67 protein-coding genes (1 of these 67 running past the window's edge) are annotated in these 55,301 nt (G+C 40.4%); 29 read left to right on the forward strand and 38 right to left on the reverse strand.

Annotated elements, in window-relative coordinates:
* The 3 genes from mobF to J8M00_RS25845 form a co-directional block, all read right to left on the reverse strand.
* A partial coding sequence (mobF, locus tag J8M00_RS25835) for a MobF family relaxase (protein WP_211013268.1) occupies positions 1-5,773 on the reverse strand: 5,773 nt, incomplete at its 3' end.
* Positions 5,773-7,881 carry a type IV secretion system DNA-binding domain-containing protein gene (locus J8M00_RS25840; RefSeq protein ID WP_211013269.1) on the reverse strand — a complete coding sequence of 703 codons (2,109 nt, stop codon included), beginning with the start codon at positions 7,879-7,881 and terminating at the stop codon, positions 5,773-5,775. The genes mobF and J8M00_RS25840, both read right to left, overlap by 1 nt.
* Positions 7,881-8,177 (reverse strand): hypothetical protein, encoded by a 297-nt coding sequence (locus tag J8M00_RS25845; RefSeq protein WP_211013270.1) that lies wholly within the window; start codon positions 8,175-8,177, stop codon positions 7,881-7,883. The genes J8M00_RS25840 and J8M00_RS25845 overlap by 1 nt, the downstream gene beginning before the upstream one ends.
* Before the next feature lie 375 nt (positions 8,178-8,552).
* Between J8M00_RS25845 and J8M00_RS25850 the strand changes: the two genes are divergently transcribed.
* Positions 8,553-8,855, forward strand: a complete 303-nt coding sequence (locus tag J8M00_RS25850) for a hypothetical protein (protein WP_211013271.1) — start codon at positions 8,553-8,555, stop codon at positions 8,853-8,855.
* 39 nt (positions 8,856-8,894) lie between these two features.
* Here the strand turns inward: J8M00_RS25850 and J8M00_RS25855 are convergent, their stop codons facing one another.
* The 9 genes from J8M00_RS25855 to J8M00_RS25895 form a co-directional block, all read right to left on the reverse strand.
* A complete protein-coding gene (locus J8M00_RS25855; RefSeq protein ID WP_211013272.1) occupies positions 8,895-9,143 on the reverse strand; it encodes a hypothetical protein in 249 nt (82 codons plus the stop codon).
* Positions 9,144-9,181: 38 nt separating this feature from the next.
* On the reverse strand, positions 9,182-9,496 hold the full coding sequence (locus J8M00_RS25860) for a hypothetical protein (RefSeq protein ID WP_211013273.1): 315 nt from the start codon (positions 9,494-9,496) through the stop codon (positions 9,182-9,184).
* The gene (locus J8M00_RS25865; protein ID WP_211013274.1) at positions 9,493-9,645 is read right to left on the reverse strand and encodes a hypothetical protein; all 153 of its coding nucleotides are present in this window, start codon (positions 9,643-9,645) and stop codon (positions 9,493-9,495) included. Before J8M00_RS25865 ends, J8M00_RS25860 begins: the two co-directional genes overlap by 4 nt.
* A gap of 499 nt (positions 9,646-10,144) precedes the next feature.
* Entirely contained in the window at positions 10,145-10,597 is a 453-nt protein-coding gene (locus tag J8M00_RS25870) for a hypothetical protein (protein WP_211013275.1), read from the reverse strand.
* Positions 10,598-10,658: 61 nt separating this feature from the next.
* Positions 10,659-11,246 carry a class I SAM-dependent methyltransferase gene (locus J8M00_RS25875; protein WP_211013276.1) on the reverse strand — a complete coding sequence of 196 codons (588 nt, stop codon included), beginning with the start codon at positions 11,244-11,246 and terminating at the stop codon, positions 10,659-10,661.
* Positions 11,246-12,667: a DUF3560 domain-containing protein gene (locus J8M00_RS25880; RefSeq protein WP_211013277.1), complete on the reverse strand. Its 1,422-nt coding sequence runs from the start codon at positions 12,665-12,667 to the stop codon at positions 11,246-11,248. Before J8M00_RS25880 ends, J8M00_RS25875 begins: the two co-directional genes overlap by 1 nt.
* A 441-nt stretch (positions 12,668-13,108) precedes the next feature.
* Positions 13,109-13,285: a hypothetical protein gene (locus J8M00_RS25885; protein WP_211013278.1), complete on the reverse strand. Its 177-nt coding sequence runs from the start codon at positions 13,283-13,285 to the stop codon at positions 13,109-13,111.
* The gene (locus J8M00_RS25890; RefSeq protein ID WP_211013279.1) at positions 13,278-13,460 is read right to left on the reverse strand and encodes a hypothetical protein; all 183 of its coding nucleotides are present in this window, start codon (positions 13,458-13,460) and stop codon (positions 13,278-13,280) included. The genes J8M00_RS25885 and J8M00_RS25890 overlap by 8 nt, the downstream gene beginning before the upstream one ends.
* 139 nt (positions 13,461-13,599) lie before the next feature.
* Positions 13,600-15,132 (reverse strand): DNA cytosine methyltransferase, encoded by a 1,533-nt coding sequence (locus J8M00_RS25895; protein ID WP_211013280.1) that lies wholly within the window; start codon positions 15,130-15,132, stop codon positions 13,600-13,602.
* Between the two features lie 257 nt (positions 15,133-15,389).
* On the opposite strand from J8M00_RS25895, the gene J8M00_RS25900 reads away from it, so the two are divergent.
* Positions 15,390-15,803 (forward strand): LexA family protein, encoded by a 414-nt coding sequence (locus J8M00_RS25900; protein ID WP_211013281.1) that lies wholly within the window; start codon positions 15,390-15,392, stop codon positions 15,801-15,803.
* 115 nt (positions 15,804-15,918) lie between these two features.
* On the opposite strand, the gene J8M00_RS25905 is transcribed toward J8M00_RS25900, so the two are convergent.
* From J8M00_RS25905 to J8M00_RS25935, 7 genes are all read right to left on the reverse strand, one after another.
* Positions 15,919-16,296, reverse strand: a complete 378-nt coding sequence (locus J8M00_RS25905; protein WP_211013282.1) for a hypothetical protein — start codon at positions 16,294-16,296, stop codon at positions 15,919-15,921.
* 87 nt (positions 16,297-16,383) lie between these two features.
* The gene (locus J8M00_RS25910) at positions 16,384-16,740 is read right to left on the reverse strand and encodes a hypothetical protein (RefSeq protein WP_211013283.1); all 357 of its coding nucleotides are present in this window, start codon (positions 16,738-16,740) and stop codon (positions 16,384-16,386) included.
* A gap of 192 nt (positions 16,741-16,932) precedes the next feature.
* A complete protein-coding gene (locus tag J8M00_RS25915) occupies positions 16,933-17,181 on the reverse strand; it encodes a hypothetical protein (protein ID WP_211013284.1) in 249 nt (82 codons plus the stop codon).
* A 31-nt stretch (positions 17,182-17,212) separates the two neighbouring features.
* Positions 17,213-17,476, reverse strand: a complete 264-nt coding sequence (locus J8M00_RS25920; protein WP_211013285.1) for a hypothetical protein — start codon at positions 17,474-17,476, stop codon at positions 17,213-17,215.
* Positions 17,477-17,789: 313 nt separating this feature from the next.
* On the reverse strand, positions 17,790-18,047 hold the full coding sequence (locus J8M00_RS25925) for a hypothetical protein (RefSeq protein ID WP_247687579.1): 258 nt from the start codon (positions 18,045-18,047) through the stop codon (positions 17,790-17,792).
* Between the two features lie 57 nt (positions 18,048-18,104).
* Entirely contained in the window at positions 18,105-18,542 is a 438-nt protein-coding gene (locus J8M00_RS25930; protein WP_211013286.1) for a hypothetical protein, read from the reverse strand.
* Positions 18,543-18,569: 27 nt separating this feature from the next.
* Positions 18,570-18,860 (reverse strand): hypothetical protein, encoded by a 291-nt coding sequence (locus tag J8M00_RS25935; RefSeq protein ID WP_211013287.1) that lies wholly within the window; start codon positions 18,858-18,860, stop codon positions 18,570-18,572.
* 109 nt (positions 18,861-18,969) lie between these two features.
* Here J8M00_RS25935 and J8M00_RS25940 point away from each other — a divergent pair, with 109 nt between their 5' ends.
* On the forward strand, positions 18,970-19,185 hold the full coding sequence (locus tag J8M00_RS25940) for a hypothetical protein (RefSeq protein ID WP_211013288.1): 216 nt from the start codon (positions 18,970-18,972) through the stop codon (positions 19,183-19,185).
* Positions 19,186-19,213: 28 nt separating this feature from the next.
* Here J8M00_RS25940 and J8M00_RS25945 read toward each other — a convergent pair whose 3' ends face one another.
* The 14 genes from J8M00_RS25945 to J8M00_RS26010 all read right to left on the reverse strand — a co-directional run bounded on the left by J8M00_RS25945 (position 19,214) and on the right by J8M00_RS26010 (position 28,151).
* Entirely contained in the window at positions 19,214-19,387 is a 174-nt protein-coding gene (locus tag J8M00_RS25945; RefSeq protein WP_211013289.1) for a hypothetical protein, read from the reverse strand.
* Between the two features lie 20 nt (positions 19,388-19,407).
* A complete protein-coding gene (locus J8M00_RS25950) occupies positions 19,408-19,716 on the reverse strand; it encodes a hypothetical protein (RefSeq protein ID WP_211013290.1) in 309 nt (102 codons plus the stop codon).
* A 48-nt stretch (positions 19,717-19,764) separates the two neighbouring features.
* The gene (locus J8M00_RS25955) at positions 19,765-20,001 is read right to left on the reverse strand and encodes a hypothetical protein (RefSeq protein WP_211013291.1); all 237 of its coding nucleotides are present in this window, start codon (positions 19,999-20,001) and stop codon (positions 19,765-19,767) included.
* Between the two features lie 7 nt (positions 20,002-20,008).
* Positions 20,009-20,263 (reverse strand): hypothetical protein, encoded by a 255-nt coding sequence (locus tag J8M00_RS25960; protein ID WP_211013292.1) that lies wholly within the window; start codon positions 20,261-20,263, stop codon positions 20,009-20,011.
* Between the two features lie 48 nt (positions 20,264-20,311).
* Entirely contained in the window at positions 20,312-21,943 is a 1,632-nt protein-coding gene (locus J8M00_RS25965; RefSeq protein WP_211013293.1) for a DNA sulfur modification protein DndB, read from the reverse strand.
* 141 nt (positions 21,944-22,084) lie between these two features.
* Positions 22,085-23,245: a hypothetical protein gene (locus tag J8M00_RS25970; protein ID WP_211013294.1), complete on the reverse strand. Its 1,161-nt coding sequence runs from the start codon at positions 23,243-23,245 to the stop codon at positions 22,085-22,087.
* A gap of 111 nt (positions 23,246-23,356) precedes the next feature.
* The gene (locus tag J8M00_RS25975) at positions 23,357-23,581 is read right to left on the reverse strand and encodes a hypothetical protein (protein ID WP_211013295.1); all 225 of its coding nucleotides are present in this window, start codon (positions 23,579-23,581) and stop codon (positions 23,357-23,359) included.
* Between the two features lies 1 nt (position 23,582).
* The gene (locus J8M00_RS25980) at positions 23,583-23,798 is read right to left on the reverse strand and encodes a hypothetical protein (RefSeq protein ID WP_211013296.1); all 216 of its coding nucleotides are present in this window, start codon (positions 23,796-23,798) and stop codon (positions 23,583-23,585) included.
* Positions 23,795-24,130 (reverse strand): hypothetical protein, encoded by a 336-nt coding sequence (locus J8M00_RS25985; protein WP_211013297.1) that lies wholly within the window; start codon positions 24,128-24,130, stop codon positions 23,795-23,797. The genes J8M00_RS25980 and J8M00_RS25985 overlap by 4 nt, the downstream gene beginning before the upstream one ends.
* A gap of 459 nt (positions 24,131-24,589) precedes the next feature.
* On the reverse strand, positions 24,590-24,988 hold the full coding sequence (locus J8M00_RS25990; protein ID WP_211013298.1) for a hypothetical protein: 399 nt from the start codon (positions 24,986-24,988) through the stop codon (positions 24,590-24,592).
* A 473-nt stretch (positions 24,989-25,461) separates the two neighbouring features.
* Positions 25,462-25,761: a TrfB-related DNA-binding protein gene (locus J8M00_RS25995; protein ID WP_211013299.1), complete on the reverse strand. Its 300-nt coding sequence runs from the start codon at positions 25,759-25,761 to the stop codon at positions 25,462-25,464.
* 19 nt (positions 25,762-25,780) lie between these two features.
* Entirely contained in the window at positions 25,781-26,182 is a 402-nt protein-coding gene (locus tag J8M00_RS26000; RefSeq protein WP_211013300.1) for a hypothetical protein, read from the reverse strand.
* 39 nt (positions 26,183-26,221) lie between these two features.
* Positions 26,222-27,292 (reverse strand): ParB N-terminal domain-containing protein, encoded by a 1,071-nt coding sequence (locus J8M00_RS26005; protein ID WP_211013301.1) that lies wholly within the window; start codon positions 27,290-27,292, stop codon positions 26,222-26,224.
* Positions 27,285-28,151 carry a ParA family protein gene (locus J8M00_RS26010; RefSeq protein ID WP_211013302.1) on the reverse strand — a complete coding sequence of 289 codons (867 nt, stop codon included), beginning with the start codon at positions 28,149-28,151 and terminating at the stop codon, positions 27,285-27,287. Before J8M00_RS26010 ends, J8M00_RS26005 begins: the two co-directional genes overlap by 8 nt.
* A 698-nt stretch (positions 28,152-28,849) precedes the next feature.
* On the opposite strand from J8M00_RS26010, the gene J8M00_RS26015 reads away from it, so the two are divergent.
* Positions 28,850-28,990: a hypothetical protein gene (locus J8M00_RS26015; protein ID WP_211013303.1), complete on the forward strand. Its 141-nt coding sequence runs from the start codon at positions 28,850-28,852 to the stop codon at positions 28,988-28,990.
* 428 nt (positions 28,991-29,418) lie between these two features.
* Here the strand turns inward: J8M00_RS26015 and J8M00_RS26020 are convergent, their stop codons facing one another.
* A complete protein-coding gene (locus J8M00_RS26020; protein ID WP_211013304.1) occupies positions 29,419-29,985 on the reverse strand; it encodes a hypothetical protein in 567 nt (188 codons plus the stop codon).
* A 456-nt stretch (positions 29,986-30,441) separates the two neighbouring features.
* Between J8M00_RS26020 and J8M00_RS26025 the strand changes: the two genes are divergently transcribed.
* The 8 genes from J8M00_RS26025 (at position 30,442) to J8M00_RS26060 (ending at position 35,999) form a co-directional block, all read left to right on the forward strand.
* Positions 30,442-31,302: a hypothetical protein gene (locus J8M00_RS26025; protein WP_211013305.1), complete on the forward strand. Its 861-nt coding sequence runs from the start codon at positions 30,442-30,444 to the stop codon at positions 31,300-31,302.
* 35 nt (positions 31,303-31,337) lie between these two features.
* On the forward strand, positions 31,338-32,726 hold the full coding sequence (locus J8M00_RS26030; protein WP_211013306.1) for a hypothetical protein: 1,389 nt from the start codon (positions 31,338-31,340) through the stop codon (positions 32,724-32,726).
* A gap of 964 nt (positions 32,727-33,690) precedes the next feature.
* Positions 33,691-33,915 carry a helix-turn-helix transcriptional regulator gene (locus J8M00_RS26035; protein ID WP_211013307.1) on the forward strand — a complete coding sequence of 75 codons (225 nt, stop codon included), beginning with the start codon at positions 33,691-33,693 and terminating at the stop codon, positions 33,913-33,915.
* A gap of 83 nt (positions 33,916-33,998) precedes the next feature.
* The gene (locus tag J8M00_RS26040) at positions 33,999-34,466 is read left to right on the forward strand and encodes a hypothetical protein (protein ID WP_211013308.1); all 468 of its coding nucleotides are present in this window, start codon (positions 33,999-34,001) and stop codon (positions 34,464-34,466) included.
* Positions 34,467-34,605: 139 nt separating this feature from the next.
* Complete coding sequence (locus J8M00_RS26045; RefSeq protein ID WP_211013309.1) at positions 34,606-34,842, forward strand: hypothetical protein; 237 nt, start codon at positions 34,606-34,608, stop codon at positions 34,840-34,842.
* A gap of 72 nt (positions 34,843-34,914) precedes the next feature.
* A complete protein-coding gene (locus J8M00_RS26050; RefSeq protein WP_211013310.1) occupies positions 34,915-35,169 on the forward strand; it encodes a hypothetical protein in 255 nt (84 codons plus the stop codon).
* Between the two features lie 38 nt (positions 35,170-35,207).
* Positions 35,208-35,507, forward strand: a complete 300-nt coding sequence (locus J8M00_RS26055) for a chromosome segregation protein ParM (RefSeq protein WP_348772572.1) — start codon at positions 35,208-35,210, stop codon at positions 35,505-35,507.
* A gap of 12 nt (positions 35,508-35,519) precedes the next feature.
* Positions 35,520-35,999, forward strand: a complete 480-nt coding sequence (locus J8M00_RS26060) for a hypothetical protein (protein ID WP_211013311.1) — start codon at positions 35,520-35,522, stop codon at positions 35,997-35,999.
* Positions 36,000-36,286: 287 nt separating this feature from the next.
* Here J8M00_RS26060 and J8M00_RS26065 read toward each other — a convergent pair whose 3' ends face one another.
* The gene (locus J8M00_RS26065; RefSeq protein ID WP_211013312.1) at positions 36,287-36,913 is read right to left on the reverse strand and encodes a recombinase family protein; all 627 of its coding nucleotides are present in this window, start codon (positions 36,911-36,913) and stop codon (positions 36,287-36,289) included.
* A 395-nt stretch (positions 36,914-37,308) separates the two neighbouring features.
* Here J8M00_RS26065 and J8M00_RS26070 point away from each other — a divergent pair, with 395 nt between their 5' ends.
* From J8M00_RS26070 to J8M00_RS26080, 3 genes are read left to right on the forward strand one after another with little or no spacing between them, the layout of a single operon-like run.
* A complete protein-coding gene (locus J8M00_RS26070; RefSeq protein ID WP_211013313.1) occupies positions 37,309-37,689 on the forward strand; it encodes a helix-turn-helix domain-containing protein in 381 nt (126 codons plus the stop codon).
* Positions 37,682-37,843: a hypothetical protein gene (locus J8M00_RS26075; RefSeq protein ID WP_211013314.1), complete on the forward strand. Its 162-nt coding sequence runs from the start codon at positions 37,682-37,684 to the stop codon at positions 37,841-37,843. Before J8M00_RS26070 ends, J8M00_RS26075 begins: the two co-directional genes overlap by 8 nt.
* An 8-nt stretch (positions 37,844-37,851) precedes the next feature.
* The gene (locus tag J8M00_RS26080; RefSeq protein WP_211013315.1) at positions 37,852-38,439 is read left to right on the forward strand and encodes a hypothetical protein; all 588 of its coding nucleotides are present in this window, start codon (positions 37,852-37,854) and stop codon (positions 38,437-38,439) included.
* 46 nt (positions 38,440-38,485) lie between these two features.
* Here the strand turns inward: J8M00_RS26080 and J8M00_RS26085 are convergent, their stop codons facing one another.
* Both J8M00_RS26085 and J8M00_RS26090 read right to left on the reverse strand, forming a co-directional pair.
* Positions 38,486-40,063, reverse strand: a complete 1,578-nt coding sequence (locus tag J8M00_RS26085; protein ID WP_211013316.1) for a hypothetical protein — start codon at positions 40,061-40,063, stop codon at positions 38,486-38,488.
* An 82-nt stretch (positions 40,064-40,145) separates the two neighbouring features.
* Entirely contained in the window at positions 40,146-41,501 is a 1,356-nt protein-coding gene (locus J8M00_RS26090; RefSeq protein WP_211013317.1) for a hypothetical protein, read from the reverse strand.
* Positions 41,502-42,457: 956 nt separating this feature from the next.
* On the opposite strand from J8M00_RS26090, the gene J8M00_RS26095 reads away from it, so the two are divergent.
* Positions 42,458-42,829 (forward strand): helix-turn-helix domain-containing protein, encoded by a 372-nt coding sequence (locus J8M00_RS26095; protein ID WP_211013318.1) that lies wholly within the window; start codon positions 42,458-42,460, stop codon positions 42,827-42,829.
* A 102-nt stretch (positions 42,830-42,931) separates the two neighbouring features.
* Here J8M00_RS26095 and J8M00_RS26100 read toward each other — a convergent pair whose 3' ends face one another.
* Positions 42,932-43,249, reverse strand: coding sequence for a hypothetical protein (locus tag J8M00_RS26100; RefSeq protein ID WP_211013319.1), 318 nt, complete (start codon positions 43,247-43,249; stop codon positions 42,932-42,934).
* Between the two features lie 94 nt (positions 43,250-43,343).
* Between J8M00_RS26100 and J8M00_RS26105 the strand changes: the two genes are divergently transcribed.
* The 13 genes from J8M00_RS26105 to traN all read left to right on the forward strand — a co-directional run.
* Positions 43,344-43,688 carry a hypothetical protein gene (locus J8M00_RS26105; RefSeq protein WP_211013320.1) on the forward strand — a complete coding sequence of 115 codons (345 nt, stop codon included), beginning with the start codon at positions 43,344-43,346 and terminating at the stop codon, positions 43,686-43,688.
* Between the two features lie 102 nt (positions 43,689-43,790).
* Positions 43,791-44,096 carry a hypothetical protein gene (locus J8M00_RS26110; protein WP_211013321.1) on the forward strand — a complete coding sequence of 102 codons (306 nt, stop codon included), beginning with the start codon at positions 43,791-43,793 and terminating at the stop codon, positions 44,094-44,096.
* A 35-nt stretch (positions 44,097-44,131) separates the two neighbouring features.
* The gene (locus tag J8M00_RS26115) at positions 44,132-44,614 is read left to right on the forward strand and encodes a LysM peptidoglycan-binding domain-containing protein (protein WP_211013322.1); all 483 of its coding nucleotides are present in this window, start codon (positions 44,132-44,134) and stop codon (positions 44,612-44,614) included.
* Positions 44,614-45,312 carry a DsbC family protein gene (locus tag J8M00_RS26120; protein ID WP_247687580.1) on the forward strand — a complete coding sequence of 233 codons (699 nt, stop codon included), beginning with the start codon at positions 44,614-44,616 and terminating at the stop codon, positions 45,310-45,312. Before J8M00_RS26115 ends, J8M00_RS26120 begins: the two co-directional genes overlap by 1 nt.
* Positions 45,309-45,671, forward strand: coding sequence for a hypothetical protein (locus J8M00_RS26125; RefSeq protein ID WP_211013324.1), 363 nt, complete (start codon positions 45,309-45,311; stop codon positions 45,669-45,671). The genes J8M00_RS26120 and J8M00_RS26125 overlap by 4 nt, the downstream gene beginning before the upstream one ends.
* A gap of 9 nt (positions 45,672-45,680) precedes the next feature.
* A complete protein-coding gene (locus tag J8M00_RS26130) occupies positions 45,681-45,947 on the forward strand; it encodes a type IV conjugative transfer system protein TraL (RefSeq protein ID WP_211013325.1) in 267 nt (88 codons plus the stop codon).
* 2 nt (positions 45,948-45,949) lie between these two features.
* Positions 45,950-46,591: a TraE/TraK family type IV conjugative transfer system protein gene (locus J8M00_RS26135; protein ID WP_211013326.1), complete on the forward strand. Its 642-nt coding sequence runs from the start codon at positions 45,950-45,952 to the stop codon at positions 46,589-46,591.
* The gene (locus tag J8M00_RS26140) at positions 46,588-47,316 is read left to right on the forward strand and encodes a TraK domain-containing protein (protein ID WP_211013327.1); all 729 of its coding nucleotides are present in this window, start codon (positions 46,588-46,590) and stop codon (positions 47,314-47,316) included. Before J8M00_RS26135 ends, J8M00_RS26140 begins: the two co-directional genes overlap by 4 nt.
* 10 nt (positions 47,317-47,326) lie before the next feature.
* Positions 47,327-48,520 carry a TraB/VirB10 family protein gene (locus J8M00_RS26145; protein ID WP_211013328.1) on the forward strand — a complete coding sequence of 398 codons (1,194 nt, stop codon included), beginning with the start codon at positions 47,327-47,329 and terminating at the stop codon, positions 48,518-48,520.
* A gap of 6 nt (positions 48,521-48,526) precedes the next feature.
* Positions 48,527-49,036, forward strand: a complete 510-nt coding sequence (gene traV / locus J8M00_RS26150) for a type IV conjugative transfer system lipoprotein TraV (RefSeq protein WP_211013329.1) — start codon at positions 48,527-48,529, stop codon at positions 49,034-49,036.
* A 1-nt stretch (position 49,037) separates the two neighbouring features.
* Positions 49,038-51,530, forward strand: coding sequence for a TraC family protein (locus J8M00_RS26155; RefSeq protein WP_211013330.1), 2,493 nt, complete (start codon positions 49,038-49,040; stop codon positions 51,528-51,530).
* Between the two features lie 78 nt (positions 51,531-51,608).
* Positions 51,609-53,966: a hypothetical protein gene (locus J8M00_RS26160; RefSeq protein WP_211013331.1), complete on the forward strand. Its 2,358-nt coding sequence runs from the start codon at positions 51,609-51,611 to the stop codon at positions 53,964-53,966.
* Positions 53,930-55,301, forward strand: partial view of a conjugal transfer protein TraN gene (traN, locus tag J8M00_RS26165; RefSeq protein ID WP_211013332.1) — the 5' portion only. The gene runs 233 nt beyond the window's last position; the window shows 1,372 of its 1,605 coding nt (coding positions 1-1,372); its start codon is at positions 53,930-53,932; the stop codon falls past the right edge of the window. Before J8M00_RS26160 ends, traN begins: the two co-directional genes overlap by 37 nt.

Below are 55,301 nucleotides of genomic sequence, written 5' to 3' on the forward strand. Positions count from 1 at the left end.
CATTGACCGTTTCAAGTCTCACATGGTCGTTTCTGACCTCTGTAACTTTGCAATATTCACCTTGTTTCACACCGAGACTAGCGTAATCTCTGTTAAATCGTACCTGCATGTTAGGCTTGTAAAACATTGCCAAGCCTCGTTGTTCCTTGGATAAATTTGCGTTCTCAAGTACTCCAACGTTAACACCATTATGAAGTAGGCCTTCGGCCTTTAAACCTGTACGCAACAAGTCTGTGATTTCGGCTCTGGCTTTATTGCTGGCAGCGACAATCATAAGCTCATGACGCTTTTGGGGAGGTACCTTCAAGTAATCCTCAACGACTCGCTGATGTCGTTCCTCGCTATTGGGGATTTCATGAATATCCCCTTTTAAATTGTCTAATGCTTTAGCTGCGTACCCAGAAAATGCACTTTGCCATGCCAAGCTATTCGTTTGACTTTTATTAGCCGCATTGACATATAAATTCTTTGATTTCAGTTTATTGTTTAACAGTTGTTGAAACGGCATCCCCTGCCCGACTGACGGATTTTGTTTAATATCACCTGTCAGCAAAATACGCGCGCCAGTTTGGCGGCTCAAGGTTAACAAGTCCGTCATTTCTTTTGTGCTGATCATGCCACTGCCTTTTAATAGCCATAGGTGGCCTGAAAGGTTGGGTTTACGCCTCTTATTATTGAGTGACATAAGCAAAGATTGGATATTTTTGGTATCCACACCCAGTTCCTCTTGTAGCTGCTCTGTCATCTGAGTTCTTGGTGATAAACCAGTCACTTTAAGTTCTCGTTTTTGCGCGGCTTCAGTAAATGCTTTAAGCACATCCGTCAGCTGCTCAGAGTCATTCCCCTGGAGAGCCATTACGGTATCTTTGTTCGTCAACAGATGGACCAGAGCGGCCTCTTGTTCATTATTAAAACCATAAGCTTCAGATACAGTATTAATTTGACTTGCACTGCCAATACTGCGTTCACTCCCGATACCCTTTTTAAAGACATCTATCATATATTGTTCACGTCTGAAGGCATCATGTGTTGTAATTACCGTTTCGTGCTTTGCTCCATCACGAGAAAGATTAGATTCAATCAATTCACCAGATTGCAGCTGGCGAGCGATTTCAGTGTTAAGTTGATCAGGAGGTAACCCTGAGAAAGTAATCGCTGTCTTTAATAATTCTGTTCGTTTAAAAAGAGATTCGTTGTTATATAAATGTGCACAGGCCATCTCTATAGCTCTCTTTGCAGTAAGGCCTGAGTGAATGCTGATGTTAGAATGTGAAGCTTTCTGGCTTCTTTGTGACTCGGTTAAGGTTCCAACAGGTTGCTCAATTCCAATACTTTGCAATGAAGATGCTTTGCTATCGGTTCGTCTATCAATGGCATCTAAAGCACTTGTCTTGTTATCTACAAAAACCGTCACGGACCCAGATGTTGAAGCCAATAAACTATTTAGGGTTTTTTGGGACACTTGATGATCTCTATATGCTTCAAACGTAGTGCTTGCAGACTTATGCGTACCTGAAATAACATCATAGTGAGTGCCAGTATAAGCATATGTAAAATGTCTATGAGCAGGTTCATTCAAGTCAAGTAAGTGTTTAGTCGTGCCACTCTGTATAGTCATCTGCTTTTCGTTGATGTCAACGACGGTAAAAATTTCACCCGAAACAATTTCCTTTTGTCTATCTGTAACTTTTGCTCGAATACGCTCACCTTTAGCCACATTTGTTTGCTGTTCGGTATATGTCGATATGCCGGATGATACAAGTGATTCTAGCTCAGAAGAAGACAGGGTTTTTCGAGCACCTTGGTATCCTATAACCAGCTCACCCACCGAACGGCTTATTACTGAGTAATAATGGTTTTTTTTTAAACCAAGTGCATTATCGTCATTGTGAAGTTTAATCATCATTCCTGGAGCATAACGTAATGGTTCGGACATTTCTTGGGTCGTCAAAGCTGTTCTCGCAAGCAAAGCTATACTGTGTGAATCAGACTGGATGTCTCCACGCTGTATCAATGACTGCCTGATGAGGTTATTTGCTATTTCACGTTCTTTTTTATTCGGTACCCAGAATATATGCGACAATCGCTCTTCATTGGAAAGTGCACTGTAGTGTTCAACAGCTGCTTCAAGACGCTTTGATCTTTCACTGAGTTGAGATGCATTGGTGATAGTATTTTTGATAGAGTGGTTGCTTTTAATAGTCCCTTTACCACCGGTCAGATCTAGATGACCGATACCGGATTGGAGTAGTTGTTCAAATGGTTTCCCCTGATTGATACCACTAATCTCTTTAGGATCACCAGTCAAAATTACACGACTGCCAACCCGCCTGGCCGACTGCATTAGCTGATCGACTTCATTTGAACTGAGTAAATTAGCCTGATCAACGAGCCAAATATCCAATTCCATCTTTTGGGTAGCTTGACGTTGTTTTTGACCATATATAAAACCGGACACCGTATGTGCTATGAGTGGTGTGTTTCTATCCAGATTATCTGCTTGTTTCGCACTTGAGGTTAGCGTTTTAACATTAAACCCATGGCGTTCTGCTGCTTTGTGGATGTGCGTTAGCATAGTAACTTGCTCTTCTCGCCCTGATACTGAAACAGCAGAGAACCTATCAGTTGAAGTAAGCGCGAACAGAGCCTCAGGATGGCTTGGTGGAACAATAGCTGATGAAGCAACTGAACTTTTCGATACAATAGGGTGGACGGCATTAATTCCTTCTTTCGCATAGTGATGATACCGCCATTCTTTTACTACTGATTCTCCTGTCGTAAAAGCAGCTGTCCCACCAAGCTTTTCAGGTAACTGCGCAGGGATAAGATCTTTTGAACCAACTAACCTATCAATGATTTCGTTTATGGTATCTATGTTCACAGTACTTTTTGCATGCTTTGATACGGCTTTCAGTAGCCTATTTCGAGTAAACACCGCTTCATTAGTGTTGATTTCTTTAATGACGTCTTTGACAGCTTTTTCAAGATCAGTGAAGTGAGGTACAGCTGTGGTGCCTTCTACAGTCGGTCGATTCATCGAACCGTACTGATATCCAATCCCTTCTAGTGCGCTGCTCTTTTCCCCCGTTCGCTTTTGAACCTGCTTTGCAAGAGATACAGCATCATCTGTGTATATAGTCGCATCGTATTCAGCTCTGGACAATGCAACATATAGAGACCTTTGGTTAACGAGATTTTTTCTTTTTGAATCAAGTTGTGTTACGACTTTTTTGTAAGTATCCCCTTGTGCTGCATGCACCGTACTTGCGTATTCAAATTCAAAGTGTTTGTATCTATCTTGATTCACATCGAAACGAATACTACGTCCATCCATGAGCTGTATTTGTACTTTGGTACCATCAATATCAGTGACTTTAGCAATATCGGCATTTTTCAGACCTGCTTCATCATGTTTATCTCGCCAACGAATAAAATCCCCCTCTGCCAGTGATATATCGAGCGATGAATAGACAACCACGCTAAATTGCTCGCGCCCCCCTTGAGTATCTGGATCCCACTCGATGGTCCGCTTGCCATTACTGAGTATCAGGCGCTTCTTGTCCTGACTTAGTTTGGTTACTCGATAGTACTCATTTGCCTTGACCCCAATGTCAGAACGGTCCTTGAGAAACCGAACAACCTGCCCTGCTTGGTACATCAGCCTATCGGCTTTTTCTTCTGGTTTCATCTGTGAATTGATAAGCAAAGAAGTCTCAAGTTTATCCGGCCCAATTAAATTGGCTGCTTGTAGTTTCTTCCGGATCAATTCATTGGCACTCCGGCGTGTTTCATTATCCGGGATAAGTAGCTTCACATAGTGTGTCAAGGCATGGTCCGTACTTCCGCTTCGATTAACCCCTTCTTGAACTAAAGAAACATAGTGTTCTATGATACGCTGAGTTCTCTCTTTACTGCTCTTAACGCTCACTAGGCCAGTATCGCTAGATGAAGAACGGCCCAAAGATGATAAAGAGGCTGAAATATCACCATTGATAGCGTGTAGTACAGCATTTTTGAGATCTGGATTTTTTTGCCGTTGTACGTTAGACATTGTTTGCAAAGCAACACCTTCTTTTTGTGCTTGTTCGAAGGGTTTACCCTGCTCTACCGCCGACAGTTGATCTTTATCACCGACTAGAAGCAGTCGAGCATTCGTTTTCCGACTGAAGCCAAGTAGGTTATTAAGCTGACGACTGTTTGACATGGACGTTTCATCAATGACCCAAAGATCACCTGTCAAATCGGGTAATTCAGGTGCTTTTGACAACATTTCCAATAGAGATTCAATCGTGTTGGACTTTATATTTGCAGCTTGCTGAAGCTGTTGAGCCGCTTTGCCCGTCGGGGCATACCCTTTAACTGCATACCCTCTGTGTTCAGCGATTTCCCTGATTGAATTTAAAGCCGTCGATTTACCCACCCCTGCGTATCCTTGGATAGCAATCACCCTATCTTTAAGCCTGAGCGCTTTATAGATAGTATCAATTTGCTCTTGCTGAAGTTGCTTATCTGGCTTTGCTTCATTGTGACGCTCAATACCTTCTTTGATATCTGCCTTTCGTGCAATAGGCCCAAGCTCCCCCATACCAAAGGTCATAAGCTGTAAATTATGCTGTTCGAGGTCAATAGCTTCTCTAGTGGTATAAGCAACCTGGTTTTTGCTAGTTAGAGTATTTAACTGTGCAACTGACAGCTCCTTTTTATGTACCAGGCTATCAATAGCTTGCTCTGTTTCTTTTAAAGAGCATCGACCGTGGCCAAATTTAAATGCCTCATCAATGAGCTGCTGCCTTGAGAATACAGCTTCATTGAAAGACAAATTTCGATAAGCAAATCGAACAATCTTTTCAGCGTTGAATAAAGTCGTAGGTTCAATTATTCGCGTATTTTCTGTTGCTCGTATCCGTAGAGTTTGGTGATCAAAGCCAATATCATTTGCCTCATTATCCCATTGCTCGATCACGTGTTCAGTAGCAACATCTTTTTTTGAACTTCGCGTTTTCAAGGCTGCTTCTGCCATCTCCTTACCTCCACCCAAACCTTTTTCATCAGCATACGCTTTAATTTGTTTACGACGCTTTGAAAAATGATCCAGTGTGGATTGGTCAATGCCTTCAATCTCGAATGTGCCTTTATGTCTGTCCCAGTCAATGTTATAACCCAGTTTCTGAACCATATTTGCCAATTCAGAACGATATATCTGACCGAGTAGCATTTTGTTAGTGAACAAGGGTTTTGATTCAATTGAGCGCCACTTTTGCGCATCATCCTCTGTTGTATTAGTAATCACCGAGTGAGTGTGTAATTGAGGGTCTAATGCGCGACTTGTTGTATGCGTGAACAGTGCAGCTACAAGACGTTTAGTTGAGATTAGTTTAGTTTGTTCTTGCTGCGTTATACGACTCACAAGGAATTCTTTCTCTGCAAAATCCAAGGTTGCTTTTACTGAGTCAAAATGTGCCGCAAGTAGACGCTCATCATTACCTATAAGTGCCATCAAGGAAACAGATTTGGGTGCTGAGAAAGTGAAATCCCAACCAGGCACTCTATCTCCTGATGGCCTGGCTAGAGACTGTCCATTCGGTAAATTACCAGCAAGAATGGACTCAAAATCACCTCGCTCAACCGGCCCATGTAAGCCAAGTGATTCAGCTCCTTGTCCATGCCATTCGCTGCTGATGTCTACCCCGCTTTCACCTTTTGTGTAATAGTCGGCTTTGTCATAATACTTGCCCGCTTCAGAAGCGCTGGAGAGTTTTTTAACGCTTAACATTATTCCATCTCCATGTCATCGCCGAGATCAGCTTCATATTGTATCGGTGCTCTATCCCCTGCACTTCCACCGCTTGTTTTTGACGTGTTACCCCGCAGAAATCCGGACGCTCTGTTAGAGGATGAATCACCGGACGAACTCGTTGTATCCTCATTAGTTGAGGTTTGCTGCTCTGATTTAGAAGAGGTCGATGATGCAGGCTTTAGTTTTACATCTGTGTTTACGAGCCAGACTTCTTTTGGTGCAGGTATGTTAGTTTCGCTGCCCGACTTCTCAAAACTGCCAAAGCCAAGATAGTCTTCTTCGATGTCTTGTTTAACACTTTCATTTTCCGAATCACCAAAGGAAACTGGATCCCTTTTTTCGAAGGACGTTTCAGCGCTCACATATCCTGGCTGGACTGTATCGAAATGTTGGTAATCATCAACAAACCGACCTACAGGAAACCCACGACCGAGCTTTATATAACCCTGAAGATCAGGAAGGTTCTGAAGTTCAGTCGCCAGCACTATCGAGCGTTCTTTTTTTTGCTTTCCAAGATTTACCCCATCTCGAATTTCATTCACACCATATGAAATCCCTTCTGTCGTTTCGACGGTTTCTGCTCGGCCCAACTGCTTAGCTCCCCAATCAGCAAACGTTGGATCATTACACCGAAAAATCACAGAAGTAGAACAGCTTCCGCATAGGGCGTCTGCCCCATTCTTTCCGTAAATATCTACGAGCTGTGGATAGTTCTGAAAGCCGAGAATAAAACACCCCCCATACTTTCTGCTCTCTGCTGGTGTTGTTTGTACTGATGGTAACTTGTTGAGTGTTGGCAACTCATCAATGACTGTCCAGATCCGTCTGCTCAAGTCAGGTTCCAACGCTAAAATTGAGCTCGTAGCCAAGTCTAACCATGTGGTAATTAACGGTTTGATGGTATCGTGGATTGCTTTATTGGATGTGATAAATATCCAGCTGTCTGTCGACTCGTCTTGAACCCATTGCTTTATGGAAAAACGAGCAGCCTCACAGCCTGGGACGTACTTCAGCGCTCTCACGTAGGAAGCTACGACTCCCCTGACACTGATTGCCATTTTTTCGCCGCCTTTTGCGACAATTGCTTGTGCATCCGTACCAGCGCATAGTTCAACCAATTCGTCCAACGTTGAGTGTAATATCATATCAAGAAGATGGTCGATAGAGGGCGTCTTGCTCTTAGATTCTTTGAAGGCGAGGGACGCAAAAATTATTCGAGCAGCATTACCCCAAAATGGATCATTCGATTTTACATCAGGTATAAAAGAGTTTGCCAGATGAAAGAACTCATGCTCCTGTTTGCACTCTTCGAAAATACTCCAGTTTGCACTTCGCTGGTCCAGTGGGTTCAAAATGACATCCACTTTTGGGCGATAGAAATTTTTAACAAAATCACCGGAGCGATCATAAATAATAACGCGCATGTTGTGAGTGCGAAGAATACTAAAAATTTGCCTTAGCAAGTTGGATTTTCCTGTACCAGGGTCGCCAGCAAGCAACATGTGAGCGGGTTCAAAAGACTGGGGTAAAGTGATACCACAAATATTCAAGATACCTGCGCTTTCCTTGTTTGTTTTCAGATATGAATGGATGATTTTATTTAGTTCTTTTGTTGGTACCATACTGCCACCTCGCACATGCTGATCTTCTTTATGACCATGGCCAGTGGCATAGATAAACTTTATAAACAAAATCAATGCAACAACCCAGCAAACGGCAGCATAGACGCTCCCTTGCTCAGCAATTGACTGAATGTTATGTATTTGCCGACTGACTTCACGGTTATTGATCACATTCCCAGCTGTGGTTTGAACACGTTTTCCTGACGGAAGGTGAAATGATAATTGTGTGTCTCCAGCGCTGTATAGCTCAGCATGAAACCAGGCTTGAGAATACTCGACTGCAAGCGTTCTTTGTGCCGGTGTTGTCATTACATATAGAATGGCTAGATAACATAAAAATGCGATCATCAAACTTGCCCACGTAAATTGCTTGATCACCTGTCCAATCATTCTTAGATAGTGAATCGTTGTCTGACCACCCCGAATAAAATTTCCCATTTTATTGTTGGTAAATAGGCTCATTAATCTATCTCCAGTTGTTTGAGTAATGCGGTGTATTCTTGCTCTGCATTTTGTAAAACATCATCGCCAGCTAGCTCTCCAAGCTGATTTGTGATTGCTAAAATTTGTACGCTTAAACGTGCCAAAAGTTGCAGTCTTGCGTTTGTAGAAGTACTTTGATTTTCTTTGAGCACTTGAATGCCCAGCTCGATTAGGAATACACAAGTGTCTGTTTTTGATTTACCAGTGTTTTTCATGATGATTTCTATCTCATCATGAAGAATTTGCGGGCACCTGAATCCAAGTGGCTTAGACATATCTAACTCTCCGTATAAATAACACACAACAAATGTATATAAACATACATTAAAAATGTATGTTTATATACACAGCATGTGCAAAAAACAACTAGCACTACCTGTTTAACGCCGAACTACATATTTTTTAAGACTTGATATGTGATTTTTAGAATACTGTTTGACAGTACGGTTAAGTGGCGTTTAACACCATAAGCCTTGCATAGCAAGGCTTTGAATAAGCATTGTCAAATGCGTCAGGTGTGACGCTTTTCACGCTAAGGCGCCAGCAAAGGTACAGTTTGATTGTTATTTCACCGGGGTTTTACTTTGACATTAGTGTATAAATTCATACATCATTACTGTTGATACTTTATAGATATAATGGAGATTAGAATGAGCATTTTTAAGAAGCGACTAAAGAAGGACTATAAGGTCCAATTTAACACCACAGGAGATAAAAGAGAGAGGCTTGAAAAAGTCACTAAAAAATTGAAAGAACTGGCGCCGGAATATGATTTTGATATGAGTGGATTACTTGAAAGGGACTTTGAAGGACATCTGAGAACGGCAGAGAAAGAGATTGAGAAGATGGAGGCTGAAAGGGAAGCTGAAAAGGCAAAGTTGGCTGAACAGCCCTCACCAGGGGCCGTTTCAGGCATTATTGATAGTGTTGTCGATACAGCAGCAGAGAGTTAGTAAAAATGAGTTCTGGCCCGCATCATTTGCGGGCTAGGATTAGTGCTTTCGGGTTGTATGATTAATCAGATGGTTTCTGACAAGGTAGCTTTTTTGAATGGCTGTATGCAGGTTTTCTTCAAAGTGTTCTACGAATTCGTCGGGGTAAATTATCTGATCTCTTGATTGACCAGCGATGAGATAACCACTGACCTTGGTTTGTCCTACGTAGTGTGTTATTTCTTTGATTTCGACTTGTTCACCGATGTTGACCGTTCTAAACGGCTTCTTGCATGTAGCATAGATCATATCATTTCTCCACGTATGGCCGGAGATGGCCTTTTGTCTTATTTCCAGTAGATTTGAACGTCTTCCAGCGATGCGTTCTGTTCTGTAATTTTCTGAGCAATGTATGTTGTTATTGTTATTGATGATGCATCATGAAGTGCTTCAACATGACCCGTTTTAAACCTGCCGTATATAGTGAAAAAAAGTCCCCTTTTATCGATAGGGGCTTCCTCGCTGTCAAAGATGGGTTCGAAGTGCTCTCCGTCGTTTAGTCTGAATGTCATTACGCCGTTTACCTCAAGGTTTGAGTATAAAGAGTAATCCGGCGTGTGGCCTTCTGAATAGCAATTGAGCGGTAATTCCAGATAGTTCATAGCGCCCCCTGTGAATCAGGGTTTTGCTTTTTGGATAGTTGCACCTTGATTTTGATACGTTGTTCTTTGGATAGTAAACAGTAGTTATGACAGATACCTGAGTGATACCGTTTACATAGTCCACCACACGGTTTTTGTGCGTTATTCATAATTAGTCCTTCCCCACGTTGGATACGTTAAAAAACAAGACGGTCGGGGAATACCGATACATGTTTTTGCTCTAGTAAATATAGCAAAAAACAACACTTAAAACAACAAAAACAAAGAAAAAACGGTTATAAAATGATAAAAATATGATGGTTACAGAATCTGTAACCGGTTGGCGGAATGGATACGAATGGGATTATCAAGGGGCACCCTTGATGGTAAGCACAAGCACGCACAAAGCCCATGAAAGAAACCGTTATTGATGTGCGCGTAGAATACGATTTGGTATCATGTTTGCAACTTCGTTCTGATAAACCTGCCGTTTTTCTCGCTGTGGCTTTGCATCCGGATTGCACACGCTCACAGCAATGAATTAGCGATGCTCACCCGGATGGGCCAAGACAGCTTGCTGGCTTGGTTTTCTTGTTCTGGCGCGTGACTTGTCGCGCGCCAGGGCTTAGAAAATAGCGTAGCGACCCGCATTTTATGCGGGAAATTCCCTTACATAATATGAACATTTGCGCCTTGTATCAGGCAATGTTCAACCCCTTCGATTACGGGTGTTTTGGTTTCTCTGTCAAAGAAATACGCTTCAAAAAAGGGGTTATATGTCACCACCTTCCCCGAAAGTTCAGGCACCAGAATATCGGATGCCATGCACAAAGTGCCGATACAAAATGCATGAACATTACGTCTGCTTTCCCGCACTGCTCGTTGCTGTGAGGCCTTGCTGACCTTGAAAAATGCATCGTGAAGTTCAACCGACTTTGCATAACCGACGACCTTCCCTTTAAATGGTCCTTCGGCCGCCATCAGTGAATGAAAAGCCGGACGGTTTAAGTTCCGATACACCTTAACTATATCCCCAATTTTGATACTTCTTCTGGCTGTTCGAATATCAAATTCAGCGGTATCTGTATTGCTAAATATTGAATTGGCTTTGTCTATAAGCATGTTTTTTCCTCTCCCCACGTTGGCCGGGGAACACCTTGGCCGGGCTTTGCCCGGCCTGAAATTACTTAGATATTGATATCAGCTTGGTGTTGACCTTAGCAGTCGAAAACGCATCCGGTGGGAGATATTCAAGGACTTCAGCGCGTGGCGCTGTGAAAGTCACCGGCACCAATGCCACCATTTGGCCACCTTGAGCAAGTAATGATATTGCTGCATTCATGTGTGCGCGCACTTTTTTGAAAGGCGGATTTGTCAGAATGTAGTCAAAGCGGTCTGTCTCAGCTTGCGCCCAAGATAAAAAACAATCCTGATACAGTTTCACATCTGGAAACCGTAAACGTGAGGATTGGGCGAGTGTGTGATGTTTTTCTACGCCAATGATTTTTCCCGCCGGGTGACCTGCGTCTATTAATGCACTGATCAGGTTGCCGGTGCCGCACTGCGGTTCCAATACTTCCGCGTGTTGCGGTGCGTTGAGATAAGCGACCATACGCGCCGCCCAGTCGGGCGGCGTGACATGACATTCTGTTGCTTTGTCGACTAACAAAGGCACTGCAAGCTCGCCGGGCTGTGGCATAGCCACAACCCGGCGACGTCTGACTATCAGTCTGTCCGGTTTGTTCGGACGGCAATAGACTGACGGGTGCATTACTGAATTACCTCCGCATCACTCAAAGAGGTATAACTGTCCGAGTCAGGCGCTGGATGTGCTTTTGAATCACTTAGGAATACAGCAACCCACGGCGCAAATATCCCCCCCTCTGATGGGTCTTTGCATATCTTGAATCGGAATGTGCCACATTTCGACAGTTTCACCCCTCTATGTTCATGATAGATTTTTTTGTACTCTGCTTTGGTTAGTTCGATTTGCTCTATTTTGTATTCTGTGCCGTATGATACGTAGCTAACTGACTCTGCTTTGAAATTCAGAATTGGCGGCTTTGCGGGCTGTTTATCTGGCACTGTATAACCGGCGGTTTGCATCAAACTGCGCCAGCCTGACTCGTCTAGTTCAATCTCAGACGAATCAGAAAGGTGTAAGGGTAACGGCACCTCGCTCGATACTTTCCAGCCTGTTTCGGTCTTCTTTGCTTTAGGCTTATCAGCGCCATGTTCACGCAAAAACCCCTGCAATATTGTAGCGCTCAACTCTCCATCATAGTGAGGGACGCCGCCCAACTCGTGGCGCTCATAGCCTAAGCGGTTTAACAGGTGAATGATACAACGAGCGCGGCTTTGACTCTCTATTACTGTTGTATGCATGTTAAGGTTTTGCTCAATCGCCTGCCGTGTAGAGAGGCTCCCATCTTTTAATGCTGACCAAGTGCCATAGCCTGAAACTTGTCCAGTAGAAATAACACTCAGGCACCCGCCTGCGGTCTCTATCGTTAGGCTATCTAGCTCTGGTCCGTCGGGCTTTTCGGCCAGTGCCTGCCAGATTTCTATGCATTTATGACTGTGGTTGATTGTCCGCTGATATCCTCTAAGCTCAGCCGCCAGTTTTTTGATCCTGTTCATTCTTGTTTTTGGATTTGATTTCAAATTAGCGTAAGCTTCTACGCCTTCAGCACGATAAGCCCAGTAATTGGACGTGCGCGCCATGCCAACGGCCTTGCGCATGTTGCTTTCCATACGCTCACGGTCACGGCGTGCCCTCGCCTCAGAGTGATGACCAATTAAAATGGGCTGACCAGCCGCGAAACGCTCAGACAATCGATTTGCCGCAGCAACAAACTGGTTTGAATCCGCCATTCTATTCGATGAATAGCCATCAAATCTCGCTGCACGCTCCTGTGCACGTTCTACAAGCGATGTTTGTTCTGCGGTCACCTCTCCCGCCAAGAAAGTACAAATGTCCTCTCTGAGTGGCGTCCAGTGCGTGTAAATGAGATCCTGTTTTGGCGCATGTCTGAACCCTAATTCCTTCAACGCCAAGTATTCATCTCTTTCAAACCAATGGGACGTATAGATCCGGAGCTTGTCATCTTCGGGGCTGTATGTCGCCGTGAAATCGTCCTGATCCAGTTCCAGGTTAAAAATAAGCGTTTTTGCTTCTTGATGTTTAGTCATAAATTTTTCCTCTCCCCACGTTGATTTAAAAGAAGAGGCAGCCGGGGAATGCTGTTCACTTCCAACACCATTAATTATACAGAAACCACAAATAAAAACAACATAAAAAACAATATTTAATGTGTTTTTTTTAAATGATTTAGGGATTATTAAGGGACGTGTCCCTTAATGAAAAGCACAAGCACGCACTCAGCTATTATAGGCACACACTCGCGTGCGCGTAGCCACATCGGGGCTGACCCCCGCCCCGCCCCGCCTTGATAAGCCCTTCGAACTGTCCGCACTGATAGGGTAACAATGAGTAAAATGAGTTACAGATTCTGTAATTGAATTAGCGATGTCTACCCGAATGGGCCAAGACAGCTTGCCTGGCTTGGTTTTCTTGTTCTGGCGTGTGACTTGTCGCACGCCAGGACTTAGAAAATGACGTAGCGACCCGCATTACAATGCGGGGAATTCCCTTGAACTGCTTTTCTGCGCTAGCTTCTTTTGTAATGCTGTGTGAAGTTGTTCCACATCATTACGCATTTTTAATAACACCTCTAAATCTGAAATATTTTCGACCGTATTCAAATTATTGCGTAGCCACACGCTTTGATATAAGTACTCGTTATCCATAGTTTCCCCGACTGACTAATATTTCCAAAGGCAAAGAACCTGAGACTATCAGGCCATATGTAGCAGCAATCACAATCACAGCTGTATGTAGTAACAGAGTCAACATCCCCCATATACTGACAGAAGGGATCAAACGAAATATATTCAGAACGACCCGTTTTGTAAGTGTATACATTAATTACCTCCTTGAAATTACGATGTACAAAAACATACACTATATATTTAAATTTATACAATGCCGTAAAAATAAATGTGCACACTAAAGCAATCGAATAGCCTCCATGTACAATATCTAGCCACTCTCCTTTTCTGGATTAATACGATTTTGAAGCTAAAGAAAGTCCGACAGCAATGGGCCGAACCCAAACAGGAGTCTGTGCGATCAACTGAGTTTGCTCACTGAAATTTAGTAACAGTGTTTTACCCATCACTTCAGCGATGCCAGTTGCTGACTTTGGTGGCACCATATTTCCGATACGCTCACGCCACTGAGCATGGCTGTTACCGGCTAAGGTCAATGGAGTGTCATCGGGACTAACAAGCCCCTGTAGCGCTGCTAACTCAAGGGTCGTAAAGGGACGGTGCCAGTGACCCGATACAGACTCAATGATCGTTCTGGTTCGCAGTTCTGGCGAAGGTAAACGAGGATCAGCTACCGACCAGGCACCATTATCATGACGACAAGATGATGTAACAGCCCCACTGAAATCATCCCAGTTCAATACACCATAGTGGCGTGCTGACTGATATGCGCCACCATTAACTTTGGCCAGTTTACTGCGAACATCTGCAATAGTTTGCAGCTCGACCCCCTGCGCCTGCTCATCACGCGCTACAATTTTAAAATGAGGTAGGAATTTAGAATCGTTCAGGCGGGGGTCCGCTACAGAATAAGCACCCGTAGACGCCGAAGAGCGACCTGAAATAGCGCCCACATGTTGGTCCCAGCAGTTCACACCTAACACGGTAGAAAAACCATAGTTTTTTGGCATCAGCAAATAATCACTGAGTACACCATCTTTGACTTGCAAACGCTCGAGACTGCGCCAATCAGATCCGGGCTCGACGAACGCCAAACGTAGCCATGTTTTAAATTGTAGTTTTGCCAATGAGTGCATAGGGCCTGCACTCGGGCAACCAGGCAAAGGAAATTGTTCCAGCACCCTGCCCACGGACTGGAGCGGTCGCTTGGTTGGCTCATATAAAAAAGGAGGAACTTTTTCGACGTGTCTTGCGACCATTAAGAAACGTCGTCTACTTTGTGCAAGTCCGCCGATTTCACCGCAATCATGCGTTGTTCTTGCAACTGCGTAACCAAAGTAATTCAAAAGCGCTTCGATCCAGTCCAGTAGCGGCCCCCCTCTTGATTCAATCCTGGGGACATTTTCCATAATGATGAACTCAGGAGGATCGTCCTTAAACGCTTCCAGTGTTAAGAAGAACCCCCTGACTGTCAGTTCATTTAGGGCTTGATACTTGTCGCTATCCGCTTTGCTTTTCGCAAGTAAACCAGAAAACCCTTTACATGGGGCACTGGTAAACACAATGTTTGGACTATGGTTTTGTGCCGCACGCTGGATATCCTGGGCGGTGGCTTCACGCCAACCTGGCGGGGGCGCTTTACCATGAAAGCGCGTGTATTGCTCTTTACTAAACAGATCCATTACCGTTCCATCAACGCCTGTAAGACGAGTAAAATCAGCAATTGCGTTCGGGTCGACGTCAATACCACCAATACATTGAAAATCGGCTTCTAAACTCCCCACTCTTGCATCAGCTTGATTAAAGCCTAGCGCTCCTCCCCCACTCCCGCAGAATAGGTGAAAATGGTTCAACGTAACTTTCATTTTTAATTCCCTTGTAATTAAATAAAAACAAGGAAGATACTTCCGTGCAGGAAGTATTTTCCGCTCCCCACGTTTGAAAAAAGAGAGATGAACCGGGGAATGCCCACCTTTTTTTGATACCTACAGCATACTAAAAAACAACATTAAAAACAACATTAAAATTAATATACACAGACATAGTACATTGTTATCCACTGATTCTGTGGAAATGTGCTACCCTAAATACTGTATATTAAGACAGTAAATTAAGAGAGCATATGAAAGTAATTCCGGTTAAAGCAAGCGCAGGGATCACTGGTTTCGGTTATGGTGGTGCTGAGTACACAGAGATTGAGCAAAGTTTAGATACACTTATAATGCCAAACGCAGGCGCGTCGTTCATTGGCCGCGCATCTGGCAGCTCAATGCAAGGCGTTGGTATATTTGATGGTGACTTACTCATTATAGATCGCAGCACACGACCGGAAGAAGGTGACGTGATTGTCGCGTCATATAACCGGGAATTTGTGTGTAAGATTTTGGATTACAAAAATGGCCGGTTACTGTCTGCATCACCAGATTACCCGCCCGTTTCAATTAATCGCTACGATGATTTTAGTTTTGAGGGAGTGGTAACAAGCTCAATTCGGGTGTTCAGAGGGACTCAGGGGATTAAGTCGCGATTGAGTTAACCTCAGTTCTCGTTGCTTTTTCAAACTTTTTTAACACATATTAAGAAAGTGCCTTTAAAACAATCCCTCGATTTTAGTATGCAATAACTCATTTATGCCAAATATGGATAAATTATTATGTGAAAATCCTATAAATATATACAGGCAACACACATAAACTTAACGCTAAAACATCCAACATTATTGAAGCTGAAAAGTGTGCACCTAACTCCTTAGCTTCATTGTTATGAACGCCTTTCTTATTCGAAATTTGATTGCCTATAGCCGCACAAAATTTCGATTTTTTACTAGTAATAAAAGCCGACTTATAAAATAGCTCTAACCTCTCTTGGTTCAGAAATGAAAGAACTTTAGGTCTTAACCAGAGGAAAAGAGTAACCAAAAAAGTTAAGTTAAGAATAAAAGCAAATGCTTCCAATTGACCACTTGAAATCAAGATTGAACCACATTGAAAAACTACGTACCCAAAAAAAGTAATTGATTTTTCGCTCATAATTGTTTCCCAATCAACTATAAAAAAACCATGGTAGTTCACGGCTACGCTATCCAATAATAAAAATAGCTGTCAGCGATAGAGTGACTACTTAACAGCCCAAAACGGTTTGTAATAATATTTGTCAAAACCCATTTTTGACATAGCTTCTTGCTCTGTCAGCCCCTTTGTAACTAGTTCTTTCACGTCATGTTCGATAGACATAAGGTGTTTCTCTATTTTTTTATTAAATCGAGCGACACCAATACCCCAGATTAAAATCAAGATCATGCTAGATAGAGGATTTTGATAAAAACCTAACAATATCAGTAATACCCAAGATAGGTATAATTGCCAATCTTCTTTTTTGGCATCCCTATATAATTCTTTTTCATTCATTTTTAAACCAACAGAAGTTTTAACATAAAAAGAGTGCTTACAACCAATATGATTAGGAACACCCACTGTATACCCGCTTTTTTAGAAACTTCATATTACCTGAGGTTGCGGACTTCGCTACTAATAGAAATAGCTAATAAGCCCATTGTTTGATAGTTATCACTTATGAAATCATAGATTTGTTCCACGCTTGGAATCCTTACCATTTAGCTAGATTTACTTTAAAAAGATTTATTCGCCAAAAATAAATATCCACTCTCAAAGTTTTAGGATTTTTATTGTCCAATCACCCCCTCGAACACTACCGTTTAACTTAGCTTGTTCAAGTTCCTCATCGTCATATTTATAAAGATTGAGTGAACCGCTTTTAAGCTCCAGTTGGGCTAACTTTTTGGTGACAATTCGACCATCTTGAAAAGTATAACCTTCTGATTCACGAAGAACACCAATAAGTCCATTCAGTTTTCTGGCACAATAATTCTCATCAATAGATATATATAAAGCCATTTCAGTTCCTTTTTCCGTACTCCAATGCAGATTAAACACAGTTTTTACGCTTGTTTGTGACTAAGAGTGCGCTCGCTAAGCTAGCTAATGCACCTATTAAAGCAAGTCCCATAAGTGTGAGCTTATTTTCAGCCATATCAGCAGGGTATGAATCCACAGCTAAATAAATCACAATACAAAAGTTGATTAATGCGCACATAGACAAATACAGCCTATTTTTACTTTGCGATTTCACCACCAAGAATAATGCTGTAATCATGCTGGCGAATAGAGATAGTAATAAAAAATTCCCCATAATTTATTCCAATTAAGTTAATTTAACTTGCTTTAGCACTTCATCTCCAACAAATTCAATGATTGGCCTGTTCGTTTCAGACGAGTAAAAAACACCGCCCTTATCAGACTAGGGTTTCTAGTTCTTTTACCACTCCTACTATTGGCGCGATGCTAATCATACTAATTGATTGTATAGTTGACATTTTGGTGCTGCGAATAGCATTGGTATTTTCATTCATATTTTAAACTTCCCCTTCTAAATAGAAAACTTGGTAAACCACCAAAGACGGGTTAATAATAGTGAGGATAAAAAACTCTAATGAATGAGATTCCTATGTCTCAAAATAAAATAGGTCGATGTCTGGATAAAGCTGAAAACAAAAGGCCTCGACACCGTGTAGAAACAACACAGTAACGCCATCCTTGCTTTTTTCGACAGTCCCGCCGTTATCTAAAACATACGCTATAGATAATTCCAGACCTTCAGAAAATGTTTTCTTAGCAGAACGAATTGCACTAAGGTACTCATCGAGGCCATTCATCTTTGCAGCAGAAAGATTTAAGCTAGTAAAATCTACGTCCAATTTCATGCAAATATTTCCTATTGCCCATTATTGACTTTGAAACCATGTGTATTCCAACTATTTCTAGACTTCCAAATCATCCACGCTAATTTCATGAATTACATGATCAGACTGTCTAAATTTTTTCAGTTTTAAAGCTGCCAAACCGAATGATTCTGTTTCTGGCCACGGCATATCAACCCCTTTTTCACGCAAGCCCTGCTCTATGGCACCAAAAACTAGATCTTGGTTAAAATCAGCTTCGCGTTGGTAATACTCATAAGTCATGACAGTTTCGCCTGTAATATCTGAGTATGTTTTTTCATCGACACCAATAGTCTCTAAGGTTTCTATTCCTTCTACATCAACTAGATCAATAAAAAATGGCGCGTGTTCTTTACTTATAGCTTTTGATTTAAATTTATCGAAAGTTGAGAGCGCATCACAATTAGCTAAGAACTTACTGTGTACTTTTACACCGTTGTCACTCGCTCCAAGATATTCTGCTTTAATAGCTAACATTATAATTCCCTTACGTTTTCCAATGAATTAATTCTGTAATGATTCAGCAAGTTTTAAACCCTCAGATGTCAATTCGCCTTTAAAGTCACTCCATGCGTGCCCTTCAATCCAGACTCTGCCAAACAGCGTATCTGGGCGACCATTGCTGTATTGATACTCTATAGTCACGTTTTCAATGAGGCCAGCTTTTGCTAGTTTTTTTGCTGCATTAAAACACCTTCTCTTTTCTAAAGAAGACTCTAGAACTACCCCTCTTCTACAACCCCTTCTATTTAGAGCGTTCAAAAGTACTTTTTTATCAGATTGACTTAGTTGCATGATTATTAGACCTTAAAAGCACATTAATTACACGTGTAATTAATATAGCAAACGCAGACTAAACTACAACCTATTTGCCAATAAAAAATACACGTGTAATAATAAAAAGATGAACGAAGATAAAAAGCGCCGAGGCGCACCCAAAAAGCCCACCAGTGAGAAGCGCACAGCTCGTTTGGGTGTTGTTCAAGTAACTGAGCAGCAACTAGGTGATTATGAGACAGCGTGGGAGTTGGCAGGTAAGCGTAAATCAGATTGGATCAGGGATACTCTTGACGCAGAAGCCAAACGCACTATAAATAAGCACAAAAAAACCGCTAAATAGCGGCTTTTACGTATTCCAATAGTTGGCTTTATAATTCTGCAAAGGCGGTTTGGAACCTTTCGCGATCACTTTCGTCAATTTTATTTAAATCTGACAAATCAATATCCATGATTTCTGCGACACTTAAAATATCCTCTTTTTTCGCACCTTGTTCAGCCATGTATGAAAGCGCCGTAATTGCACCGTTGTAATAATCTGTCATTTTTCCGTTTTCCAATGCTATTAATTACTTTTTTCAGCAGGTATAAACAAGACCTCTGATTTTTTAAATTCTATTGGTTGCCAGTAGATGTCATCGTCTTCACCCTCATCACTACCGTAACCGTAAAATTCATCTCTAGCGTAAATATCATCAGTATCTTTGTCAGCGATTGCCGTCCACCATCTATTTGCTTTCCTGTCATAGTAAACAGGTACATCTGGTTGTAGGTTCATAACTACAAAAGTGAACTCTGGTGGGTAGGTACTTTCATCACCATATACAAAAAGAGTACCGTTCTCAGAGCCGTACGATTTTGATTTTTGAGCCACTACTTTTTCAACAAGATTTCCCTTTGCTATTTATCCCTCGATTTCCAATCATATCCAAAGCGAGTCAGCCATGCTTTTAGCGTCAACTTTCAACGCTTCAATTGCAGTCTCTTTAGACTCACCTTTGCCACTAACAAAGTTATCATCAAAACACTCATGAAAAGGGTTGTAACCTATCTTTTCAAGATCGCTTTCTTTCATTTGATAACTACCAAAAATTGCAACCGCTTGCCGCGCCTCAAAACCATCATTTGTTTGTTCAATGTAAATTTGAGCGGGTTTCAAAAGTGCTCTATAGAGTATCAAGCCAGGTTCTCTCCTGCTTTTCTTCCAATGCAGCCATATTAAATTGCATAATTGCTCCTTGGAAGTTAGTCGACTCAGACATTCTATTGCACTGCTCACACCGAACTACAAACATTAGGCTCTTAACTGAGAAGCTACAATCAGGAAACAGCGTGTTGCACCTAGGGCATGTGATTCTGCTCAATTGGTCAGGCCCAGCATCCAACGCTTTTAATCGTTTCATTTGTATTTGGGTCAGCATATATTCCTCCAAAGTCGGGTTACAGATTCTGTAACCCTTAAGATACTCTCAGTTCAGCATTTCATTATTATGCACTTCTATTGCTTCAGGTATTTGCATATCCATAGCAGTTAACATTACATACGCGCCCAGCTTAATCCCAGAAGTCGTGATATTCATAGTGTGATCTGGCTTGATTAGTCTGTTCATCCATTTGGGGTTAGACTTTGACGTATCTAGAAGAGCTAATTTGGATAACTCATCAAACTGTGGAACTTTCAACAGTGCAAGATGTGATTCCTCAGGAAGCTCTAATACTGCATGCTCATAGTCAGCAATACTTTGCTTAAATTCCTCACACAATTCTTTCGATGCCATTGCTGCTGCATGTAAATATGCAGCATGGGTTACAATGGTCTCTTTTCGTGCTTCAATCACTGTGGCAGGGTCAGCGTTCACAAGCCCACTTAAGCTTGGAGCATGCTGCACTAATGATTTAAACCAAGCAGTGAACAATTCTGCATAGGCACTCATAACAGGGGGATCTAGTTTCTCAAACTTTTCATCTGTCAGTCCAGATAAAGTCTGGGTAGCCTTTTTGAGTGCCGTAACTCCCCACAATTTTCGAGACTTTGCGCCAGGACTGGCCTTTTCAAATTCTACGACTTTGTCTAAACCAGCAGATTTAATTGCATGGATAAGGTTGCGATTAAATGCATTGCGGCGGTCGAATAAGATAGACAGTGCTTTTTGCGGTTTGCTGGCGTTGTTATTAATATCTGCAAAAATTTGTTGACTGCGCTCAAGTCCTTTATCGTAAAAAATCACCACAGTTATGTGTTGGTCCTTAATAGGTAAACCATTTTCTAGCGCAAGCTCTATACCTCTGCGACGATGTTGCCCATCGTTCAGAATGACCTGTGCATCTATAGGAATACGGACAGTACCAACATTGGTAAAGCCAGGCGCTGGTTCAAACTGCATTGCATCGCTAACAGAAGCGGTGACCGCTGGCAATGTGTAATCAGAAGGGCGGCTTTGCAAATACTGACTGATACTTTCTGCATGCTTTTCTTTCAGTTCCCGCTGAGCACGCAACTCAATTGGCACATCAGACTCATTAAAACGGAATAACCTTACAAATTGAGGCATCGGGACTTGAACAGTAAAATAGATACTGTCGCCCATTTTTCCAGCGATGGCCGGAAGTGAGAAACAAGCGCCCGCGTGATGCTCTGTAGCGGCCAATAAATTGGCCTCCTGAAGAGCTATCTGTTCTGCATTTTTTAAGCTGACCTCATCACGCTCAGCTTTCAATTGATTTCCCCGCTGTGTGTATTTTCTAATGAACTCATCTACTGTCAGTCCATAATCAGTTAGTCTTTTCGTGAATGCATCAATTGACATTTCACTGCGATCTACGGGCTCCCTGTCAGAAATAACCCGCTTCTCCAGCCACATAACCATGAGCTCTACACAGTATTCATCAATTTTGTTGTTCTCAAGCCACTGCCAAATCCCCGGAACCCGATTCCCTTTTGTTAAGTCAGTCTCAGCGAAGACATCGCCAGAGTCATATTGACCTACCTGAAAATAAGCAAACTTATAACCCGCTTTTTTGGATGCGATTAGGTAATCTCTGTGTGTAGAAACGATCTCATCATTTGTATTAATAACAACATACTTTTCTATTGTAGACATATTTAAATCCTCTCCCCACGATTGAATACACAATGAAACGTCGGGGAATTCATTTCATTGAAACTATGGTAACCTTAACATTAAACAATATAAAAAACAATGCAAATTCAAAAATAAACAGTTACAGAATCTGAAACTGGTCTAAGTTAAATAACAAAACTGACCTGCAACAGACGTTGAGAATTGGCCATTGAAATAATGCTCTTTTGAGTGTATCTGTTTATGTAATGCTTCCAGTCCGTCGAACTGGTATACATCACAAGCATCTGATCCCTTTGATGGGGTAGGCACGAATACCCAGCCACCGTATTTTTGCACCGCAAGAGCACAATAATACACACCAGTATTACCTATTTTAGGTTTGTGTTTGTCGTTATCCGCAACATGCACGCGCTTGATGTGTGGGTATTGCTCAGCCAAGTGCGACGACACCACAGGCAAGTTACTAGCCATTAGACAGATTACCACTGGACGGCCAGTGGCCAAATGCATTGCAAGCCCTGTAGCCAAGCCTTCACACAAATAAACGATTTCAGCATGCTGGAGATCGCCTCCCAATACAGTGAAGCACCCCATAGGGTTAAACCCCCAACTTTGACGTTTATTGTTTGACCAAGACTTAGGAGGCATATGGTAAATGCGCTGTAGCCCTCCAACTTGACCCGAGGGGGTGTACACAGGAAAACACGTGTAATAGCCGTAGTCACGATGACGTCCAATTCTGATATCAAATCGCTGCGCGACTTTCTGTAACCCTTTGTCATCGAGATAAGCACTGATCATGTGAGATACATGTGTCATTTTACTAAAACGTGCAGGTTCGTTTTTTAAATAAAAGTCTTGCTTACGCTTAATATTGAGTTGTGCGAGTTCATCATCTTTACGTTGCTTCTCAAGTCCCACGGTATCTATAGCGCAAGGGGCCGGAAGTGTGCCTTTTTCCTTATGCTCTTCGAATAAGCGATAAAGATAAGTCAATGCATTGAAGCATTTACCTGGTTGATTGTACGTATTCTGGTAGCTTTTGAAGCAAATCACAGGGTAGGTAAATGTTTCACCACGCTGTATATACGTTTTAAGTTCAGCGTAGATATAAACGCGGCCATTGTCATTTTTATTAATGCCTTTCACGATAGGCGCACTATTCTTTTCGCACCTCGAGCTACCGTATTTAATTGATTGGCACTTTTGCCAATCAATACGGCAATCTGATGCCATTTCCGTCAATGTAGCATTAAAATAAGCTGCGATAGATAAATAATCGCTCCCGACATACTCTCTAACAAACTCTACAAATTGCATACTTTAATCCTCTCACCACGTTCATTGCCCGATGGGTTGGTGGTCGGTGAATACCGCCAACCCTGTATGAAAACATACACTAAAGACACGTAAAAAACAACTTTCCTTGCATCAACTTGTGTGATGTAAATGCGATGCCAACTCAGTGGCAAGTCGCTCACTATCTTTCAAGGCCTTAAACTCTTCTATACCCAGTAGCGCCTGAACCGTTTCTGATTTTCCTCCTTTCTTTAACAGTTTAACATCTGTTTTATTTGCCAATGACAAGGCCATAATGATCTGCGCTTTTTCTTGCACTGACAGCCGCCCCAAAGTGATCAAATCTTGTACTAGCATACTATACCTCAGAGCAACCTATCCAGTTCATACCAAGTGTGTACGCATTCCAGCCATCATACTCGATGGACAAAAATGTATAGATGAGTATTGTGAGCTCATTAGGTTCATCAGTACCTCTGAGTGTGGCAGGCAGAGAGAACAGCATGTCACTGTCTAAGCTGTGTACCGTAATGTGTTTGCCTGTGATGTCATGTTTATCAACTTCGATACTCATAGTTCAGCTCCTTCTCCGTGTAACTGAATAATCAGTTCTTTAGCTTCAGTTTCATGCGCTTCAGTTGTTGCAATACTTTTCGACAGTTCTTTAGCCTCGTTATAATCAGCCCATAACTCTTTGATGGTGCTATAGCCTGTGACACTGATGCTCACGCCAAAACCTCGGCGGCCGAACTCCAAAAACCCGCTATCTACATATTTAAATTCATCAACTAGAATTTTATGAATTTTCAGTGCACGTATTGTGGAAAGATAATCCGTTGAATTAATCCAAATGACGTGTTTTGAGATATCTGCTGAAACACATGAACGTCGTGCTTTAACTGGCATAATAGTTCCTCTCCCCACGTGAATAAATATAGTTAGTAAGCCGGGGAATACTCACTGTCTATATTTATCATTATAGCAAAAACAACATAAAAAACAACACAAAACAACCATAAAGGTAAACTAATTTGTGTATGGGATTATTAAGGGACGTGTCCCTTAATGGTTAACACAAGCACGCACAATGCAGAAAAATACTCAACAATAAAAGTGCGCGTAGCTTTGAAAGTAATGAATTTATCCACTACCTATTCCTGATAAGCCATTCCGATCTATCCGCCCGATTTGAGCGTCCTATTATTCGCTGAAAGTTACAGATTCTGTAATTGAATTAGTGATGTTCACCCGAATGGGTCAAGACTGCTTGCAGGCTTGATTTTCTTGCTCTGGCGTGTGACTTGTCGCTCGCCAGGGCTTAGAAAATAACGTAACGCCCCGTATAATACGGGGAATTCCATCGCATTAAATACTCGAAACATCATTGTTAGACCACTGAAATAAAGCATAATAATCCAAGTTATCTCGGATCTGTTTTTCTTTATCAGCTAAGTCATTTAGCACCACCCCGACTTGGTTATACCCTTTCAGAGTTTTTGCAATGATATAGCGACTTTTATTTATTGTCTCGATATAGGACAGTTTATTGTCGAGGCAGACAAATACAATCTCCCCAGTCATAACGCAGTGTCCCTCAGGATAGCGAGAACAATAAATTGTACCTAATGCTTTATGGCTGATATGTGCGTCATATAAAACGCCATCAAACACCCTGCGATGACGGGTGAGTGGCAGTTTAAGGTTCTGTGAGATGAGATTATGTGCGTGTTTTGCTTGTTCTGCATTGTAGTCAGTACCTAGCATATTAAACCTCTGTGATTTTACGGTCTTGAAGATTTAAGTTTGTGTTGAATTTTTTGAACCTGATGAGAGAGATAAAGACTAACCCTTAGTGATTCATGAGTAACAGCATCCCTACGCGATAAGGCGTCTCTTATGCGAACGAGCGCTGAGTGCTCTTCTTGCTTCGCTTTATCCAGCTCGAGCTGATATTTTCCATATTTAAGTTGCTGGAAGGACAGTAAAACTTGAAGGAGTATTCCAATCAAAAAGAGGTTAAATTCATCCAGATACCAAGCTAATAGATAAATGATGTATGACATCAGAATGATCAACAGCATCAATTTAGATTTTTTGGGTTCATGTTTTTGCATTTTTTCGCAACTATTAAATGTATTTTAAATACACTGTGTATGTTTTCATACATTTTATAGAGCAAGAAAAGGCACTTTGCAACAAAATATAAAAATACAAGATCTTTAATTTAACAAAGGTGCTTATTTGTTGTTGAGCATCTTATAGCTCTTTATCTGAAGAGCTTTCAACTCATCGAGTAAATCGGGGTGAACAGCAACATTGCGGATAACAAGCTCATCAGGTATGTGACGCATCTGTTCTGTTAAGCGACTGTAAAAGCGAGATACAGCTCCGCTGATAAATTGTTGAGAAACGTCATATTCTTTTGCAATGGCGGGTTGTGAAAACCCATCCACAAGCACTTTTTCTAATATTTCGAGCGTACGGGGCTCTACTTGCTTTCCTTGCATGGAAAGAATGCAGAACATCTCTTTTGTCAAGCGTAGCCCTCGAGTGTTCTTACCGGCCATAGACGACTAACTCAAAATTTTGTTCGAAATATTGGCAATTCTTATCTGCCATTTCAGCCAGCTTCTCAAAGATACCGCTGTTATCTCCACCTTGAACGGGTTGCTTTTTACCAGTAATAGTCCAAATCAGGTTCTCCCAATCGGCGATAGATGATGGCATCCAGCTGGATTTTAATGAAAGTTCCAATAGGGCTAAGATAAGCCATTTTTTTGCATAGCTTTCCCCTTTGACCATATAAAATATATTTCGGGCAGTAACATTCTTACCCGTTTTTTGAGATAAGATAGCAGCTAACACATCATAGTCATTTTTAACGACTTCAGTTTTAAGTAGATGTACAAGCAATCTAGCTTCGAACAATTCATTTTTTTGTGATGTTTGAGTAGTCATAATGTAGTTCAGGGCCAATAGCTCAGCCCTGCCTTATATCTATTTAACCGTAACTTGAAGGTTGCCTGGCACTCTGATATTCATAGTCTGGCCATTATCAGACTCAATAACGAGTACGCCGTCTATCACTCGCATAGACTTAGCTTCGAGCATTAAACCAGGGAAATCCAGCTGTGATTCGCTATGCTTTTCACTTGCATGTGCTTCTGGTTTTTTTTCGCTTTGATGAACTTCAGCCGAATTTGCTGGCTGGCTTGAGATTGTTTCAGTTATAACTGCATTTTCTGATGGCTGCACTTTGTCGCTAACAGTTGCCTTATCCTGTTTAGTTCGCTTTTTAGGGTTGACCTCACGCCATGCATCTTGAACTGTTGCGGTCAGACTGCGTGACAACGTACCTTCCTGATATTTGTAAATGATATCTTTGTACCGCTCTGGTGCATTGTCATGAATCTTCACTAGTAAACCGATAGTCTCTTTGTCCGTAATTTCATTGGCACTGACTTGCTGTCTAATGGCATCCGGTACCCGTCCCATTGCTCGCCAGCGCGTGACATCCACTTTTTTATGTTTCTGGCCTCTATCGGCCAGGAACTCCATAACGGCTTCCGTACCAGCCTCTTTATCTATTCGACAGATGACATCTGCAATGTCAAACAGCGCGCCTGGATCTGCAAATAAATTGGAACTTAATTGAAGGATATCGCGGGTCAAACGATGTGTCAGGCCTGGTAATGTCTCTACTTTTATTACAATCGCTCTGATATTTTGCCATCTTGATTCATCGGGGTAATTCTCACGATTCAGCAGGTGTGCACGCGTACGCATCTCACCGTCAAGCAGCAAATATCGCCCATTGTCGAGGGCTTCTACTTTGATCTCGTTATTAAGTACCGTCTTTCTGATGTTTTCTGCGAGGCCTTCCAAGTCGTAATTGGATCTGTCCTTTCGGTACTGTTGTTCATCATAATCAATCAAATCAAGCGGAATACTTTTCAGCACACGACCTTCGACCTCTTGATTATTTTCAGCATTGTTTGAGCCTGTTTGAAGGGCGCGGATGCGATCTGCGGAACTACTTAGTCCTAGGCTGCTTTTTTTATTAAACATTTTCAGTTACCTCCTGCAATTCAGGTATAAACTCCCCCAGTGCAGAAAGCAGATTTCGAGCACCCTTTTTACGATGTTCATTTGACGCCTTTTTCCACACTGGTTCACCATCTTCTGTTGTGGCTTCGATCCACGAGTTTACTTTTATAGATGTGCCAAGGAAAAATTCTGGATATTCCGCTAACCATTGATCTGCGGTATTTTTATGTCTTTCGCTAGTTGCTCTAAGCTTGTTTATAACAAAGCCATGAAAGGTAAGCGACGGATTATACTGCTCTTTAACTGTACTTACTTTATCGATAAAGCTATCAATCACATCGGAGCTAAATTTGGTCGGTTCTAGTACACTGACTACATCAGTAGCAGCACAAAGTGCTGAAATTAATGGCAGTCCCAAAAATGACGGTGGTGTGTCAATCCAGATGTAGTCGTACTGTGCTTTAAACTGTTGTACATTTTTAACAAACGCGATCAGCTGCTCGTCAACAACACCACTGATAATATCATTCGCCGACGCATCATCAGACAAGCTGCCGATAATTTCTTGTATTGTGGTCCCGCTGAGCTCTTGAGGGAATGCATTAATCCCATCATCACCAGGGATCACATCCACTCCATACTTACCAGGTATGGGCTTCAGATTAGAATTGTCTACATATAACGCAGATGCTGAAACTTCAGGGTGTGCAGCACGGTCTTCTGGAGTCAGAAATGACCCTGAACTATTTCCTTGCGGGTCTACATCAATTAATAATGTGCGTGCAGACAGTTTAACTGCTGTTGCAAGCGCGCCTTGTACAGACATGGTTGTTTTTCCAACTCCGCCTTTTTGGGCGGAAGGGGCGATCACTCTGGCCATTTTTCTTTCCTCAAAAATGTCCGGCCAGTGAGCAGTAGTGATGTTCACTTATCCACTCACCACGTTATTAAGAGCCGGTGAATACTCATCAAAATAAAGCAAGTTTAATAGTTGCTCGTTTCAGGTTACAGATTCTGTAACCTGATTAGAACTATATCACAAACAACACAGAGCACAACCCGAACAACAAAAAAATGTATGAAAAAATACACTGGGTATTATAGAAACACTATGAAGCAGATCAATTGTGGGATCTCATAGTTCATGACAGTGTGTCTCATAGCCGTGAAATAAAATCTCACAATTCGTGAAAGTTACTAAGAAGCCATCCTAATTAGGATGGCTTTTTTATGCCTGAAATTTAGTGAAGTAATAACACATAGCAAAGTAGCGCAAGTGTATGAATTTATACATTTTAAGCTTTTGATATGTATGAACTTTTTATAGAGATTAATTCAAAAACTGGGTATTTATTGGTAATATAGACAGATGGACAAACTAAAAAGTAAGGCGAATATGAAAATATTGAAGAGGATTTAACAGGGCAAACCAAAAGGGTTTGGAAAGCCCCGTCAAAAAGAGATAGATATACTATCCCGTCGCAAGAATAGTATGACATCTCTAATTTGACCGCGCAACTGAACCCTTACATGAAGAATCAATGATTTAAGTCATTACCATTTTGGTAAGGGGTTACTATGTCTGTAAAAACAGTAGATTACGCTAATTTGCGTGATCCAAAAACTAATGGAAAAAATTTTTCATTAGTCGCTTCGAGTGGGCGAGTCAGAGAGCCTGTTACTCGTTCAAAAGGGCGAGTGGTCGGTCGCTTTCCCTAATATCCTCAATAAAATTCTGCCTGGCGATACGCCCGACAAGTTTTGATTAAACAAAACCAACGCGTAAAGGACATAAAAAGACTATCTGTAAAGGTTTCATAAAGCAATGTTTATTGCTTAATTTATTTTATAACGAGGTGTTTCCGCTTCCAGTGTTGCGAGCTCATGTTTCATGTATCTAAAGCAGAGCAAATATGTGCTAAACCGTCTATTTGCGTTGGAGTGAAGTAAAAAGTCAGTTTATCCCTTTGTTGTCATATTCCAGAAGTGAATATTTCATTGACTACATTGCCAAAACATACTCAGAAGCAAATATTTAGGTTTTGCACTAAGTTCTGTATCTGTAAGAAGGGCGTTTGAAAAGTTAGTTTGATTATTCCGAAACTAACTTTAGCGAATATATGTCTATGCTTGAGGCTGGTAGTCTTTTATAAGTGATTGTATTTACTTGTGATTGTCAGTTCTTTACCGCACTTGTTAATATCTACAGACTTCCAGCTCTTTTGTGCTGCTAGTATATCCCAGCCTAAAATGGTATAGCCTATTCGGCCTAGGTCTCTTGGGTAGCTATTTTGTTGGAGCAATTGTTCTAGCAAATCACTTGATACAGAGACATCAACGATGTTTAACAGTAACTCGGTATACCGCTCAATTGTCATAGGCTGACTAGCAACTTGACTAAAAACATAGCGTATCATTGCAGACTGCCACAGTTCATGCTCGAACAAAGAGAATAAAAGCTCTTTGGGGTTTATCTCAACAAACATTTTGCCATCATAGGCATCCGTAATAATTGCTTGTGGCCCGCCAACGAATACTCGTCTTTTATTTATAATATTCTTACCAATATTGCCTTTAAGCTGGCAGCGCAATTTTGCGTTTGGTCCATCGAGTGCTATCTCGATTTCTAAACGCTCATACAAAGTTTCTAGGTCGTAGGTTGAGCCATTATAATCCGACAGTTTAGAAATTAGAGATTGCTTTATTTCATTCATTCCGATTTCCCTATGGTTGTTCATAAACAATCACTACCCAAAAACATGCAGTGCGAATACATAGGATACTAGCATGTTGAATCGGTAATTTTAGCCCGGGCTGTGCTTTTCAAGTATGTGTAACTGGTTAGGCTTAGACTGCACTGTGTTAAGACGTTATCGCGAACGATGAGAATAAGCCTAGATTATTTCAAAGATCATGAGAAAACGTTCACTCAATAGTTTCTCACAATCCTTGCCAATGCCTTAATCTACCTAGGGTGTCATTTTCACGAATTATGAGATCTCACATCAATACAGCCCTTTTTTACATAAAAAACACCATAATTATCTAGTTAGCTGTCTGATTTACATAGTGTTGTTGGCTATGCTACTGTGGAATTGTACGTTTTGAATGCTTAGTTCAATCGCACAACTCGTTGAAATCTTAAATGGCTAACGCCAGAGGAAAACACAATGAACACTCCACATGTAGAGCTAATTTTAGCTAATACACGCTCAACTGTTGTACGACACAAATTGCCGTCAACGACCTACGGTGCCAAAGATGAATTCATCAGGATCATGCGTAACGCGTATGACATGGGTGAATTTGCTCGAAACATTTATGTATTTGCCATCGATGGTGCTCCCGGTGCATCGAGGAAAAGTTATCTTGGACTGCTGGTTGAATATGACAACGATCATTTTGACTTATTCGATAGTTGCAAAATGAATATGGGGAATAGAAGCAGAGAGGGTGAAGTCACATCACTGCTGAGAAATATATCATTGCTGACCAACTATAATCATATATTGTACACAACGAAGCGGATCCCACACACCATCGGCGATATGCAGCCATTAGAGGCTGCTTGTGTTATCAAAATGCAGACTATGAAACCATTGCTATCAAATTGGCATGCGTTTACGTCGACTTTTCAGGAAGACTATACGCTCATTAGCAAATCGATTTTTTCAGAGAAAGAGTGGGATAGCTTATATTCTAAAGCCAAAATGGCGATCCGAACGATTAACACAGTTCACTATTCAGATATCGTGAACAGGGCAGGGGAGTTTGATTACATCAACTTAGGTCGCGTCGGTGTCTCTGGCAAACGCATGGTGATTGGAGTGTCAAATACGCAAGCCTCATTATGCGTTGTTGATAAGGAGGCTTTGCAAACATTGGTCGATGATATTGGGCAGAAGGCGTCTTTTTATGTTTATGAAGATATGCTTCCAGAATCTGTAACAACGAGTCCTGGCCAACGAGTTCTATCGCTCAACAAAGTTCACTGCGTTGCACTCTCAGAAGAATCTCAAAACTGGGTATAACAGGTTAAATACCTGACTACTTATGGAAAAGAAATATGTCAATTACAAAAGCTGATGAAATAAAACACCTAACCAATGCTCAGGTCGAGGAACTGTATGATAAGTACATATCAGGAGAAAAAAACCAAACGCTCATTGCCGAATATAAGCTAACTTGCAGCCCTCAGAATTTGTATAAGGTGTTTCCACCAATCATTCAAAACGATGTAATCTGTCCCACTTGTAGTATCCCTATGTATGCACCAAGGCCGAGTAAAAGTTACAGAACATATCCTTACTTTTGTAGCAAGTGTCAACATATCCGTCCCTTTTATGAAGAGAGTTATAATACCTGTACTTGTGCTGCTTGTACTCAGGAAAGATTGGATAAGAAAGCGCGTGAAGAGCAAGAAACAATAAACCTGATAAAACAGCAATTTGCGTTAGAGCAATATAGTAGCTATCCATACTCATCTCTGAATTTTATGGATAAGTGCTTTCTGCTAGCGCTTTGTCAGATGCAAGAAGAGATTTGCAATAATGTTCTGCTTCCATTGTCATCATACTATATTCGATTCTCTCCAACGGATAAAATGGACGATGAAATCATACTATCACTCCATAAAAAACAGATCTTATTGGTAAATCCTGATTCACGGCTGGGTGCATTCTTTGGCTCGAGCGAACGTATGGGTTTTTATCATACTGCGGTAAGTTGGGTTATCAATATTGCTGACTCAAAAGGAAACCGGCTTACACTGGAAGAGTTATACGAAGCGCTACTTGCAGATTTATCAGCAACACCGAGTGAGGTATACAAAAATGACATCAAACATTTTATCTTTGAGCTGGCGGTAACAGAACTTGAAAGATATATAACTGAGCAGCTTGAAGCGCTCAGGCTCCCACCCCCTCCTGAAAAAACAAAACTTTCACTCAAAGAAATTTTGAATCACTTCTCTGTCGCTCAGGGATGCTATTTTTGTTTTCTATCTGCTAGAAAAGCGCAAGACTTCTATTTAACGGGAGCGAAAAACAAAAACCACGCTGTTAATACAATCCCCAATAGGCTACTTAATTTAAAGAGTCGCGCTTTAATGGAAGAGTGGGATGTTAAAAACTATAAATGGAACAGGGACACATCTTATTGTCAGTTGACCAATACATTCTATGAAGTATTGTGTCCAGATTGGCCAGAGGTGGGGTTTTCAGAGTGTCCCATGTCACTGTGGGAAAATGTTATCTCGCAGCGGTTCTCGTCTTCACAAAGCGATGAGAACATCTTTTCTTGCCCTGAGTGCGGTTCTGTCGATCACAGTTTTAGTGGGAATATGAAATTGCTCCTTATGACTTGCAACGGATGCGGCTTTGAGGCTGGATTTACAGAGCAGGGAGCAGAAGCAACTGAATCAGATATGATTGAGAAGATTGAACACAGCACTTGATCATAAAGTACTGGCCAAATACTCGGAGCCATCAAACATCGGGTTTGATGGCATAGCTCTATTACAAGATGGAGAGCATGTACGGGTTTTAAAACAATTTTATGTTTCATGTTTGTAATGGCCTGATACGTTTATGGAATCTAGTGTACTCAAATCTATTCACCTTAATTTCAGCTTTGTGTCCACTAAACCTCAACTATTTATGAAGCCAAGGCACTTTTTAGAACCCAGATAGCTATTTCTAATTGTTCAAGCAAAAACACAATAAAAAATAACTATCGTATAGCATTGAAAACCGACTCTAAAAATTCAATTGTGATGCCAGAGGTAAATAAGAAATTCACGATCAATGCACTAATTAAAATCTTGAGTAGAGTGCAAACTAAAGCTAATTCCTTACCAGCTGTTTTTGCATCCGGATACACTCTGTTTAAGCAAGTCAAAAAGATAAAAACAACCGACCAAAAAGCAATTATAATTAAAATAATCAGTAAAATATTAGACATTTTCCCCCCTTGTCTTGGGGGAGCGCACGCACATAAAATTTTGGAGCCCCCAATTATAGATTAGTCAGGAAAATGGATTTTTGCTTAAAAATAGTGGGGTTAAAAAACAAGTTTTTTTCAAGCCATTGAAATTTAACGAGTTTTATTTTATACTTTGTCAAGCAAAAAAATTGATTTTTTTTTGGTTTTTTCGATTTATCTATGACGATATAGGTAACCACTTCACGCCATGACCCACCCATTTCCACGGCCTTTTCAGTTATAGAAATTTACGAAGTTAAAGGTAAATATTCACAGCTCTTCTTAGCTAGAAGTGATGCAATAAGTTACAGAATCAGTAACTACTGAAAGCTGTTAATACCCAATGTTTAATTTAATTATTAATGTATGAAAAAATACATTGAAACCTTCAATTAGAATGATATAGTGTACAAAAACATACACAGGATATAATTAATATGAATTATCAGATTTACAATAATCTCGTAGCAAAAACTATTCGTCGAGTCAGGAAAGAAAAGAATTGGACACAAGCAACTCTCGCAAAGAAGTTAAAAGTTGATCAAGCAACGATATCAAATTACGAATCAGCTAAAACTGAATGCACTGTAAGTGCATTAGTTCAATTGAAAGCTATCTTTGGAAAAGATTTTGACTGTATAGAGTTTCCTTTGAAAGACTAAATAAAGGTACAAATAAGTGTATTAGAAGTGCTCTTTATAAGCACACCTAATATTTTGAGCTATCTCAACATAGTAGGAAAAAAATGGACTTACATACAGCATTTTTTGCAACCTTTTCAATCGTTTTAATAACCCAGTTATTGAAACAAGTGCTGCCTAATTGTTTTGCTTTCCCCTGGCAATTGGGGTTACACGAAATAGTACCTAAAAAATACATACAACATAGGTGGTTTAAAGATACAAACTCGTTATTTTACTTCAGTAAAGATGAAATAATATTTCATACATTCCCACTCTTAAGCCAATCTAATTTAAGGTATGTAGCATTACTAGGAGGCTTGAATATGTGGATGTTTCTAAATGTCGGCATTGACGTTATTAACATTGCATTTGAATGGATTTCATCCTTTCTAATAACAGTAGCTCTTTTTATGGTGCCCTTTAAAATAGTTTTTTCCAGAACAGGATTTAACCCTGATTATATAGTTTTAATATCCTTTGATCTTATTGGCTACCTTATAGCTTTGCAGTTTGTCATGGTAAGTTTTTAAAGCTGAGAACATTTTAGCGAGCTGGCCATACAGCTCTAGTTGAATCTTGTAGCAGTTGTCATGAGCACAAAAATGGCTTTAGGCCATATACCCGTAACCATTTAACTTTAATCATGTGGCACATGAATAAGAGGCAAGGATGAGTTCAAATATTAAAATAGCATCAATTTTTATTATGTCATTTTTCAGCCTATGGTTTTGGCAGCTTGGGATGTTTGCTATTCCAGAAGATATAGATGTATCTAACATGTTACGTAGTTGGTTTAACCCAGGCGTGAAAGCATTTCCAACTATCGTATCAATAGCTTGTTTTTTTGCTGCAAACTATTTCATATTGAAAAATAACAATGACAAAAAAGCCAATGAAAACCTATGAAAATTTGCAGTACCTATAGATAGTTACACTTCTTTGAGTTCACATAAACCAAAAAATGATAAGGAATTAAATATGATATTAATCAAGCTATTAGTGATTTGCATTGGGGTTATCTTTGCTTTCCGAGTTTTAAAATGGGAAGAGGGTGGTGGACTGTATTATGCTAAGTACCCGGTAGCTAAAGCAATGGATAAAATGTCATCAACAGGTGAGCTTGATGGCGTTGATATCGAAATGGCTATAGCGGATATTGACTACAGCAAACCGAGATCAACTCATGCAGCCCAGTTTCGTTCGAATGTGCTAAAGCAAAAAAATAAAGTTTAAGGAATTGATTTATGAACAAGTGCTTAATCATGTGAGAAATGAATAAGGATGAAGAAATGAGGTTGAGTGCAATTCAAAAAGATGTATTGTTCATACTATATGCAATTGAGCAAAAAGGAAACTCTAAGCCAGTACCAAGCGTAGTCGTTTGGAATATGATAAATAAGAGCAGAACATCGGACGTTTTTGATACTAATTTTAGGGCTTCATGTCATAAATTAAGTGAGCACAAAATGATAGATAAATATCGCTCACACTCTCTCAAACTAGCGTGGAGCTTATCTGAGTTGGGCCGCAACAAAGCAGCTGAAATCTATCGAGCAAGAATAAACACATAAAAGGAGTTTTGCATGATATTTAAACATTACATTTCTAAGCTTTTTAAAAGCGAGCAGATTCGAGCTAACGAAGACTTAATTGAGCAATTAAGAAGTGTTTACTACTTATACAGGGAGAGCAACCAATATGCGTTAGTAAATATTGAGTTTGTCAAAGAAGCGTTATTACTATTTCGATCTCTTTATACACAGTTAGATGTATTGAAAGATAGCTATGAATTCAGACGTCGGCTTATCGATCAAGGGCAAATCGAGGGGGATATAGAAGAAGTTATACGCCCCATAGAAAAGCTTATAGTTAACACCTTGAAATGGTTAGATGAACAAGAGCAACTTGATGCTAGCCAAGCTGAAAATATCTTACATAATTTATATTACATTATAGAACTTCACTCATTTGATAAAAATGCCAAACCTATTTTCAATCAGGTTGAAATTTTTTGTAAAAAAGTGACGGATCAGGGAGTTTTAAAGGCGGCTACTTTGGAATAGTGAGATATAGAAAGTAACAGTATGATATTCTTTTATTTTCTCATTTTTCGATAACAAAAAATATAAAAAGAGCAGGCATGATAACATGTAGAAAAATACGAGAAGTAGAGGTTTTTGCGCGTTATCATGTAGACTTTTACGACTGATTAATGAATGTAGAAGTAATTCTCTACACTTTAGAGCAAAAACAGTCGTAAATTACTACACAATAGGCCTGTTTATCGCAATTCTCTACGTTTTAGAGTGTGTACAGTCGTTTTTTCATACACATTTACATACATTTCAGCCTAGCTACCGTTTTTTAATAGCTTAGACACTTTTGAAATGGTAGTGCGTGAACAGCCTAATATATGCTGAATGTAGTCATACGATTTATTGTCTATCAACATTCCCTCAATTTTTTTCCGTAATTCCAAGTCTACTGGTCGACCACGGTAACGCCCTTCAGATTTAGCTTTATTTATACCTTCTTTTTGGCGTCTTCTGCGATCTTCATAGTCTTTTCTTGCAATGGCGGCTAGCATATCAAGCATGAGATCATTGATGGCCGATAGCATACGTTCCGTAAATTCATCATTAACTACTGCAAATTGGTGACTAGTTGGTAAGTCTAGTGAGACAACCCTTAATCCCTTATCTTTTATAATAGACTTGAGTGAGTACCAATCATCATCTTTTAACCTCGATATACGATCTATTTGCTCCACCAGGAGAATATCGCCTTTTTGAGCTATCTCAAGCAACCTAAAAAGTTCAGGCCGATCAAGTTTTGCTCCGGACTCATTTTCTGCAAAGAACGCTGAAATGCTCAAACTATGCTCATCTGCAAATTGAATTAATGCCCCTTTGGCACGAGCTTTATCTTGTTCAATTGTCGACGCTCTTAAGTAGGCGTATGTACGGAATTTACTCATATAAGAAATAGTCCATTTTACATAGTTTATTTAATTCAGTTCATTATACATGGTATTTATCATTTAATGGACTAGCAAAACATTGAATTGACTAGAGTCTACTTTAGGTATACCCAAAAAACACTATCATTAGACTAGGTTCTTGGCTAAATGATGAGAAGGTGCCCAAAAATTAGTAGAAGCAGATTTAAAGTGCATATGGAAAAAATTCGTTAACACCTAGAGATTAACAAAGCGATACTTTAAATATGCACTTATAAAGCCTTTCCTTATACATGTCCTGTACATTTAACAGACCGGACATCAAAAGATAGTCAAGAAACATTGAAACAACGTATACAAGATGTTAAATTTGTAATTTAATGATGAAATTTTAAAATGGACTGTGCACAACCATGCAAGCGGATAAAGATACAAAAGCTTTTAAAAGTGACATTGACCTGTTACAAAGCCCATTTGATCCCGCTAACGTTCAATATATGCGATTGTCTTTAGGCATGACATTGAGACAATTTGCGAAAGAAGTTGCCACAATATCTCACCAAACAGTGGCAAACTGGGAGTCAGGATCCACGACACCTTCAGAATCTCACTATAGAGCGTGTGTGCAAAACTATTTAAAAAAAAGGCATAACAATAAAAAAATACCTCTTCAAAATATGTTGTTTAACCCCCATACTCTATCCTACATAAGGTCATCATTTAGAAAGCTAAATAATGATGAGAAACAGGACTTCATAAAACAAATTTCTGATGAGGGTGACAATCATGAATAAGAAACAATCTAATAAAAAAAAGTTAATTTTGAAGAAATCAGTTTTAAAACAAGTTGTTGGCGCAAATAATAGTGGAGGAAATCAAGGTTCTGAACCACAATTCGCTATATTCCCGCCACTATACGATTTAAAAATAATTGAAAAAAAGCCATGAGATAAAATATGGAAGTTATTATAAATTTTTTGAATGCAGATGGTAACTGGGTGGTTCTCACTAACTTTCTTTTAGTATCTTTGATTGCTATATGTAATAGGAAGGATGGTCATAGAATATACATAGCCACATCGATATTAGCAGTTTATATTTTAAACATATTCTTATATAGAACAATACCATACAATCTTATATATAATCAGTTATATTATAGCTTGATGGATTTGTTGGTAATTCTACTTCTAACTTATAGGGTAAGAATTCTTAAGATATCAGGCGCTGTATTTGGAACAAAACCGATTTCTGGTGTGTTTAGCAATAACCATACTGCGAAACAAGAAAAAGCAATAATATTCTTTTTTTCGTTTTCTATTTTTATGAATTTTCTGATGATTACAGAACACATTGTACGCCATCCAGAGCTAGTTGGTTTAGATGAGTCTCTGGCGTATTACAGTGTATTGATATTTAACAGTTATCCATACCTAATAATGGGGCAGTCTATATTGTTGGCAATAACATACTTCACTATGACTGTAGATGGCTTTGTCATCCGGAAAGTAAAGAATAATCCTGAACTAGAATTAAGACTTTAGTTACAATTGCACGCTCTGATTGAAAAATTGGAGTGTGCTAACTCCCCTAAAAAGGAACATAACTTTTAAGAGCAGAGCAATTCGTAATATCCAGTTCACTCCTAGCTCGAGTTGCTGCAATGTAAATTAGAACACCATCATTGTACTTAAATTGCTCATCTTCTTTAGAAATAAAATCACTAGAAAGACGAACATTTTCAAACTCCATAAATTTTGTTGCTTTTGCACTTCCGATCAATACGGCCGCGTTGTCTTTACTTTGTTTTATAGCAAACTGAATTGCTTTGAGTAATGTATTAAGGCTGTAAGTTTTAGTAACACACGCAAACTCGCGCATTGAATAACCACTAGAGGTTTCAATAAAGTCATAAACTTCTTGTTCAGTTGAAAATCGTCTTAATACTTGATGTGATGTAGTCCCTCTTTGCTTAATTGAGTATAAGCCTTCGATAAATTGATGAAGAGGCTCAAGATCATCTAAAACAGCAAACGACATATCTAAATTAATTGCGTGAATGATTTCATGTACAAGACCAGAAGTGTTGTGACAAATAACAGCGTTTTGTAAAGGATTATGCTTTAAATCAGTTTGAAGGTCTGAAGTACTTTCATAAGAAACTAAATCTATGGGGGTATCCAAAAAATGAGCGGCGATATAATTAATAATGCCAACTGTTCTTTTCGTATGACGGTATGTTGTTTTTAGAGCTATATAATCGACACCTGGAACATTATTTAGTTTAAAAAGAGATGACATTTTGAGAGATTGAAGAGGATCGCCAACGATAACCTTCTGACCTGTTTGAGCAAGGATAACTTTTAAAAGTAGGGGATGTAACTCTTGATAATTGTCGATAAAAATAATATCAGCATGTAATTTAGGACTCGATAAAAACCATAGCTTCATTAACATTGAATAAGTAACTTTACAGAGATTTAAACAATGACAGACATTCTCCCAATACTCTTGAGAATAGCGAAGTATCAAAGAACTCACATCGTTCTTGATAGATTTTCTTAGATAAAGCGGAAGTTTAACGTGTTCACTAGAAAGAACCGCATCTTCACTGAGACAAAATGAATCTAGAGTTGAAATGATAGAACGAATAAACTTATCTCGACTAACACCATGAACACTTTTAATAGAACAAATATGTTCTATATCTGAAGGTTTAAGCCAGTTTTGTATACGATTACGGTAGCGCTCACCAGAAAATTGATAGCAAAAACTGAACTGTGTAATAATTTGAATATTACGAAGAAATCGACCACTTACCATTTTCTTTAATGAACTAGACGAAACAAATACAAGACCTTGTTTAAACGAAGGTAACTGTTGAGCATAAGATGACAATAACGATGTCTTTGATGTACCAGCTCCACCATCCAAAATAAGCGAAGAACCCTTTTTTAATAGAGATAAGATATATACCTGCTCTGAACTAGGGGAAAAACCACTTATAAAAAACGGCCTAGAACTATCTTGAGGAATAATTACAGAATCTGTAACCTGTGAGTGATAATTTAAAAAGTAACTTATCGCTTGATCATAATTAACTTTATGAACATCACAATAATCATTAAGCATTCTTAAAGTGTTTAATGTTAAAGAAGCACTTGGCATACCAACCCCCTGTATAAATTCGTACATCAAAGATAATACTTTAAACACCGCAGTTCAAATGAGCTCATTAATAAGGGGCGCACTATATAGAAACGGAGCTAATGACCCTATCTTCGGTTAATAACTTTTTATAACGTTTTACTGTACTCAAACTAACCCCAGCTGCTTTTGAGAGCTGCTTTAAAGTCATATTTGCTGTAGAAGCAAGTATTGATTTGAGGCGCTGAAGAGTTTTTTCTCGCTTGACCTTAGCTGTCATCTTTGCACCAATAGAGCGTCTTTCCGATACTTGCTCAGGTGTTAAGCGCACCTTTATTGCAAGCTCGTATAAAAAAGCTGTATTCATGGAAAGAGACTGTTCTAAGTAGGTTGCGAGGGTAGATTTCCTGTAGCGATACTTCTTTTTTATCGCTGTTGATAGGTATGAACAAAGCTCATCTTCGTCTAACCCAATTATTTCATTATTGAGGGATTTTATATCTTCAAGTGCTTCATCAGCGTTCGGCTTTATATGTAGCAATGAAACGAATAATATAAATGCAGCACTGTCACGTTGCCCTTTTTTTACACCTTGTGCGCGTGCATGTTTGACCACCTCCCAGTAAATTTTGAGCCACCATTCTTTGATATTGTGCTTACTACGTTTACCTCGAGCGACGCGTTCCTGCTTAAATGCAGTTGTCTCTACTTTTTTTGTTTTTGTGGGTATTGGTTTTAGGTAACTAGGCCGTTCTGGATTTATTCCTACTGAATGCATTAATTCATCAAACGAAAATCTTTCTGGCGTCAAGATATATGCTTTTACTGTTCGCTTTGATTGAGAGTGAGAGCTGCCAGGGAGTCGCAGAAGACGAGATGGATCTATAGTGGCCTTGTAGTCAACATGCCATAATTCACCGTTGCCAAGTTTATTCCGAACAGTATCTGCGAATTCCTTCCATACACTTTGCCGCCAGGCATACGCTTCAACAGCTTCATAAACCCAATACAAATGTAATCCACCGGATCCACTTTTAACAATGGCGTTGGGCATTGGTATGTCTTGATTTTGAATTTGACTCAATACTTCGTTACACACAGTTTCAGCTTGTTCATCATCTAAAACTTGGTGATTATTTGTATCTATCTCAATGTAGTTAGCATGGAGCCTAGCAAGTTGTTTTTGACACCTCCAATCAAAAAACTCATTGGGGGATATATAAAAGTCAGTATTTTTAAACGTCTCAATTGATGTGGTTGCAACAGAGCTGAAAACGTCTTTTGGTGATGAAAGAGCTGTTTTTCCGCTTTTATTTACACCAAGCGGGATCCATTTGTTTTTTGATTTTTGGCGTCTTACCCATGCATATCGACAATTTTTCTCATTGCCAAACCCTAGTAGCTGGTAAAAGCCTCTAAGATTGTGCTCAATAGGTAAGCTCTGAGCTGCGTAGTTCATTGTTTTATGTGTTGTCCATTACTTTATGTGTTTACTATAAAAAACACAAAAGAGTACTTGACCCACAATACTAACAACGCTAATATTCTAATTGTCGGTTACAGATTCTGAAACCGACAAAGAATTTAGTCTGCTAGCCATAGTAGGCGCTATCGGGCTGGAAAATACACTAGAGTTTGGTCGCTTCGGGGTATTTCCAGCTTTATTTTTTTAAGTTCTACAAATTAAGTAATCTTTAGTATTACCTCTTTAAATCCTATTTTCACTGCCGTCTTGTACGCTGAGTCTAATGACTTAAAAGTCCTGACATCGTTTCTATGCGTATAAAGCTTATGCTTTTCTGTATCATCACTCGGCAAGGACACCTCTAACGTGAATCCTTCAGCAGTCAGAACCAGCTCTGCTGATTCAACAACCCCTGTTTGCACAAGGCATTCTAATTTTTGGCTGTTGATCATACGCTGACCTAAATAAATTTCTCGAATCGTATAACAATAAACGATCACCAGAAAATGATCAACAAAACATATAAAATGCAATACAAAAAGATCTGATTGTATTTCAGTAACTATTACGATGCTAGGTCGCAAATCGCCGGTGAGTTCATACTCTCTCTAGCTAAGAGTGTTAGTTCGCAACAAACCTGCTTTGGAATTAAGGGGTGCATATAGGCACTAACGCGATGATCATAGCGCCAAGCATCTATTCTGGTATTTATTCCGTAGTGATAATTTGCAAATGCTCGAACAGATTGTTTTATGAGCATATCAAGAACATTATTAGTCATATGAGTTTACACAATACTAAAGATCCGTTTATTGCTGTACCGTATCAATAAGCCTGTCAAATGTCTTTGACAATAAATATAAAAATAGACACAATCATTAACGCTAGGGAAAAGAATTGACAACACTTTTATCTCTTATAGGTATTTCAGGGACTAGCGACAAAGGATTATGACTGAAAGTAAACAAAATGATATAGACCTAAGATCTGACTTCGATTTGATTAATTCACGATATAGTGGAGAAAATATCAAATATATGAGGCTTTCGTTAGGTATGAGCCAGCGAAGTTTTGCGAATTTTCTTAATGTATCTCATCAAACTGTGAGTAACTGGGAGCAAGAAGTTTGTCGTCCAGCACGAGGGGCCTATGAAGACTGCGTATCAAAGTATTTAAAAAAAAGAAATAGTGACTTTCGTAACCCTTCAAATTACCTCCTATTCAACCCCATGACTATACAGTACTTAAAACAGCTTCTAAAAGGTGTATCTACACAAGACAAAGAGAGGTTTATAAACCAGTTAAAAGATGGAGATGAATAATAATACCGTTTAATACTCCATGTTCGGTAGGTGACAATGGAAGTAGTCTTGTAAGAACGGGTACAGATCCACTATCACTAAAAAAGCAGTGCCCAACAAAACTTACTTGAAATTAACTTTAGGAAGGTAAGCGGTTGTATCCGAACGAAAACCTCTAAAGTGGAGAAAATCCTGAATAGTTTGGACAGGAATTTGTCCACCCTCATCAATTAATGGCATGACCAATTCCGACTTAAATTCTTCAACAACACTATCTTCACATGAGATGTCTGCGTGAAAAATTGACAACACCAGTGTTGAAATCGAGTGTGCCGCCTCATCATCTAGCTTAACAGAATGCAAACCAGGCAAGTTTGTTTCGATTAATAAGCCTGAAGGCTTGATAATTAACCCGTTTTCATAAAAGTTAAGATGTCCCATTCCTTATGCTCCTAGTATGCTGAGGTGAGAAAAAAAATTATTTTTGTGCTAATGTGGTGCAAATTACGAAATTAACCGCTGATATTAACAAAGTATGTCTACTATTCAAGAACGACAGTTTGTCCAAGTCCCTATGCCCGATTGGTGCTTTAACTCACTAAAAGCTCTGGCAGCAGCAAATGAGTGTGACCTTCGATTACTCGTTGAAACTTTCATTAATCACTATATCACAAAAAGAAAAGGTTATGATAAGCAGCCAAATAAGCACCTACTGTTTTATGCATCGCCTAAAAACAGCAAACCCCGCTCTATGTGGTTAGGTCCAGAAGCTTATTCAAAAGCTGAAAACTTTTGTAATCAGCACGATACACGCATTAATCGCCTAATATTCACCGCTTGTGTAGATGGGCTTGTTAGAAATAACTGTATAAAAGTCTAGTCCCCCTCATTCAATTCTCTCCTTTAGAAAGAAATTACTTGCACACCTTTAAAGTGTATGTTTTTATACACTGTGTATGTTTAAATACACACAAGGAACATGATGACGAGTAAAACTAAACAAATAAAGCTAACGGATACGGAACACCAAGCATTATTGGAATTATGTAACGATAGAGATCAAACGGTTGAGAGCGTTTTGGGAAATGCCGTAGATAATTTTCTTGCAAAATTAGAAGGAAAGGAAGCTAGATTTCTGTCTGCGAAAGGCTCATCTCGCTTAAGAACAGTAAGGATCTCTGAAAGCACCAGTGAAAAGCTAAAAAGTTGTGCGAGTAAACAAAATACATCTCAGAACAGCCTGTTGTTGAATGCAGTTCTCGCACTGTTAAAAGCTAAAGGCAAGTAAAAAAATTTGCGCCCCCAATGTAGGAAAACATACACATGAAAATGATGCACAAGCTTAAAATTGCTTTGGTGATTCTAACCATGTTAGGACAAAAGGTCAGTGCACTTGAGTATACAGTTGTGAAAGGTGACACGTTATGGAGCCTATCAGAAAAATACCTTAAAGATCCTTTCCGCTGGCCTGAGATAAAAAAGGCTTCCGGGGAAACAGTGTTATACCCCCGAAAAATGCCAATAGGGTTAAAGCTGTACATTCCCTATGACATCGCAAATAACAGAGCCCGGACAGAGCTTAAATTAAGCCCATCTGAGCAAGCCCAGAATCAACAAAGCCTAACCACATGGCCATTTAGCTATTTCCTAACCACCGACGCTGAAAAAGTGGTTATTCAAAAGGGGGGGCAATTTGTTGTGGTCTCGGTGAGTTCACTCGAACAAGCCAAGGCGCTGAAGAAGCTGGGAAATAATATTCAGATTGATGAAAACCTGCTTAGAAAGCTATTTAAGAGAGAAATGTGATGAAACTACCAATGTTATTAGCTGCACTGCTAGTTGTGCAAGCACCGCAGGCCAATGAAATAGAAGAAGCTCAAGAACAACTTCAGTCCACGTTTAAAAACTTGCAGTTTTCTTCTTTTAAACCAGGGCCAATTGACGGGCTCTTCGAAATCAACGCAGGAGGCCAGATCATCTACTTCCACCCACAAAAAGAGTTGTTATTCATGGGGGAAGTATTCAACAAAGAAGGCCAAAGCCTTACAGCACAGTCGCTAGAAGCTGATGCAAACGCATTAGAAAGTAAGCTCCCCGTTGATAAGTCCATCAAGATTGTTAAGGAAGGAGCTATCACAGAGCTGATTGAGTTTACAGATCCAGAGTGCGGTTATTGCAAAAGTTTTGAAAGGTTTATGCAAAAAGAAGGAGGACTAATTAATAGAACAGTGTTCTTTGACACGAGGGGATCTGAATCCTCAAGGCAAAAAGTTGTACATATCCTCTGTTCTTCTGACAGAGAAAAAGCAATGCAAGATATCTATATGGGTATAAAACCAAGTAAGTACCTGGACTGTCCTGAAGGTAGGGAGATGCAGAAAGTCCATGCTGAGGCTACTCGTCTTGCAGGTGTCCGGGGAACCCCATCATTCATCATCAATGGGAAATTAACACTGGGCTTCAGGCCCGAAATCAAAAAATATGTAAAAGGAGATAAGTTATGAAAAGCATGAAGAAGTTCAAAGCTCGACTTAATCAAGCAATGATGCGTGGCTATGTGATTGTACAGAGCAACCCCCAGTCGACAATGGTGGTTGGTGCCGTTGGACTATTAATTATGTCCATCCCAGCGGCGCATGCCATCACAGCACCAGCCGCTGGTTCGTTTGCCTATGACATGTATGACGTAGGCGTAAACAAGATCCTCAAAGGTGCACCAGGCTTTATTGGCGGCATGGTTGGTATTGTTGTATCAGCAACGCAACTTAGTAGTAACTGGAAAGCTGCTGGCCTTGGCATTTTGGCTTCTACAGCGGTTATTAAAGCGGACTCAATCACCAAATCACTGGGCATGATAGTTTAAGGAGGAAACATGAAAGAGCGTATGCCGCGTTATTTGCATAAACCAATTCAGATTTTATGGTTTGATACAAATGAGGTTGTGATCTTGGTCGTTTTTTATTTGATCGCAATGACATTCGGTGGTCTGGCGTGGCTTACGCTCATTGCTGGCCCGGCAATCATAATTCCTTACAAACGTAAGCAACCTCGGGGCTATTTCAGTCATGCGCTGTACTGCGCTGGATTTGCCAAGCTCAACGGCTACCCCATACCACTTTCAAAAACATTCAGGGAGTAATCATGTCTGATATAAAAAAGAAGGATAGGGATAATCAGACTCCAAAAGCTGACAGAGGGCGACTTAGCTTCTTCATGCAAGAGTCCAGTAATATTTTTGCTGAAAACAGACTACTTCGCTTTGTGCTTGGTTCCATGGTCGTTTGGTCTGCATTTAATTCTGTGATGTTGAGTTACGCGTTATCTGATCGGGTTACAATCATAACCCCCCCAGATGAGTCATATCAGTTTGAAGTGACCAGCAACAGCGCGAATGACACTTACTTATATAGGATGGCTAGACACATTGTGTTTTTGGCTGGAAACCTGACTGCTGCAACTGGACGGGACCAACTCAATGACCTGTTACGCTACATTCATCCTTCTAAGACTGCTCAGTATCAGGAGCACTTTAACACCTTAGCGAAAGAAATAGAGCGCTATCCAAATATCACCTCTTTGGTTGAACTAAATGGCACTAGCTCAATGAAGGTTAAAGGTGATGTCGTGACGATTGATGTTACAAAAAAAAGGTTGATAGGAGATACCGTCGTTAAAAAGGATCGTGTGCGTTACAAATTGACATACACAATTGAAGAAGGGCGCTTCTGGGTGATGGATCTAAAAGAAGTGAATAGGGAGCAAAGTGTGGAGGTCTCAGAATGAAAACACTGAAATATTTAATGGCAATATGTGCAGTTTTTATTGCCCCAGTGATAGCAAAACCTGTTTTACCTGATGTAATTACACAGGTAAAACTGTCTAACTCAGATACTAATCGAATTGTGTGTGCTAACGGTGAAATGAATGATGTGTTCTACTCTAGCGATAAAGTACAAGAAGTGCCCTTGAACGGTAAGTATGGATTTATAAAGTTTCCCATTATGAAGCGTGGTAGTCAGCTGAGTTACGTGACCAAACGCTCAGAGTTTCATTTTATCTGTAATGGACAGGCATATACCATTATTGCCCTTCCTGACGATATTCCCGCACAGGTCATTTACCTAGGTTCAAGTCTAGATAGTAACGTCCAAAAGAATCTCGAAATGATGGGTAGCATGCCCAAAGAGCGGCAAAGTATATACCTGACACTGAAAGCACTTAAGAATGAGATACCGCCTAACTTCAAGGTTACGGCAATAGAGGAAAACTGGACATCTGATCTCATCAAAGGAGCAAAAATACGCCTAATCCGCTCAATTCGAGTCGATGGCATTGGGGTGAGATTGAAAGAATATCTAATCAAGAGTAACCAGAAACAATACCTGGATGAAAAACGCTTTATTCGTCCTGAGATATCACTAGGCATAAGAGCTATAACTGTTGACCCTCTACTCGTTGAAAAGGGCCAAACGGCAAGAATTTTTGTAATCGAAGACTACACAAATTAGGTGGATGACCATGAATTGGATGCGAAAAAAGTGGGATGAATTGGACTCAACTACAAAGCAAAAATGCACAACTGGCTGTGTAGTGATTGTCGTTCTCTTACTTTCTACAGTGCTGTATTACGGCTCTGGAGAAGCGGAAGAGCGAGGTAAAGAAAAAACCGTTTTGCTTGAAGAAGATTTGAATTTGGGTAAAGACCTATTAAAGGACGATATTCAGGAAAAAGTAAAAACGGATTTAGAACAACAAAATGGCCTGATCGGTCAACAGAATGGAAGACTTGAGCGACTAGAAGAAGTATTGCCAGCAATTCAGGAAGAACTTGCACGACTAAAAACTTCAAATTTGGAGCCCGAGCATTCAATTGAGTCAGTACAGCAGCAGGGCAGTGCATATCAGGATGTGCAGGTAACTGAACAAACAAGTTACCCGTCTGTTCCAGGCTATAACGGCACCAATTTCGACAATCAGCTACCTGAAGAGAAAGCTGAAATCATTGGCGGTGTCGGACACAATGCAGGCGAACCACAAGAACAAGCAGATGATGAAAAAAAGGAAAATGGCTTCTATTTAGCTCCGGGGTTTATGGAGGCTCAACTGCTACACGGAATTGAAGCATATACATCAGAGGGAGCGATGGCTAACCCGGAGCCATTGATGATCCGTGTACAAGCTCCCGCTGTGCTACCAAACAATATTAAAGCACAACTAGCAGGCTGCTTTGTGATGGCAAATGCACATGGCTCACTTGGAAAAGAGCGAGTAGAAAGCCAAGTTGTTAACCTAAGTTGCTTGTCACCTGATGGCACCGCAGTGATTGATCAGGAGGTGCTGGGATATGTGGTAGGCAGCGACGGTAAAAAGGGGTTGCCTGCGAATATAGTTACGAAGATGGGACAACATGTAACTCGTTCATTTGTCGCGGGGATGTTCGGTGGTGCTGGAGAGGCTATATCGTTATCTAGTCTAGAGAACAATATCACAGGCGCTGGTCAGGTTCAGACCTTTGACTCAGATAAAATTGGGCAGAGCGCACTTGGCCGGGGGCTTAAAGATGCCACGCAAGATTTGAAGAAACTATTTATTGAATTGGCCAGACAGACAATGCCCGTAGCTGAAGTCGGGGCAGCGGCCAAGTGTACCGTCGTATTACAAAAGGGAGTACACCTCAAAATACGACAAATTAAAAATCTGGTTAAGGAGTGATGAAAAATGACAAAGCTTACTTATAAAGTCTTGATTGTTGTTCTTTGTATTGCAATGGGTGGATGTTCATTAGTGCCCTATGAGGAAGATTTTGCGTGTCGAAAAAAGGATGGTCTTGGCAAGTGTATATCAATGCACGAAGCATATGACGAAGCGGTTGCAGGTGTCGAGCGTCACCCCCCGATGGTACCAGCTAGCGAGCAGGAAGATGATACCGCTCAAGATAAAGTGATTACAGCTCCCCCTATCAGTAAAAGCGGAAGTTACGATCAGTATATTGAAAGTTACTATAAAGAGATAGGTGCAATTGTTGCCCGTCCAGTTACGCCAATGGTGAAACAAGCCAAAACAATCAGAACACTCGTTTTGCCTTACTCCGGCACATCTCATGACAACACACTTTGGATGGAAAGGTATGCTTATTCCATTATTGATGAGCCTGCCTTTGTAATGGGACAGTACCTGACTAAAAAGCCAGATCTGCTCGAATCGATACTGCCGCAAAAAGGAGAATAAAATGTTCGAATCAGTTATGCGCACTTTGTTTGGTGACAAAGGAGGAGTCACGGCAACTGATGTAGAGAAAATGAGCCAACGAGACAAGCTGTCAGACTTTTTGCCTTACTTATATTGCTCGCCTGACGGTCAGGGGGAATATTTAAACATGGACAACACCATTGGTTATATCTGGGAGTGCTGTCCACTGACGTTCGCCTCAATGCGCCAAATTAAACAGATTGAGTCTATTTTGCGAGCGGCTTTTTCCAATGGAAGTGTAATGCAATTTATTTTTGTTGCGGATAAAGACGTCAAACACATTATTGATGCTTATAGAAAAAATAAATTAAGAGACCACCCTTTAGTACAAAAAAATATTGCTGAGTACGCAGACTTCTTGCAATCAGGAGTTTCAGGGCTCAACAGAGTACATAATATACCTATCAGAAATTTTCGATTGTTTGTCACGCTCAAGGCCGTAGAGGGCATCCCAGACGATACGCTATCAATTGTAGAGGAATCATTAAAAGGTGCAAACCTTGCCCCTCAGCGAATGAAAAGTCATGAGCTTATACATTGGCTAAGGACATTTTTTAACAATCTGGAAAATACAGATCACACTGTAAAAGTAGATAAAACCGTTCCACTTAGAAAACAAATCATTGATTCACAAACAGAAGTGTCATTTAACAGTACAAAGCGCTATGTAAAGATTGGACAAAAGTATGCTCGTTGCATTACACCAAAAGGGACGAGAGGTGACATAGATCCACTTCTGACTAATGAACTGGCGGGTGGGATTATGGGAAATTCTGATGATAGCAATCAGATGCTTTCACCGTTTATCTGGAGTGTTTCATTGGTATTTGGTGACGCGAAATTTGAACTACACCAGAAAGCCAGCATCACCATGTCCCAAAAGAGCACAGGGTCATTCGCCAGAGAAATAGGCAAACGAGTCAATGAATTCATGTGGGCCACAGACAAGGCTGAGAGTGAAAACTTTTTGCAAGTGATCCCAAGCCTCTGGGTATTTAGTGACTCAGAAGAAGAACTACGTGAGGCAACCAGTAGGGCTGTACGTATCTGGGAAGGTAAGGACTTTCAAATGCAGGAAGAGTCCATATTGCAGAAACCACTATTGATAAGCGCTTTGCCATTCGGTCTATACAACGTCAAGAACAACGTAAAAGTAATGGACAGAGACTTTTTGTTTCCGATCAGTACTGTGAGCCGGTTTTTGCCTATCCAGGGCGACTTTTTTGGTGGTTCTAAGCCAGTGTTAATGTATTTCGGACGCAAAGGCCAGTTATGTGGTCTGGATGTGTTTGACTCAAGAGCAAATAATCATAATTTTATGGTCTGCGCCGAGAGTGGTTCAGGAAAGTCATTCATGCTGAACAAGTTCTTAGGGGACTACTATGCTTCAGGCTCACTTGTTCGTGCAGTAGATTTAGGTTATTCATATCAAAAACTTTGTACTATAAACAATGGCCGGTTCATCGATGTAGGAAAAGAAAACATTGTTATAAATCCATTCCACAGCAATGCAAAAGACGATGAAGATTTAAATAAAGACCTCATCGCTGCTGCTAATGTGATTGCCGAAATGGCATATTCTGCATCAGGATCTGCATTACATGAAACAGAGTGGACATTGATAAAGTCAGCTGTCTTCTGGGCTTACAGAGAAGGCGAGATAATAAATGGTGTAGATGCAGTACAAAGATATTTAGCACACTTTCCTAAATACGACGATTTAAACGATGTACCAGACCTTAACTTTGCGAAACAAAAAGCAAGTGAGTTGGCATTGAACTTAAGGGATTTTACGACTCGAGGGCCATATGGACGCTTTTTTAACGGAGAAGCGACATTTGATATCAGTTCTGATGAGTTTGTAGTACTTGAACTCGAGCAACTGAAAGGACAAAGAGAGCTGTTTTCTGTCATCGTGATGCAAGTAATGAACGCCGTGACACAAGACCTCTACTTGTCGGATAGGGGCACGCAGCGCTTTATTCTTTTTGAAGAAGCTGCATCGATGTTAAAGAAGCAAGGGCATACAGATATGAGCCGACTTGCGGGACTTATCGAAGAAGGTTATCGGAGGGCACGTAAATACTATGGTTCTTTTGGTGTTGTATTGCAATCCGTACTGGATACTGTGCAATTTGGTGAAGTAGGTGAGGTATTATTGAACAATGCAGCCTTCAAGTTTTATTTGGAAGGAAAAGACTACAGCAAAGCCGCCAGAGATAAGGTTATCCCATACGATGGGCTTGCTTTAGAGCTATTAAACTCAGTTAGAAATGCTAAGCCAAGATATAGCGAAATGATGGTTGATAGTAGCATATATAAAGGCGTTGCAAGGCTATGTGTTGACCCATGGAATTATTGGATCAGCACATCAGCAGGTGACGAAGTACATGCGTTTAATACGTTATTATCAAAAGGGTACAAGCCGATAGACGCAATTGCCAAGCTATCTGGTATACCAATTCAAAGGTAATCTGTTTTAGAAAATAAAGGGCTGCCCCTTGCCCACCAGATGTATGAAATAATACACAACATAGCAAGAGGAAACAGGATGAAAAAGACATCCGTGAAAATAGGGCTGCTAGTGCTGATGTTTGTCACTAGCTCATTGTGCGTGGTAGCACAGGATAACAAAAAAATAAGCCCTGAAATGGTAGATCGAGCAAACCAGATGAATGAAAGCTTATCAGGCCACTATCATGACCCAAACTCTGTTAGCAAAAACCTATCTCACCCACTTATGAGCGACGAAAAGATGTCTACAGCCTCAGGTGATATGTTTGATGCCAATATTGGCTGTAAGTCGTCAAATACATTCATGAAAATTTTGGCTACCTCCGGAAGTAGTGGGGATGCCACTTTTAACATCGAAATAGATGGAAACATGGATGGTAGGCTTGATACTTTGGTCAGAAAAACTGGTGTGAGTGGCGTTTGTGCTAATGGATATTTGCAATGTAACGCAGGCACATGGCAAGGCTGTCGGGAATATCAGTGGCAAGTAAAAAGTGGTATGAAACTCCAGGGAGTGGCATTGCCGTCAAGCTCTTGGGGGAAAGTACTTAAGAGCTGCTACTGCATTAATAAGAGCTGCGGTAACGGGCTACTTGTGAAGAACTTTGACACAATTTTGAAAGATGTTGGTAGCGGTATTGCTAATGCATTCCAAAAGGTCAACCCATACTATACGGTCTCAGATGTTCAGCCTGATGGTCCCTTAATGCGCTTTTTTGGTCAGGAACCTGCTTCATGCAAAGATCAATTTAATGGTGCGCTGACGGGATATAAGCAAACACCTGGTAAGTTGGCGTCAGACGCATTTGGAAAAAGTAAAGCAAGCAAAGTATATAATACGGTCTCTAACTCAGCAGCCGCAGGTAACACCGGCCTGATCACTCAGAAATGTAAAGTCACCAGAGACATAGCCCTAAATGACGTAAAGATCACTGACATCATCGAGTTTGTAGGAGGTGATGGGTCAGTTTCTTATTGTGGAAGTAACTGCATCGAGCTGACCATTGGTAAGTTAGGGGATGACTACTGGCAAGGGCGATGCGATGCGTTTAATACCGTCTCAAAATTTAATGTTAAACGACCTGAGATGATTGAAAAAGCGGTCCTAGTTCAAGCCGTATTTGATGACTGGATCTACGTAAGCAATAGTGGAAAAAAAGTATATGCTGGTCCATTTAACTGGAACGGTACTCGGTTACCTCCTGGGCGTTCATGCGAGCTAAAAACACATTGGATAAAATACCCGAATGTGGACTTTACGGACTCTTTTAAGCAACCCGGGGTTGTTGAACTAAAAACCAAAGTATTGGTTTATGGAGGCGGTGAGGGATATACCAAAGCACGCATATACGTCAATCTAAAGGATGAACATCCTTTTTCTGTGAAAATAGGAGCGCCTGGAGACAATGTACTACGGTATGAATTTGATCTCATGTCCGGAACTAGCCAGCTCATTCGAAGCGACAGTGTACGCAGATCAACGATAGAACTGCCTGAAGGCTTTGACTTCGGAGGAATGTGTGACAATAAGTTTGAATTCACTAGTGATGGTTCAGCCTTATGGGAACCTCCCGCTCCATATCGCAGCACAGCCCTAGACAATACAGTTAACCTCAAGACCATTCAATCTCCTACATGCAGCAATGGGCTGAAAGGCATTGTAGAAGTCATAGACACAAATGGTGACCAAGGGACATTAGGTGGGGAGTTCAGGTTTAAGGCATATAAAGATAAATGCGCCATTACCAAAGAAGACATCATCGACTCATGTCAAGCATATGACAACAAACGTGAGTGTCGGATCAAGTATGAATCAGTAGATGGTGTAGAAACATATCGTAACTTCATTTCAACTAGCTTGCTTCCTGTCCCCCAATCAAAAGTTATTACCGGAGAAGTGTGTTCAGAACTTGTCAGGAGAGATTGGTTTGAAAAAAAACGAGAATACGAGTGCGAAACTGAAAGTCATGACTTTGACTTTAGTGAAGGTTTGCAAAGGCAACACACCATTGTGTCTTCTGCGACAACGGGAGGGTACAAAGACCAAATATTTAAAGATGGACGCTCTCAGATCACAAACCATTCATTAGGCATACCAGAAGTACCTGAACCACCTGAATGTGTTCAAGCTTGCAAAACACGTAAACGTGTAGAAGAGATTGGTGTAAATCAATTGGGAAACACGGCTAAGAACAGAAAAGATTCGACAAAATATGAATACTTCTACCATGAATGCCAGGCAAGTGCGTGCCCGCTTGGAGCTGGTGAGCAAGTAGTAAAAAGCTGCCAATGTCTTAATGAATTTACAGAGGCAGCGAGCATTATGCAGGTATTGAGGTTAGCAGGAAAGGATATGATATGTACATCAGGCAATCAAAAACCATTAGGCAATTAATAGCGCTTCTAACACTTATGATGTCAATTTCAAATGTGCTTGCATCAGATATAGGGTGGGAGCCACCTGCTAATTCACATATTTGCGGTGCAGACTTGAATGGCGATGGAAAATGGACAAGTAATGGGGAGGCAAAAACTTGTATTAAGGGTAGCACTTATGACCCTGATAAAGCATTCAAAACAGGAAATGGCTTGATAAGCTCTCCCCCAACATATATTTGTCCAATTGGTCAGGTAAGTTGCGCCAAAGGCAGTAAAGCATTTTGTCCATTTACTGGAGAACAGTGCGAGCAGGGTAAGAGTACTTGCTCACGAAACACCGCATGTACAACTCACACTAACACTGAGCGCGAGTATCATTCATGTTCCACCGTTGATAGAAATCGATATCAACGATGTACCTTACGAGTCAAGTATAGAGGAAGTCGGGAAATTTTGGGCGCACAATGCCCAATTACAAAACGAACATACTGGGCAAATGATGACAATCCAGACTATATGGGTGAGTGTGAAGACAATTGCTACACATCAGTTACTCGTTATCGTTGTGCACAAACCGGCGAAGAATTTGATAATAACTCTGCTTGTCGTAGAGCATGCTGGACATGGCGTAATACCACATCATATAAGTGCCCTATTACGGGGAACGAATATTCATCACTGCCACGCTGTCAAAATGCTTGTAAAGAAACAAAGGCATGTAAAAAAGTGAATGACTATGCATGTCCGCTAGGAGATGAGTATGCGTGCGTAAATACAAACCCAAACTCTTCAGAGTTTACCTGCTCAAAGAATAAATGTGCCGCTTATACCGATAACAATGAGACTGACCCTACAAACAGAGACATGTATGTTGATGATGGTGATTACAGTGAAGACGGTGAATGCTTAGGCCAAGTAATGATATTTGCCGGTAGAGCAATGGACTGTAGGACTCCAGGTATTTCCAGTGCTTATCAAAATTGCTGCTCAAAAGGGGATGGTGAGATATACAACGATAGTATGGGAAGTATGTTGGACATGTATGGATATATGGCGGCGATATCGGCGACCTATGATGCCGCTGTAGTTGCATACAATGCCTATAAAGCTGGCGCGACAGCCGCTGAAGCCGCGACTGCTGCTACAGATTTTATGGCAACCTCATTTGATCCGGCCACACTGGCTGTCAGTGTGGCAATCATCACAATTATGAACTACTTGGAGAAAGCCTGCCCATCTGAAGATATTGAAACAGCCATACTGGATTCAAGTGGGTACTGTGTTGCCCTTGGGGAAAAATGTACCAAGAAATGGCTTGGTAAATGTGTCCAAGAAGTTGAAGTGAAGTGTT

It is taken from the genome of Pseudoalteromonas luteoviolacea, assembly GCF_018100925.1.
Lineage (GTDB): Bacteria > Pseudomonadota > Gammaproteobacteria > Enterobacterales > Alteromonadaceae > Pseudoalteromonas > Pseudoalteromonas obscura.

What these genes read in the sequence shown, in the direction of transcription:
- J8M00_RS25840 (WP_211013269.1), bottom strand. Translation starts at nt 7,881, where the DNA reads ATGAGCCTATTTACCAACAATAAAATGGGAAATTTTATTCGGGGTGGT.
- J8M00_RS25845 (WP_211013270.1), bottom strand. Translation starts at nt 8,177, where the DNA reads ATGTCTAAGCCACTTGGATTCAGGTGCCCGCAAATTCTTCATGATGAG.
- J8M00_RS25850 (WP_211013271.1), top strand. Translation starts at nt 8,553, where the DNA reads ATGAGCATTTTTAAGAAGCGACTAAAGAAGGACTATAAGGTCCAATTT.
- J8M00_RS25855 (WP_211013272.1), bottom strand. Translation starts at nt 9,143, where the DNA reads ATGATCTATGCTACATGCAAGAAGCCGTTTAGAACGGTCAACATCGGT.
- J8M00_RS25860 (WP_211013273.1), bottom strand. Translation starts at nt 9,496, where the DNA reads ATGAACTATCTGGAATTACCGCTCAATTGCTATTCAGAAGGCCACACG.
- J8M00_RS25865 (WP_211013274.1), bottom strand. Translation starts at nt 9,645, where the DNA reads ATGAATAACGCACAAAAACCGTGTGGTGGACTATGTAAACGGTATCAC.
- J8M00_RS25870 (WP_211013275.1), bottom strand. Translation starts at nt 10,597, where the DNA reads ATGCTTATAGACAAAGCCAATTCAATATTTAGCAATACAGATACCGCT.
- J8M00_RS25875 (WP_211013276.1), bottom strand. Translation starts at nt 11,246, where the DNA reads ATGCACCCGTCAGTCTATTGCCGTCCGAACAAACCGGACAGACTGATA.
- J8M00_RS25880 (WP_211013277.1), bottom strand. Translation starts at nt 12,667, where the DNA reads ATGACTAAACATCAAGAAGCAAAAACGCTTATTTTTAACCTGGAACTG.
- J8M00_RS25885 (WP_211013278.1), bottom strand. Translation starts at nt 13,285, where the DNA reads ATGGATAACGAGTACTTATATCAAAGCGTGTGGCTACGCAATAATTTG.
- J8M00_RS25890 (WP_211013279.1), bottom strand. Translation starts at nt 13,460, where the DNA reads ATGTATACACTTACAAAACGGGTCGTTCTGAATATATTTCGTTTGATC.
- J8M00_RS25895 (WP_211013280.1), bottom strand. Translation starts at nt 15,132, where the DNA reads ATGAAAGTTACGTTGAACCATTTTCACCTATTCTGCGGGAGTGGGGGA.
- J8M00_RS25900 (WP_211013281.1), top strand. Translation starts at nt 15,390, where the DNA reads ATGAAAGTAATTCCGGTTAAAGCAAGCGCAGGGATCACTGGTTTCGGT.
- J8M00_RS25905 (WP_211013282.1), bottom strand. Translation starts at nt 16,296, where the DNA reads ATGAGCGAAAAATCAATTACTTTTTTTGGGTACGTAGTTTTTCAATGT.
- J8M00_RS25915 (WP_211013284.1), bottom strand. Translation starts at nt 17,181, where the DNA reads ATGGCTTTATATATATCTATTGATGAGAATTATTGTGCCAGAAAACTG.
- J8M00_RS25920 (WP_211013285.1), bottom strand. Translation starts at nt 17,476, where the DNA reads ATGGGGAATTTTTTATTACTATCTCTATTCGCCAGCATGATTACAGCA.
- J8M00_RS25925 (WP_247687579.1), bottom strand. Translation starts at nt 18,047, where the DNA reads ATGAAATTGGACGTAGATTTTACTAGCTTAAATCTTTCTGCTGCAAAG.
- J8M00_RS25930 (WP_211013286.1), bottom strand. Translation starts at nt 18,542, where the DNA reads ATGTTAGCTATTAAAGCAGAATATCTTGGAGCGAGTGACAACGGTGTA.
- J8M00_RS25935 (WP_211013287.1), bottom strand. Translation starts at nt 18,860, where the DNA reads ATGCAACTAAGTCAATCTGATAAAAAAGTACTTTTGAACGCTCTAAAT.
- J8M00_RS25940 (WP_211013288.1), top strand. Translation starts at nt 18,970, where the DNA reads ATGAACGAAGATAAAAAGCGCCGAGGCGCACCCAAAAAGCCCACCAGT.
- J8M00_RS25945 (WP_211013289.1), bottom strand. Translation starts at nt 19,387, where the DNA reads ATGACAGATTATTACAACGGTGCAATTACGGCGCTTTCATACATGGCT.
- J8M00_RS25960 (WP_211013292.1), bottom strand. Translation starts at nt 20,263, where the DNA reads ATGCTGACCCAAATACAAATGAAACGATTAAAAGCGTTGGATGCTGGG.
- J8M00_RS25965 (WP_211013293.1), bottom strand. Translation starts at nt 21,943, where the DNA reads ATGTCTACAATAGAAAAGTATGTTGTTATTAATACAAATGATGAGATC.
- J8M00_RS25970 (WP_211013294.1), bottom strand. Translation starts at nt 23,245, where the DNA reads ATGCAATTTGTAGAGTTTGTTAGAGAGTATGTCGGGAGCGATTATTTA.
- J8M00_RS25975 (WP_211013295.1), bottom strand. Translation starts at nt 23,581, where the DNA reads ATGCTAGTACAAGATTTGATCACTTTGGGGCGGCTGTCAGTGCAAGAA.
- J8M00_RS25980 (WP_211013296.1), bottom strand. Translation starts at nt 23,798, where the DNA reads ATGAGTATCGAAGTTGATAAACATGACATCACAGGCAAACACATTACG.
- J8M00_RS25985 (WP_211013297.1), bottom strand. Translation starts at nt 24,130, where the DNA reads ATGCCAGTTAAAGCACGACGTTCATGTGTTTCAGCAGATATCTCAAAA.
- J8M00_RS25990 (WP_211013298.1), bottom strand. Translation starts at nt 24,988, where the DNA reads ATGCTAGGTACTGACTACAATGCAGAACAAGCAAAACACGCACATAAT.
- J8M00_RS26000 (WP_211013300.1), bottom strand. Translation starts at nt 26,182, where the DNA reads ATGACTACTCAAACATCACAAAAAAATGAATTGTTCGAAGCTAGATTG.
- J8M00_RS26005 (WP_211013301.1), bottom strand. Translation starts at nt 27,292, where the DNA reads ATGTTTAATAAAAAAAGCAGCCTAGGACTAAGTAGTTCCGCAGATCGC.
- J8M00_RS26010 (WP_211013302.1), bottom strand. Translation starts at nt 28,151, where the DNA reads ATGGCCAGAGTGATCGCCCCTTCCGCCCAAAAAGGCGGAGTTGGAAAA.
- J8M00_RS26015 (WP_211013303.1), top strand. Translation starts at nt 28,850, where the DNA reads ATGTCTGTAAAAACAGTAGATTACGCTAATTTGCGTGATCCAAAAACT.
- J8M00_RS26020 (WP_211013304.1), bottom strand. Translation starts at nt 29,985, where the DNA reads ATGAATGAAATAAAGCAATCTCTAATTTCTAAACTGTCGGATTATAAT.
- J8M00_RS26025 (WP_211013305.1), top strand. Translation starts at nt 30,442, where the DNA reads ATGAACACTCCACATGTAGAGCTAATTTTAGCTAATACACGCTCAACT.
- J8M00_RS26030 (WP_211013306.1), top strand. Translation starts at nt 31,338, where the DNA reads ATGTCAATTACAAAAGCTGATGAAATAAAACACCTAACCAATGCTCAG.
- J8M00_RS26035 (WP_211013307.1), top strand. Translation starts at nt 33,691, where the DNA reads ATGAATTATCAGATTTACAATAATCTCGTAGCAAAAACTATTCGTCGA.
- J8M00_RS26040 (WP_211013308.1), top strand. Translation starts at nt 33,999, where the DNA reads ATGGACTTACATACAGCATTTTTTGCAACCTTTTCAATCGTTTTAATA.
- J8M00_RS26045 (WP_211013309.1), top strand. Translation starts at nt 34,606, where the DNA reads ATGAGTTCAAATATTAAAATAGCATCAATTTTTATTATGTCATTTTTC.
- J8M00_RS26050 (WP_211013310.1), top strand. Translation starts at nt 34,915, where the DNA reads ATGATATTAATCAAGCTATTAGTGATTTGCATTGGGGTTATCTTTGCT.
- J8M00_RS26055 (WP_348772572.1), top strand. Translation starts at nt 35,208, where the DNA reads ATGAATAAGGATGAAGAAATGAGGTTGAGTGCAATTCAAAAAGATGTA.
- J8M00_RS26060 (WP_211013311.1), top strand. Translation starts at nt 35,520, where the DNA reads ATGATATTTAAACATTACATTTCTAAGCTTTTTAAAAGCGAGCAGATT.
- J8M00_RS26065 (WP_211013312.1), bottom strand. Translation starts at nt 36,913, where the DNA reads ATGAGTAAATTCCGTACATACGCCTACTTAAGAGCGTCGACAATTGAA.
- J8M00_RS26070 (WP_211013313.1), top strand. Translation starts at nt 37,309, where the DNA reads ATGCAAGCGGATAAAGATACAAAAGCTTTTAAAAGTGACATTGACCTG.
- J8M00_RS26075 (WP_211013314.1), top strand. Translation starts at nt 37,682, where the DNA reads ATGAATAAGAAACAATCTAATAAAAAAAAGTTAATTTTGAAGAAATCA.
- J8M00_RS26080 (WP_211013315.1), top strand. Translation starts at nt 37,852, where the DNA reads ATGGAAGTTATTATAAATTTTTTGAATGCAGATGGTAACTGGGTGGTT.
- J8M00_RS26085 (WP_211013316.1), bottom strand. Translation starts at nt 40,063, where the DNA reads ATGCCAAGTGCTTCTTTAACATTAAACACTTTAAGAATGCTTAATGAT.
- J8M00_RS26090 (WP_211013317.1), bottom strand. Translation starts at nt 41,501, where the DNA reads ATGAACTACGCAGCTCAGAGCTTACCTATTGAGCACAATCTTAGAGGC.
- J8M00_RS26095 (WP_211013318.1), top strand. Translation starts at nt 42,458, where the DNA reads ATGACTGAAAGTAAACAAAATGATATAGACCTAAGATCTGACTTCGAT.
- J8M00_RS26100 (WP_211013319.1), bottom strand. Translation starts at nt 43,249, where the DNA reads ATGGGACATCTTAACTTTTATGAAAACGGGTTAATTATCAAGCCTTCA.
- J8M00_RS26105 (WP_211013320.1), top strand. Translation starts at nt 43,344, where the DNA reads ATGTCTACTATTCAAGAACGACAGTTTGTCCAAGTCCCTATGCCCGAT.
- J8M00_RS26110 (WP_211013321.1), top strand. Translation starts at nt 43,791, where the DNA reads ATGACGAGTAAAACTAAACAAATAAAGCTAACGGATACGGAACACCAA.
- J8M00_RS26115 (WP_211013322.1), top strand. Translation starts at nt 44,132, where the DNA reads ATGAAAATGATGCACAAGCTTAAAATTGCTTTGGTGATTCTAACCATG.
- J8M00_RS26120 (WP_247687580.1), top strand. Translation starts at nt 44,614, where the DNA reads ATGAAACTACCAATGTTATTAGCTGCACTGCTAGTTGTGCAAGCACCG.
- J8M00_RS26125 (WP_211013324.1), top strand. Translation starts at nt 45,309, where the DNA reads ATGAAAAGCATGAAGAAGTTCAAAGCTCGACTTAATCAAGCAATGATG.
- J8M00_RS26130 (WP_211013325.1), top strand. Translation starts at nt 45,681, where the DNA reads ATGAAAGAGCGTATGCCGCGTTATTTGCATAAACCAATTCAGATTTTA.
- J8M00_RS26135 (WP_211013326.1), top strand. Translation starts at nt 45,950, where the DNA reads ATGTCTGATATAAAAAAGAAGGATAGGGATAATCAGACTCCAAAAGCT.
- J8M00_RS26140 (WP_211013327.1), top strand. Translation starts at nt 46,588, where the DNA reads ATGAAAACACTGAAATATTTAATGGCAATATGTGCAGTTTTTATTGCC.
- J8M00_RS26145 (WP_211013328.1), top strand. Translation starts at nt 47,327, where the DNA reads ATGAATTGGATGCGAAAAAAGTGGGATGAATTGGACTCAACTACAAAG.
- traV (WP_211013329.1), top strand. Translation starts at nt 48,527, where the DNA reads ATGACAAAGCTTACTTATAAAGTCTTGATTGTTGTTCTTTGTATTGCA.
- J8M00_RS26155 (WP_211013330.1), top strand. Translation starts at nt 49,038, where the DNA reads ATGTTCGAATCAGTTATGCGCACTTTGTTTGGTGACAAAGGAGGAGTC.
- J8M00_RS26160 (WP_211013331.1), top strand. Translation starts at nt 51,609, where the DNA reads ATGAAAAAGACATCCGTGAAAATAGGGCTGCTAGTGCTGATGTTTGTC.